Origin of the sequence: Pseudomonas sp. NPDC089758 (assembly GCF_044748705.1) — a bacterium.
Classification (GTDB): Bacteria; Pseudomonadota; Gammaproteobacteria; order Pseudomonadales; family Pseudomonadaceae; genus Aquipseudomonas; species Aquipseudomonas putida_X.
On the sequence record NZ_JBIVGN010000011.1, the window covers coordinates 57,114 to 113,314 of the forward strand.

53 protein-coding genes (2 of these 53 cut by a window edge) are annotated in these 56,201 nt (G+C 62.3%); 33 read left to right on the forward strand and 20 right to left on the reverse strand.

Annotated elements, in window-relative coordinates; translation table 11 throughout:
* Together ACIPZH_RS16135 and ACIPZH_RS16140 are read left to right on the forward strand one after the other, a co-directional pair.
* Positions 1-1,401, forward strand: partial view of a response regulator gene (locus ACIPZH_RS16135; protein ID WP_400636867.1) — the 3' portion only. 1,371 nt of this gene lie to the left of the window's left edge; 1,401 of the gene's 2,772 nt are visible here — the last part of the coding sequence; the start codon falls outside the window, past its left edge; the stop codon is at positions 1,399-1,401.
* A 109-nt stretch (positions 1,402-1,510) separates the two neighbouring features.
* Positions 1,511-2,107, forward strand: coding sequence for a MarC family protein (locus ACIPZH_RS16140; protein WP_039602487.1), 597 nt, complete (start codon positions 1,511-1,513; stop codon positions 2,105-2,107).
* A gap of 9 nt (positions 2,108-2,116) precedes the next feature.
* Here ACIPZH_RS16140 and cobJ read toward each other — a convergent pair whose 3' ends face one another.
* Genes cobJ through cobG form a run of 4 tightly spaced genes read right to left on the reverse strand, consistent with a single transcriptional unit; the run spans position 2,117 to position 6,492 of the window.
* Positions 2,117-3,808: a precorrin-3B C(17)-methyltransferase gene (gene cobJ / locus ACIPZH_RS16145; protein WP_400636869.1), complete on the reverse strand. Its 1,692-nt coding sequence runs from the start codon at positions 3,806-3,808 to the stop codon at positions 2,117-2,119.
* Positions 3,809-3,810: 2 nt separating this feature from the next.
* Entirely contained in the window at positions 3,811-4,542 is a 732-nt protein-coding gene (locus ACIPZH_RS16150) for a precorrin-2 C(20)-methyltransferase (protein WP_241806191.1), read from the reverse strand.
* Positions 4,542-5,168: a precorrin-8X methylmutase gene (locus ACIPZH_RS16155; protein ID WP_267819025.1), complete on the reverse strand. Its 627-nt coding sequence runs from the start codon at positions 5,166-5,168 to the stop codon at positions 4,542-4,544. The genes ACIPZH_RS16150 and ACIPZH_RS16155 overlap by 1 nt, the downstream gene beginning before the upstream one ends.
* Positions 5,161-6,492, reverse strand: a complete 1,332-nt coding sequence (gene cobG / locus ACIPZH_RS16160; RefSeq protein WP_400636870.1) for a precorrin-3B synthase — start codon at positions 6,490-6,492, stop codon at positions 5,161-5,163. The genes ACIPZH_RS16155 and cobG overlap by 8 nt, the downstream gene beginning before the upstream one ends.
* Before the next feature lie 176 nt (positions 6,493-6,668).
* Here cobG and cbiE point away from each other — a divergent pair, with 176 nt between their 5' ends.
* The 17 genes from cbiE to ACIPZH_RS16245 all read left to right on the forward strand — a co-directional run bounded on the left by cbiE (position 6,669) and on the right by ACIPZH_RS16245 (position 24,156).
* Positions 6,669-7,880, forward strand: coding sequence for a precorrin-6y C5,15-methyltransferase (decarboxylating) subunit CbiE (cbiE, locus tag ACIPZH_RS16165; protein WP_267819029.1), 1,212 nt, complete (start codon positions 6,669-6,671; stop codon positions 7,878-7,880).
* A complete protein-coding gene (locus tag ACIPZH_RS16170; RefSeq protein WP_267819031.1) occupies positions 7,873-8,967 on the forward strand; it encodes a cobalt-precorrin-5B (C(1))-methyltransferase in 1,095 nt (364 codons plus the stop codon). Before cbiE ends, ACIPZH_RS16170 begins: the two co-directional genes overlap by 8 nt.
* On the forward strand, positions 8,964-9,686 hold the full coding sequence (locus ACIPZH_RS16175) for a cobalt-precorrin-6A reductase (RefSeq protein WP_400636871.1): 723 nt from the start codon (positions 8,964-8,966) through the stop codon (positions 9,684-9,686). The genes ACIPZH_RS16170 and ACIPZH_RS16175 overlap by 4 nt, the downstream gene beginning before the upstream one ends.
* Before the next feature lie 109 nt (positions 9,687-9,795).
* Positions 9,796-10,233, forward strand: a complete 438-nt coding sequence (locus tag ACIPZH_RS16180) for an NfeD family protein (RefSeq protein WP_241806197.1) — start codon at positions 9,796-9,798, stop codon at positions 10,231-10,233.
* Positions 10,234-10,257: 24 nt separating this feature from the next.
* The gene (locus tag ACIPZH_RS16185; RefSeq protein WP_241806198.1) at positions 10,258-11,112 is read left to right on the forward strand and encodes an SPFH domain-containing protein; all 855 of its coding nucleotides are present in this window, start codon (positions 10,258-10,260) and stop codon (positions 11,110-11,112) included.
* A 137-nt stretch (positions 11,113-11,249) separates the two neighbouring features.
* On the forward strand, positions 11,250-11,639 hold the full coding sequence (locus ACIPZH_RS16190) for a DUF2946 domain-containing protein (RefSeq protein ID WP_400629853.1): 390 nt from the start codon (positions 11,250-11,252) through the stop codon (positions 11,637-11,639).
* A gap of 48 nt (positions 11,640-11,687) precedes the next feature.
* The gene (locus ACIPZH_RS16195) at positions 11,688-12,167 is read left to right on the forward strand and encodes a copper chaperone PCu(A)C (protein ID WP_400636873.1); all 480 of its coding nucleotides are present in this window, start codon (positions 11,688-11,690) and stop codon (positions 12,165-12,167) included.
* A 26-nt stretch (positions 12,168-12,193) separates the two neighbouring features.
* Positions 12,194-12,625 (forward strand): DUF2946 domain-containing protein, encoded by a 432-nt coding sequence (locus ACIPZH_RS16200; protein WP_400636875.1) that lies wholly within the window; start codon positions 12,194-12,196, stop codon positions 12,623-12,625.
* A gap of 64 nt (positions 12,626-12,689) precedes the next feature.
* On the forward strand, positions 12,690-14,756 hold the full coding sequence (locus ACIPZH_RS16205; protein ID WP_400636877.1) for a TonB-dependent copper receptor: 2,067 nt from the start codon (positions 12,690-12,692) through the stop codon (positions 14,754-14,756).
* A 56-nt stretch (positions 14,757-14,812) separates the two neighbouring features.
* Positions 14,813-16,177, forward strand: coding sequence for a PepSY-associated TM helix domain-containing protein (locus ACIPZH_RS16210; protein ID WP_400636879.1), 1,365 nt, complete (start codon positions 14,813-14,815; stop codon positions 16,175-16,177).
* A 129-nt stretch (positions 16,178-16,306) separates the two neighbouring features.
* Positions 16,307-17,713, forward strand: a complete 1,407-nt coding sequence (gene cycA, locus ACIPZH_RS16215) for a D-serine/D-alanine/glycine transporter (RefSeq protein ID WP_400636880.1) — start codon at positions 16,307-16,309, stop codon at positions 17,711-17,713.
* Positions 17,714-17,997: 284 nt separating this feature from the next.
* On the forward strand, positions 17,998-19,263 hold the full coding sequence (gene urtA, locus ACIPZH_RS16220; RefSeq protein ID WP_241806205.1) for an urea ABC transporter substrate-binding protein: 1,266 nt from the start codon (positions 17,998-18,000) through the stop codon (positions 19,261-19,263).
* Positions 19,264-19,390: 127 nt separating this feature from the next.
* The gene (urtB, locus tag ACIPZH_RS16225; protein ID WP_241806206.1) at positions 19,391-20,878 is read left to right on the forward strand and encodes an urea ABC transporter permease subunit UrtB; all 1,488 of its coding nucleotides are present in this window, start codon (positions 19,391-19,393) and stop codon (positions 20,876-20,878) included.
* Positions 20,878-21,957, forward strand: a complete 1,080-nt coding sequence (gene urtC, locus ACIPZH_RS16230; RefSeq protein ID WP_241806207.1) for an urea ABC transporter permease subunit UrtC — start codon at positions 20,878-20,880, stop codon at positions 21,955-21,957. The genes urtB and urtC overlap by 1 nt, the downstream gene beginning before the upstream one ends.
* Positions 21,954-22,811 (forward strand): urea ABC transporter ATP-binding protein UrtD, encoded by an 858-nt coding sequence (gene urtD / locus ACIPZH_RS16235; protein ID WP_241806208.1) that lies wholly within the window; start codon positions 21,954-21,956, stop codon positions 22,809-22,811. Before urtC ends, urtD begins: the two co-directional genes overlap by 4 nt.
* A gap of 99 nt (positions 22,812-22,910) precedes the next feature.
* Complete coding sequence (urtE, locus tag ACIPZH_RS16240; protein ID WP_400636881.1) at positions 22,911-23,609, forward strand: urea ABC transporter ATP-binding subunit UrtE; 699 nt, start codon at positions 22,911-22,913, stop codon at positions 23,607-23,609.
* A gap of 31 nt (positions 23,610-23,640) precedes the next feature.
* A complete protein-coding gene (locus ACIPZH_RS16245; RefSeq protein ID WP_400636883.1) occupies positions 23,641-24,156 on the forward strand; it encodes a GNAT family N-acetyltransferase in 516 nt (171 codons plus the stop codon).
* 164 nt (positions 24,157-24,320) lie between these two features.
* On the opposite strand, the gene ACIPZH_RS16250 is transcribed toward ACIPZH_RS16245, so the two are convergent.
* Both ACIPZH_RS16250 and cbpA read right to left on the reverse strand, forming a co-directional pair.
* The gene (locus ACIPZH_RS16250) at positions 24,321-24,626 is read right to left on the reverse strand and encodes a chaperone modulator CbpM (protein WP_012316438.1); all 306 of its coding nucleotides are present in this window, start codon (positions 24,624-24,626) and stop codon (positions 24,321-24,323) included.
* Positions 24,627-24,628: 2 nt separating this feature from the next.
* Positions 24,629-25,582 carry a curved DNA-binding protein gene (gene cbpA, locus ACIPZH_RS16255; RefSeq protein WP_400636884.1) on the reverse strand — a complete coding sequence of 318 codons (954 nt, stop codon included), beginning with the start codon at positions 25,580-25,582 and terminating at the stop codon, positions 24,629-24,631.
* 164 nt (positions 25,583-25,746) lie between these two features.
* Between cbpA and ACIPZH_RS16260 the strand changes: the two genes are divergently transcribed.
* The gene (locus tag ACIPZH_RS16260; RefSeq protein ID WP_400636885.1) at positions 25,747-27,012 is read left to right on the forward strand and encodes an Hsp70 family protein; all 1,266 of its coding nucleotides are present in this window, start codon (positions 25,747-25,749) and stop codon (positions 27,010-27,012) included.
* Positions 27,013-27,193: 181 nt separating this feature from the next.
* On the opposite strand, the gene ACIPZH_RS16265 is transcribed toward ACIPZH_RS16260, so the two are convergent.
* The 3 genes from ACIPZH_RS16265 to ACIPZH_RS16275 form a co-directional block, all read right to left on the reverse strand.
* Positions 27,194-28,201, reverse strand: coding sequence for an AI-2E family transporter (locus ACIPZH_RS16265; protein WP_241806213.1), 1,008 nt, complete (start codon positions 28,199-28,201; stop codon positions 27,194-27,196).
* A 71-nt stretch (positions 28,202-28,272) separates the two neighbouring features.
* Positions 28,273-28,557, reverse strand: a complete 285-nt coding sequence (locus ACIPZH_RS16270; RefSeq protein ID WP_267819054.1) for a PsiF family protein — start codon at positions 28,555-28,557, stop codon at positions 28,273-28,275.
* A gap of 64 nt (positions 28,558-28,621) precedes the next feature.
* Positions 28,622-29,410, reverse strand: coding sequence for an AraC family transcriptional regulator (locus tag ACIPZH_RS16275; RefSeq protein WP_400636887.1), 789 nt, complete (start codon positions 29,408-29,410; stop codon positions 28,622-28,624).
* Between the two features lie 143 nt (positions 29,411-29,553).
* On the opposite strand from ACIPZH_RS16275, the gene ACIPZH_RS16280 reads away from it, so the two are divergent.
* Positions 29,554-30,447 (forward strand): DMT family transporter, encoded by an 894-nt coding sequence (locus tag ACIPZH_RS16280; RefSeq protein WP_400636889.1) that lies wholly within the window; start codon positions 29,554-29,556, stop codon positions 30,445-30,447.
* On the opposite strand, the gene ACIPZH_RS16285 is transcribed toward ACIPZH_RS16280, so the two are convergent.
* The gene (locus ACIPZH_RS16285; RefSeq protein ID WP_400636891.1) at positions 30,428-31,318 is read right to left on the reverse strand and encodes an alpha/beta fold hydrolase; all 891 of its coding nucleotides are present in this window, start codon (positions 31,316-31,318) and stop codon (positions 30,428-30,430) included. The genes ACIPZH_RS16280 and ACIPZH_RS16285 overlap by 20 nt on opposite strands.
* 125 nt (positions 31,319-31,443) lie before the next feature.
* Here ACIPZH_RS16285 and osmE point away from each other — a divergent pair, with 125 nt between their 5' ends.
* Both osmE and ACIPZH_RS16295 read left to right on the forward strand, forming a co-directional pair.
* Positions 31,444-31,785, forward strand: a complete 342-nt coding sequence (gene osmE, locus ACIPZH_RS16290; RefSeq protein ID WP_241806218.1) for an osmotically-inducible lipoprotein OsmE — start codon at positions 31,444-31,446, stop codon at positions 31,783-31,785.
* A gap of 48 nt (positions 31,786-31,833) precedes the next feature.
* Positions 31,834-32,364 (forward strand): bacterioferritin, encoded by a 531-nt coding sequence (locus ACIPZH_RS16295; RefSeq protein ID WP_241806219.1) that lies wholly within the window; start codon positions 31,834-31,836, stop codon positions 32,362-32,364.
* A gap of 32 nt (positions 32,365-32,396) precedes the next feature.
* Here ACIPZH_RS16295 and ACIPZH_RS16300 read toward each other — a convergent pair whose 3' ends face one another.
* Positions 32,397-34,463 (reverse strand): AsmA family protein, encoded by a 2,067-nt coding sequence (locus ACIPZH_RS16300; protein WP_400636893.1) that lies wholly within the window; start codon positions 34,461-34,463, stop codon positions 32,397-32,399.
* A 341-nt stretch (positions 34,464-34,804) separates the two neighbouring features.
* Here ACIPZH_RS16300 and ACIPZH_RS16305 point away from each other — a divergent pair, with 341 nt between their 5' ends.
* The 4 genes from ACIPZH_RS16305 to ACIPZH_RS16320 all read left to right on the forward strand — a co-directional run bounded on the left by ACIPZH_RS16305 (position 34,805) and on the right by ACIPZH_RS16320 (position 38,991).
* Complete coding sequence (locus ACIPZH_RS16305; RefSeq protein WP_400636895.1) at positions 34,805-35,257, forward strand: phage infection protein; 453 nt, start codon at positions 34,805-34,807, stop codon at positions 35,255-35,257.
* A gap of 188 nt (positions 35,258-35,445) precedes the next feature.
* The gene (locus ACIPZH_RS16310) at positions 35,446-37,140 is read left to right on the forward strand and encodes a hypothetical protein (RefSeq protein ID WP_400636896.1); all 1,695 of its coding nucleotides are present in this window, start codon (positions 35,446-35,448) and stop codon (positions 37,138-37,140) included.
* 70 nt (positions 37,141-37,210) lie between these two features.
* On the forward strand, positions 37,211-37,843 hold the full coding sequence (locus ACIPZH_RS16315) for a TetR family transcriptional regulator (RefSeq protein ID WP_241806223.1): 633 nt from the start codon (positions 37,211-37,213) through the stop codon (positions 37,841-37,843).
* Between the two features lie 50 nt (positions 37,844-37,893).
* Complete coding sequence (locus ACIPZH_RS16320; RefSeq protein WP_400636897.1) at positions 37,894-38,991, forward strand: AGE family epimerase/isomerase; 1,098 nt, start codon at positions 37,894-37,896, stop codon at positions 38,989-38,991.
* A 100-nt stretch (positions 38,992-39,091) separates the two neighbouring features.
* Here ACIPZH_RS16320 and ACIPZH_RS16325 read toward each other — a convergent pair whose 3' ends face one another.
* The 6 genes from ACIPZH_RS16325 to ACIPZH_RS16350 all read right to left on the reverse strand — a co-directional run bounded on the left by ACIPZH_RS16325 (position 39,092) and on the right by ACIPZH_RS16350 (position 45,562).
* Positions 39,092-39,859, reverse strand: coding sequence for an SDR family oxidoreductase (locus ACIPZH_RS16325; protein ID WP_267819074.1), 768 nt, complete (start codon positions 39,857-39,859; stop codon positions 39,092-39,094).
* Positions 39,860-40,467: 608 nt separating this feature from the next.
* Positions 40,468-41,184 (reverse strand): ABC transporter ATP-binding protein, encoded by a 717-nt coding sequence (locus tag ACIPZH_RS16330; protein ID WP_012316454.1) that lies wholly within the window; start codon positions 41,182-41,184, stop codon positions 40,468-40,470.
* Positions 41,181-42,056, reverse strand: coding sequence for an ABC transporter ATP-binding protein (locus ACIPZH_RS16335; protein WP_241806227.1), 876 nt, complete (start codon positions 42,054-42,056; stop codon positions 41,181-41,183). Before ACIPZH_RS16335 ends, ACIPZH_RS16330 begins: the two co-directional genes overlap by 4 nt.
* On the reverse strand, positions 42,053-43,354 hold the full coding sequence (livM, locus tag ACIPZH_RS16340) for a high-affinity branched-chain amino acid ABC transporter permease LivM (protein WP_400636899.1): 1,302 nt from the start codon (positions 43,352-43,354) through the stop codon (positions 42,053-42,055). Before livM ends, ACIPZH_RS16335 begins: the two co-directional genes overlap by 4 nt.
* 2 nt (positions 43,355-43,356) lie before the next feature.
* A complete protein-coding gene (locus ACIPZH_RS16345; protein ID WP_012316457.1) occupies positions 43,357-44,271 on the reverse strand; it encodes an ABC transporter permease subunit in 915 nt (304 codons plus the stop codon).
* A 154-nt stretch (positions 44,272-44,425) separates the two neighbouring features.
* On the reverse strand, positions 44,426-45,562 hold the full coding sequence (locus ACIPZH_RS16350) for a branched-chain amino acid ABC transporter substrate-binding protein (RefSeq protein WP_400636901.1): 1,137 nt from the start codon (positions 45,560-45,562) through the stop codon (positions 44,426-44,428).
* 492 nt (positions 45,563-46,054) lie between these two features.
* Here ACIPZH_RS16350 and pncB point away from each other — a divergent pair, with 492 nt between their 5' ends.
* Both pncB and nadE read left to right on the forward strand, forming a co-directional pair.
* Positions 46,055-47,260, forward strand: a complete 1,206-nt coding sequence (gene pncB / locus ACIPZH_RS16355; protein WP_400636902.1) for a nicotinate phosphoribosyltransferase — start codon at positions 46,055-46,057, stop codon at positions 47,258-47,260.
* A 3-nt stretch (positions 47,261-47,263) separates the two neighbouring features.
* Positions 47,264-48,091, forward strand: coding sequence for an ammonia-dependent NAD(+) synthetase (gene nadE / locus ACIPZH_RS16360; RefSeq protein WP_400636903.1), 828 nt, complete (start codon positions 47,264-47,266; stop codon positions 48,089-48,091).
* 108 nt (positions 48,092-48,199) lie between these two features.
* Here the strand turns inward: nadE and azu are convergent, their stop codons facing one another.
* Complete coding sequence (gene azu / locus ACIPZH_RS16365; protein ID WP_042111778.1) at positions 48,200-48,649, reverse strand: azurin; 450 nt, start codon at positions 48,647-48,649, stop codon at positions 48,200-48,202.
* A gap of 348 nt (positions 48,650-48,997) precedes the next feature.
* Between azu and ACIPZH_RS16370 the strand changes: the two genes are divergently transcribed.
* On the forward strand, positions 48,998-49,585 hold the full coding sequence (locus ACIPZH_RS16370) for a TIGR00730 family Rossman fold protein (RefSeq protein ID WP_400636905.1): 588 nt from the start codon (positions 48,998-49,000) through the stop codon (positions 49,583-49,585).
* A 158-nt stretch (positions 49,586-49,743) separates the two neighbouring features.
* Here the strand turns inward: ACIPZH_RS16370 and ACIPZH_RS16375 are convergent, their stop codons facing one another.
* Positions 49,744-52,047, reverse strand: coding sequence for a YgiQ family radical SAM protein (locus tag ACIPZH_RS16375; protein WP_400629751.1), 2,304 nt, complete (start codon positions 52,045-52,047; stop codon positions 49,744-49,746).
* A 526-nt stretch (positions 52,048-52,573) separates the two neighbouring features.
* On the opposite strand from ACIPZH_RS16375, the gene ACIPZH_RS16380 reads away from it, so the two are divergent.
* Genes ACIPZH_RS16380 through ACIPZH_RS16390 form a run of 3 tightly spaced genes read left to right on the forward strand, consistent with a single transcriptional unit; the run spans position 52,574 to position 55,511 of the window.
* Positions 52,574-52,672: an alginate O-acetyltransferase gene (locus ACIPZH_RS16380; RefSeq protein WP_400636907.1), complete on the forward strand. Its 99-nt coding sequence runs from the start codon at positions 52,574-52,576 to the stop codon at positions 52,670-52,672.
* A 51-nt stretch (positions 52,673-52,723) separates the two neighbouring features.
* Complete coding sequence (locus ACIPZH_RS16385; protein ID WP_400636909.1) at positions 52,724-53,878, forward strand: YcaO-like family protein; 1,155 nt, start codon at positions 52,724-52,726, stop codon at positions 53,876-53,878.
* 1 nt (position 53,879) lies between these two features.
* Entirely contained in the window at positions 53,880-55,511 is a 1,632-nt protein-coding gene (locus ACIPZH_RS16390) for an ATP-binding cassette domain-containing protein (RefSeq protein ID WP_400636910.1), read from the forward strand.
* A 149-nt stretch (positions 55,512-55,660) separates the two neighbouring features.
* On the opposite strand, the gene dnaB is transcribed toward ACIPZH_RS16390, so the two are convergent.
* Positions 55,661-56,201: the final stretch of a replicative DNA helicase gene (dnaB, locus tag ACIPZH_RS16395; protein ID WP_241806235.1), read on the reverse strand. The gene runs 857 nt beyond the window's last position; the window shows 541 of its 1,398 coding nt (coding positions 858-1,398); its start codon lies beyond the right edge, outside the window; the stop codon is at positions 55,661-55,663.

Consider the following 56,201-nt stretch of genomic DNA (forward strand, 5'->3'; position numbering starts at 1 on the left):
AAGCTCGAGTCGCGGCAGATCGAACTGGACGATGTGCAATTCGACCTCAATGCCCTGATCGAAGACTGCCTGAACATCTTCCGCGCCAAGGCCGAACAACAGAACATCGAGCTGATCAGCTTCACCCAGCCGCAAGTGCCACGGGTCATCAGCGGCGACCCGACGCGCCTGCGTCAGGCCCTCTCCAGCCTGCTGGAAAACGCCCTGAAAAACACCGACCACGGCGAAATCCTCCTGGTCGTTGCACTGGACCAGCGCAGCGAAGTGCCGCGCCTGCGGATCGCCGTGCAGGACAGCGGCGAGCCGCTGCCTGCGGCCGAGCGCGAAGCCCTGCTGCAGGCAGAGCTGCACAGCCACCATTTCCTGTCCAGCAACAAGCTTGGCGGCCACCTCGGGTTGATCATCGCCAAGCAACTGATCGGCCTGATGCAAGGCGAATTCGGCATCAAGAGCAGCACCAGCATGGGCAACACCCTGTGGCTGACCCTGCCGCTCGACCCCTCGCGGCTGGAGCAACCCTTGGCCGACCTCGACAGCCCATTGCGTGACGCCCGGGTGCTGGTGGTGGACGACAACGACACCTGCCGCAAGGTGCTGGTGCAGCAGTGCAGCGCTTGGGGCATGAACGTCAGTGCCGTGCCCTCGGGCAAAGAAGCCCTGGCCCTGCTCCGGACCAAGGCGCACCTGCGCGACTATTTCGACGCGGTCTTGCTCGACCAGAACATGCCCGGCATGACCGGCATGCAGCTGGCCGCCAAGATCAAGGAAGACCCAAGCCTGAACCACGACATCCTCGTGGTGATGCTCACCGGTATCAGCAATGCACCGAGCAAAGTCATTGCCCGCAATGCCGGGGTCAAGCGCATCCTGGCCAAACCGGTGGCCGGCTACACGCTCAAGACCACCCTGGCCGAAGAGCTGGCCCAGCGCGGCCGCGAACAGACCGTGCCGATGACCCTGCCAGGCACCCCGCCCACACACGAGCTGCCGGGCGACTTCCGCGTGCTGGTCGCCGAAGACAACAGCATCTCGACCAAGGTGATCCGCGGCATGCTGGGCAAACTCAATCTCGAACCGGATACCGCCAGCAATGGCGAGGAAGCCCTGCAGGCCATGAAAGCCCAGCGCTACGACCTGGTGTTGATGGATTGTGAAATGCCGGTGCTCGACGGCTTCTCCGCCACCCAGCAACTGCGCGCCTGGGAGGTCGCCAACCAGCGCCAGCGCACCCCGGTGGTGGCACTGACCGCGCACATCCTCGCCGAGCACAAGGAGCGCGCACGGCTGGCCGGCATGGATGGGCACATGGCCAAGCCGGTGGAGCTGTCGCAATTGCGCGAGTTGATCCAGTATTGGGCGAACCAGCGGGAAACCAAGACCGATCCGCTGCATACCTCCTAACGATAAAGCGCTGCAGCAGCGGCCTGGATTACAGCAGCGCTGCATGGAACTGCGGTTGCTGCGCAGCCCTTCTGCGCCACCAGGCCGCTCCGACAAAGGACTCACCCTCATGCTTCACGAGTTGTTCAGTGTCTACCTGAAGATGCTGGTGCTCTACAGCCCGTTTTTCGTGCTGTCGTGCTTCATCAGCCTGACCCGTGGCCACTCCAGCAAGGAGCGCAAGCAGCTAGCCTGGAAGGTTGCGTTCGCCGCATTGGTGGCCAGTGTGTTGCTGTACCTGTTCGGGCGGGCGATCTTCGGCATTTTCGGCATCACGGCCGATGCCTTCCGCATCGGCGCCGGCAGCGTGCTGTTCATCTCGGCATTGGGGATGGCCCAGGGCAAACCGGCCGTGCAGGCCGACAACGTGCAGCAGGACGTGACCATCGTACCGCTGACGATCCCGCTCACCGTAGGCCCGGGCACCATCGGCGCGCTGCTGGTGATGGGCGTCAGCCAGCCGCACTGGGACGACAAGTTACTGGCCATCGTCAGTATCGCGCTGGCCAGCTTCACCGTGGGCCTGGTGCTGTATCTGTCGCACGGCATCGAGCGCATTCTCGGTGAGCAAGGCCTGCAGATCGTCAGCCGCCTGATGGGGCTGTTCGTCTGCGCCTTGGCGGCGCAGATCATCTTTACCGGCATCAGGGGCTATCTGGTCGGCTAGCCCCGCCACTTACGGCGCAACAGGGTACCAACGCGGGGTATAGACCCACTGCCCACCCTCGGCACGGGCAAAGGTGCAGGTCGTGGAAGAACCGACCAGTACCATGGTGCGCATGTCGACCATCTCTGGCACCAACTCGGCGAGGGTGACCACCTTGAGCGTCTGCCCCGGCCTGCCGATGTCACGCCCCAGCACTACGGGTGTATCGCCATCCCGGTGCTGGCGCACGATTTCCAGCGCGCGGCCAAGCTGCCAGGGGCGCGAACGCGAGATCGGGTTGTAGAAGGCCAGCACCAGGTCGGCCTGAGCTGCCAGGCCCAGCCGATGTTCGATGGTCGACCAGGGTTTGAGATTGTCCGACAGCGACATCACGCAGAAGTCATGCCCCAGCGGCGCGCCCGCTTGAGCGGCGGTGGCCAGCGAGGCCGAAACCCCCGGCAGGATCTGCAGATCGACCCGATGCCAGGCGGGGTCAGAGGACCCGTGCAGCGCTTCCAGCACGGCTGCGGCCATGGCGAAGACCCCCGGGTCACCCGACGACACCACCACCACCGAGCGCCCCTGGGCAGCAAGCTCGAAAGCATGACGCGCGCGCTGCATCTCTTCGCGATTGTCGGTGCAATGTTGCACCTGGTCGTCGCGGAACGGTCCGGCCATGCGCACGTAGGTTTCGTAACCGAGAATGTCCTCGGCGCGTGCCAGCTCGGCTTTGACCGCCGGCACCATCAGCTCGGCGGCGCCAGGGCCAAGGCCGATGACGGCCAGGCGACCACGCTTGCGCCCCAGCTGGTTGACCTTGACTGGCGCCGATGCCAGCGCGATGACCAGGCCCGCCTGCTCGATCAGGCGCGCATCCGGCAATGCTGCGGCGGCCATGCTGACAAGCGTGCTTTCTTTGGCCGCAAAACGCAGTGCGACACCCAGCGTCTCGGCCGCTGCCAGCAAGGACGGTTCGGCCATGGCCTGTTCGGCGGCCAGCAGGCACGCCAGTGACTGCTCGGCGATGCCCGCTTCACGCAGGGCATCATTGACGCGTTCGACCAGTTCAGGGCCGCCCGCATCCACCGCAACCACCACCGAACGGGGGCGGATCAGCAACTCGTCACGGCTGGCCGGGCGCGCAGTGCATCCCACATGAATGGTGCGCTGGGCGGCTTCACTGGTTGGCAATTGGGCCTGAGCCAGCCACGGCGCATCGCCCTCGATGCGTACGGCTTCGCCCGCCAGCAGATCGGAAACGAAACGCTTGCCCTGTTCGATGTCCGCCAGGGCGTAGCCTTCGGGTGGGTTCAGCAGGCAGGTGCCGAAACGCAGCTCGCCACTGGTGGTGATCGCCGGAGCCACGCCCAGCGCCTCAGCGATCTCCCGGGCCATGAGGTTGACGCCGCTCAGCCCGCCCAGCAGCGGCACTACCGCACTACCGTCCTCGGCCACCGCCAGCACCGGCGGCTCCGCGCCTTTCTCGCTGAGCAGGCTGGCCAGGCTACGGATGACGATACCCGCCGCACACAGGGCAATGATCGGCGTGTCCTGCCGGTAGAGCTCGCGCAACGTGTCGCCAAAGTTTTCGTAATACTGGTCGGCCAGGTCGACCCGACCACTCAGGCCGTGCAGCGTTGCCTGTGGATACCGCTGCTGAATGCGCCGCGCGGTGGCCACGCTGCCAGCGCCGAGCACGATGATCGCCGGTGCCTTGTGCATGCTCATCCCTGCCATTTTTCACCCGGCACGATGATCAGCGAGAAGTACGGTGATGACTGTGGATCCACCTGATCCAGCGCGACGATTTTCTGATTGGCCATGGTCGCCCGTTCCACGTACAGCGCTCGGCTGTCCAGGCCCAGTTCGCCCAGCACCTGCCGCACCTTGGGGAAGTTGCGGCCCAGCTTCATGATTACCGCCGCGTCGGCGTCGGCCAGGCGCCGCTTGAGCTCTTCGGCCGGCAGCACGCCCGACAGCACCGACAGGCTCTGGTTGCGGTAAACCAAAGGGGCCCCCAGTACCGAGGCGCCGCCCAGCATCGAGCAGACGCCAGGGATCACTTGCGCGTCATAGCGCTGCGCCAGACGGTCGTGCAGGTACATGTAGGAGCCGTAAAAGAACGGGTCACCTTCGCAGATCACCGCCACATCGCGGCCAGCATCGAGGTGTTCGGCCACCTGCACGCTGGCCTCGTCATAGAAATCGCTGATGACCTGCTCGTAGGACAACGGTGCCGGCAACGCCTCGGTGGTCACCGGATAGACCAACGGCAGCAGCGTTTGCGCTGGCTGCAGGTGCGACTCGATGATGCCGAAGGCATTGCCACGCTTGCCCTTGGCCACGAAGTAGGCGACCACCGGGGCCTCGCGTAGCAAGCGCAGGGCCTTGAGGGTGATCAGCTCAGGGTCGCCAGGGCCTACGCCCAGGCCCAGCAGACGTCCACGCGGCGCCATCATTCCACCTCCGTGGCGAGGGCATTGACCGCCGCCGCCGCCATCGCGCTACCGCCCAGGCGGCCCTGCATGATCACGAAGGGTACCCCTCGGCTATCTGCGGCAAGCATGGCCTTGGACTCCGCCGCACCGACGAAGCCAACCGGGAAGCCGAGGATCAGCGCAGGCTTGGGTGCCCCTGCATCGATCATTTCCAGCAAGTAGAACAGTGCGGTCGGTGCGTTGCCGATCACCACCACGCTGCCCTCCAGGTAGGGCCGCCACAGTTCCAGGGCCACCGCCGAGCGGGTATTGCCGGCATCTTTGGCCAAGGCTGGGACACTCGGGTCGCGTAGGGTGCAGATCACTTTGTTGTCAGCGGGCAAGCGTGCACGGGTGATACCTTCGGCGACCATGTGCGCATCGCATAGGATCGGCGCGCCGTTGGCCAGGGCCTCACGGCCGGCGCGGCCTGCACCTTCGGAGAACTGCAGGCCGTCGATGGCCTCGACCATGCCGCAGGCATGGATCACACGAACGGCGAGTTTCTCAAGGTCCGCGGGGATCCGCTCGAGCCGGGCCTCCTCACGGATGATCCGGAAAGAATTGCGATAGATCTCCTGACCATCGCGGATGTAATCAATCATCAAGGTGCTCCGTCGGCAGGTCGAGCATGGCGCCTGCTTCGTTCAAGGTGAGGTTGGCGGCGCGCAGGGCGCCGAAGCCCGGCAGGCGCGCGTCACGCAAATAGAGGTCATAGCGGCCCGGCGAGCGGGCCAGCAGCGTGGCCGGGGCGACATGGGCCACGGCGCAGGATCGGGGGCAACCAGACAGGTGCACGCTGGCAGGCGCGCCCGCAGGCAAGAGCGCTGCCAGGGCCACGGCATCGGCCTTGGTATCGCCGTGCGCCTTGGCGCAGCCGCTGGCGCCGGTGCAGGCAACCAGGCGGGCCAGGGGCTCATGGCTGTGGCACAGCCAGCCAAGGGCCGAAAGCTCACGTTGCACCGCAGCGATGCGCGTGCCAGCGATAGAGGTCAGCATCAGGCTTTGCCAGGGGCTCAGGCGCAGGCTGCCATCGCCGTGTTCACGGGCGATGCGCGCCGCACCGCGCAGCATGTCGGCGTTGAGCCTGCCAAGCGGCGGGGCAATGCCCAGGGCCATGCCTTGCTGCTGCTGAACGGCGCCGAGCCATGAGCGGTGGCTCGCTGGGCGGCGCCACGCGAGCACGGCATCATCCCGGCGGATTTCCAGCCCCAGCCCCGCGATGAATCGCGCCACTGAGCAGTTTTCCAGCAACTGGCGCATGCGCGCCTGCTCCGGGCTGGCCAGATCGAGAAAGCGCTCAAGCACTGCACGCACCAATTCCAGCCCCTGCTCTACCGGCACCGCACCCAGCACCTGGCCGTCAGCCGGGCAGCCGGCCAGGCCGAACGCCAGCCAGGTGCGTTGTTCGAGCCGCAATGCGCAAAGCCATAGATCGTGTGGGTGCTCGAGCATCGCCAGGCCTTCGCCGCCGTCCAGTTGCAGGGCGAACTTGGCCGATAACTGATGAAAGCGCGGCGTGCCTTGCAGCAGGTCGAGGATGTGTTCGGCCAGGGGGCGAACATCCAGCACCATCGAGGGGTCATGCCCGGCCAAAGGGCTGAGCATCAGGTTGCGCACATCGTCACTGGCAGCGTCGCGGGGGCCCAGGCCTGCTGCCAGCAGGCTTTCGATCAGGCCGGCGTGATCATCGCCAATGCCACGGATCTGCAGATTGCCGCGGTTGGTCGCCTCGATCACGCCACCGGCGAAGCGCTCGGCAGCCGCCGCCACGGCATCGGCCTGATCGGCCAGCAACAGCCCACCGGGCAGCTTGATCCGGCAGATCCCGCCATCCAGAGCGCTGACGATGCGCCACAACCCCGGGCAAGCCGAGGGACGGGGCGACACGGGTGGGGTATGGACCTGCTTCAAAGGGGCGTCCGGCAATCGCTGAAAATGCGCTTGAGTGTAGAAGGCGCGGTATTATGCCTGCTTTGTCCGGCGGCATGAAAAGCCGGTGGTCGAGCATCGCTGGCGATTGAACAGAAATTCATCACCGCGTCGCCCCCCTTTGCCGGCTGAGGGGGGCAACGCGCCCCCAAAAAATGGCGGATCGGAAACACATGACACCCTGGCTGACAGTAATTGGCATCGGCGAAGACGGCTTCAGTGGGCTGGGCAAGCAGGCCCGGCGCGCCCTGCTCGGCGCTTCGCGGATCATCGGCAGCCCACGTCAGCTGGCCCTGTTACCGCGCTGCGTGAGCGCCGCCCGAGAGGGTTGGCCGAGCCCGTTCTCGCTCGCCCCGGTACTGGCCCGGCGCGGTGAGCAGGTGTGCGTGCTCGCCAGCGGTGACCCGATGTTCTACGGCGTCGGCGCCAGCCTGGCGCGGCAGGTGCCGGCCCAAGAGCTGCAGGTACTGTCGATGCCCTCTTCCTGCGCCCTGGCCGCCGCCCGCCTTGGCTGGCCGCTGCAGGACGTGCAGGTGGTGTCTGTAGTCGCACGCCCCCTGGCCGCTCTCAACGCCCACCTTTACAGCGGGATGCGCCTGCTGGTGCTGAGCAACGACGGTGACAGCCCTGCAGCCATCGCCGCCCTGCTGCGCGAGCGCGGTTTCGGGCCGAGCCGCCTGCAGGTTTTCGAGCACCTCGGCGGCCCTGCCGAACGCCACCTGGCGGGTATCGCCGATGATTGGGCCCAGCCCCAGGTGGCCGCGCTGAACCTGGTCGCCATCGAGTGCCAGGCCACTGCCGACGCTCCGCGGCGCTCACCCACGGCCGGCCTGCCGGACGATGCGTTCCGGCACGACGGCCAGCTGACCAAACGTGACGTACGCGCCATCACCCTGGCCCGCCTGGCCCCGCAGCCAGGCGAGTTGCTGTGGGACGTGGGCGCAGGCTGTGGCTCGATCGGCATCGAGTGGATGCGCGCCCACCCGGCCTGCCGAACACTGGCAATCGAAGCCGACGAGGGCCGCCAGGGCTTCATCGAGTACAACCGTGACGCCCTGGGTGTCCCCGGCCTGCAACTGGTGCGCGGCAAGGCACCGCAGGCCTTGGCCGAGCTGGAGCGCCCGGATGCGATCTTCATCGGCGGCGGCGTCACCCGGGAAGGCGTGCTGCCGTTGTGCTGGGAGCGGCTGCGCCCAGGGGGGCGATTGGTGGCCAATGCCGTGACACTGCAAAGCGAACTGGCACTGGCGCACTTTCGCCAACTGCACGGCGGTGAACTGACGCGCATCCATGTCGCCCAGGCCCAGCCATTGGGCGCCTTCGACACTTGGCGCCAGGCATTGCCGATCACGTTGCTCGACGTGGTGAAGCCCCTCGATGCGTGAAGAAACCCGCGAACAACCTGCGCCACTGCGCAGCGGCCTGACCACCGGCAGCTGCGCCACTGCCACCAGCCTGGCGGCAGCGCGCCTGCTGTTGACCGGTGTGTGCGCTGACGCCGTGAGCATCACCCTGCCCAAGGGCAAGGTGGTACAGATGCGCCTGGAATTCTGCCGCCGCGAGGGCGAGCACGCCGAAGCTGGCACACTCAAGGACGCCGGCGACGACCCCGATGTCACCCATGGTGCGCTGCTCTACAGCCAAGTGCGTTTACAGCAAGCGCCGGGCATACGCTTTGTCGCTGGGGTGGGTGTCGGTACCGTCACCCGCCCCGGCCTGGTACTCGCCGTGGGCGAGCCGGCGATCAACCCGGTACCGCGGCGCATGATCAGCGAACACCTGCAGCAACTGGCCAACGACTGCGCCTACCGCGGCGGCTTCGAAGTCACGGTCAACGTAGCGGGCGGCGAGCAGTTGGCGCTCAAGACCATGAACCCGCGCCTGGGCATCCTCGGCGGGTTGTCGATTCTCGGTACCAGCGGCATCGTGCGGCCCTTCTCCTGCGCGGCCTACATCGCCTCCATCCACCAGGGCATCGATGTGGCCCACACCAATGGCTATACCCATATCGCCGCCTGCACCGGCAATGCCAGCGAAGACACCATGCGCCGCGTGTACGGCCTGCCGGAAATTGCCTTGATCGAGATGGGCGACTTTGTCGGCGCGGTGCTCAAGCACCTGCGCAAGGTGCCGGTGCCACGCCTTTCACTGTGCGGTGGGTTTGGCAAGATCAGCAAGCTGGCTGCCGGGCACATGGACCTGCACAGCCGCCACTCGAGCATCGACCTGCCGCAACTGGCCGGCTGGGCCGCAGACATCGGCGCCGATGCCGACCTGCAGGCAGCGATCAGGGCAGCCAACACCAGCCAGCAAGCCTTGGCGCTGGCGCACGCCGCCGGCATAGCCCTGGGCGATGCGGTTTGCGAGCACGCCCTGGCGTTCGCCCGCAGCGTGGTGCCTGCACAGGTGCAGGTGGAAGTGTTCGCCATCGACCGCCAGGGCGGCATCGTCGGCAAGGCAGGTGTGCAATGAACCGGCGCATCCTGCTGCTCGGCGGTGTCACCGAGGCACTGGCCATCGCCCGCCAGCTTGGGCCGCAGCATGTCTACAGCCTGGCTGGCATCGGCCGGGTGCCGGAAGGTCTGGCCTGCCAGGTGCGGGTCGGCGGCTATGGCGGGGCTGAAGGCCTGGCCGCCTACCTGCGCGAGGCGGGTATCACGTTGTTGATAGACGCCACCCACCCCTATGCCGCGCAGATCAGCCGCAATGCCGCCGTCGCCGCACGCGCCGTGGGCATCCCGTGCTGGGCCTTGCGTCGCCCGGCATGGCAGGCCCAGCCCGGTGACGACTGGCGCGAGGTGGAGGACTGGGCGGGGCTGATCCAGGCACTCAAGCCATTCCGTCGGCCGTTGTTCACCTTGGGGCGCGAGCCGCTGCAGCATCTGGATGAGATTCCGCCAGAGCAGTTCTGGACCCTGAGGGCGTTACAGGCCTGCCCGGGTAACGATCGCTGCGAAGTGATCGGTGCGCGGGGGCCGTTTCACCTTGACGATGAGCGGACGCTGTTCGCCCGGCGCGCTATCGATGTGCTGGTCAGCAAGAACAGCGGCAGCGTTGCGACCGAGCCCAAGCTTGAGGTGGCGCGGGAACTTGGCATTCCGGTGCTCATCCTGAAACGCCCAGCACTGCCGCCCGTGGACCTGGAGCTGACGTCAGTCGCGCAGCTGCTTTCAACGCTGGCACTTGCGTAAGTCGCTTCGAGTCCTACAACCGTTTCAGAGTTTTCCGCTGGCTGTCGAATGGCCATGGGCCGCTGCGCTGGCGTAAACTCGCCCCTCTCCCCCGGAAGGCGTCAACCATATGGAAATGCAATGGTGGATCTGGCTTGTCTTCGGCATCGCGCTGATCCTGCTCGAACTGATCCTGCCCACGTTCTTCATCATCTGGTTCGGCATCGGTGCCGTGCTGGTGTCACTCATCTCGCTCGCCGCCCCCACCCTGCAACTGGATATGCAGGTACTGGCGTGGGTGCTGTTCTCCTCGGTCACCACCGCACTCTGGTTCAAGCTGTTCCGGCGCAAGCAGCCGGATGTGCGCTGGACGGCCGACAGCGTGATCGGCGAAGTGGGGCTGCTGATCAGCAGCGTTTCGCAATTCCAGAAAGGCCGTGTGCGGTTTCAGAAACCGATACTGGGCAACGAGGAATGGGTCTGCGTCGCCGACAGCGATATCCCGTCAGGCGAGCGTGTACGTCTTGTCGCCATCGAAGGCAATACTGCCCGGGTCATCCGGGCCTAACCGCATTAAAAGGAAGTTCGCATCATGACCAGCCTCATCGTCGTCGGCACGCTCGCCGTTTTCGTCCTGATCACTGTCTTCAAAGGCGTACGCATCGTACCCCAGGGGGAGGAGTGGATCGTCGAGCGCCTGGGGCGCTACCACAGCACGCTCAAGCCTGGCCTGAACATCGTCATCCCGTTCATGGACGTGGTCGCCTACCGCCTGCCGACCAAGGACATCATCCTCGACGTGCAGGAGCAGGAAATCATCACCCGCGACAACGCGGTGATCGTCGCCAATGCTTTGTGCTTCGCCAAGGTGGTCGACCCGCAGAAGGCCTCCTATGGCGTGCAGAATTTCTCGTTCGCCGTCACCAGCCTGACCATGACATCGCTGCGCGCCATCGTCGGCGCCATGGACCTGGACGAAGCGCTGTCCAGCCGCGAGCAGATCAAGGCACGCCTGCGAGAGGCCATGTCCGAACAGACCGAAGACTGGGGTGTGACCGTCCGTTCGGTAGAAATCCAGGACATAAAGCCCTCGCAGAACATGCAGCTGGCCATGGAGCGCCAGGCCGCGGCCGAACGTGAACGTAAAGCCGACGTGACCCGTGCCGAAGGTGCCAAGCAGGCCGCCATTCTCGAGGCCCAGGCGCGCCTGCAGTCGGCCAAGCTCGATGCCGAAGCGCAAATCAACCTTGCCGAGGCTTCGGCGAAGGCGATTTCGCTGGTCAAAGAGGCGGTGGGCACTGAGACGGTACCCGCCATGTACTTGCTGGGTGAGCGTTATGTCGGCGCCATGGAGAACCTGGCGAGCAGCAACAATGCAAAAGTGGTGGTGCTGCCAGCTGATTTGCAAGAGACCGTGCGTGGCTTGATGGGCCGTAACAAGGCTTGAAGGCTGGAGTAGCTTCATGGCCGGCGATGGGCTACGCAGCAGCCCATCTACCCGCCTGCGTCACTTCACCGCACCCCATCATTTTTACCTATACTGCGCCGTACAATACCCACCACGATTCCTGACCGGATCTCTCCATGCCCCCACGTCGGCACATCGCCTGGATAGCCTGCCTCGCAGTGCTGTTCAACCTGCTGGCCATGCCGCTGTCCTCTGCCGCGCCCAAGGGCCCGGCCGAGCAGCTGCTGTGGGGGGCTTTCTGTTCCAGCGCGGTTGGTAAGGCCAAGGTAGACATTCAGGCTCTGGCCAAGATCGACCTCGGCACGCAAAGCGACGATCACTCGAACATGCAGCACTGCTGGTGCTGTTCGGGTGCCACGCCGTTGCTGGCCCTGCCAGGTTATCCGCCACAACTGCACAACCCACCCGCGTTGGCGGCTGCGCATGCGCCACCGCCCGCCGATTACCAAATGACGCCGCGCCAGCTCTGGCCCGCGCTCAATCCCCGCGCCTCTCCCCTGGTCTGAGTTCATCACGCTGTTTACCTGAACCTGAACAGAACGGAGACCTACACCATGCTCAAGCAAGCTCTCATCGTGGCCGCACTGCTGCTGCCCGGCGCTTTCGCCAACGCCCATGAATACACGGTAGGCGAGCTGCATATCGCTCACCCCTGGTCGCTGCAACTGCCGCCGAACGCGCCCAATGTGGCCGCCTACTTCATTGTGCACAACAACAGCAAGGTCGATGACCGCCTGCTCGGCGTAGACAGCCCGATCACCGCTGACGCACAGCTGCACGAACACGTGATGAGTGCCAACGGCGCAATGAAGATGCAGCAGGTGCGTGATGTAGTGGTGCCAGCTGGCAAGGACGTGGTCTTCGCCCCCAGCGCCTACCATGTGATGCTGATGCAGCCCAAGGACCGCAGCCTGCTCAGCGACGGCAAGCGCTTCCCGCTGACCCTGCATTTCGAGAAGGCCGGTGACATCACGGTCGAGGTGGCCGTGCAGAAGCAGCCCCCGGCAGACCAGCCACACGAACACACGCACTGACCCTTCGCTGACTGGCGCTCGCTTTCATGAGCCTGCCACGCAACGGACACAGCCCTACCACCGGCCCTGAACGCAGGCGCATCGGTGGCGGTTGGCTGAGCCTGTTCGCCATGTGGATGATCTTTATCGGCCCGCTGATCTCCCAGTCGATGCCGATGGATCATCACGCGGGCATGAGCATGCCGATGGGCATGGCGCTGTCCTCGGAGCACAGTCACGCCAGCAATTCGCATCACGGCCACGGCGACGATGGCCAAGTGCATGTGATGTGGGAGAAATGCGGCTACTGCAGCCTGTTGTTCAACTGCCCTGCCTTGCCGCAAACCTTCAGCCCACTGGTTGCCGGGCACGCCCTGCCCGTCGCCCTCCTCCCTGCCGCCCCCCTCCAAGGTCATGCCCGACAGGCCATATTTCCCGGTGCGCGCAGCCGCGCGCCACCGTCCTCGATCAGTGTCTGACCCCTGCTGCCGCACGGAGCCTGGAGGCTCCGCGCCCACCCATGACTGATCGACTGGAATCACTATGTCAGGCTGCACCCCTGTATTCGCCCCCTATCTGCGAGGGACGTTCGCCGTATTGTGCGGTTCGCTGCTCGCACCCATGGCCCTGGCCGCCGAACCTGGCCATGAAACGCACGAGCAAGCGCCGCCAGAGCTGAGCCCGACGGTGATCACCGCCATTGCGCCCAGCTCGCCTTTGACCGTTGTCACCAACCCCAAAGACCCGCGCCAGCCCGTGCCGGCCAGCGATGGCGCCGATTACCTCAAGACAATCCCTGGCTTTTCAGCCATCCGCGCCGGTGGCACCAATGGTGACCCGGTGCTGCGCGGCATGTTCGGTTCGCGCCTGAATATCCTCACCAATGGCGGTGTGATGCTCGGTGCCTGCCCCAACCGCATGGACGCACCGACCTCTTACATCGCCCCGGAAACCTATGACCGCCTTACCGTGATCAAAGGCCCGCAAAGCGTGATCTGGGGCCCCGGTGGTTCTGCCGGGACCATTCTCTTCGAACGTGAACCGGAAAAATTCGGCACCCTCGGTAGCCGGATCAACGCCAGCCTGCTGGCCGGTTCCAACGGCCGCTTCGACCAGGTGCTCGACGCCGCCGCAGGCAACAGCCAGGCCTATGCGCGCTTCGTCGGCAACCAGTCGCGCTCGGACGACTACCACGACGGTAACGGCGACACCGTGCCCTCGCGCTGGGACAAATGGAACGGCGATGTGACCCTGGGCTGGACCCCCGATCAGGACACCCTGCTCGAACTCACCGCCGGTAAGGGTGACGGCGAGGCCCGCTATGCCGGCCGTGGCATGGACGGCTCGCAGTTCAAGCGCGAAAGCCTGGGCCTGCGCTTTGAAAAGTCCAACCTCGGCGAGGTGCTCGACAAGGTCGAGGCGCAGGTCTACTACAACTACGCCGACCACGTGATGGACAACTACAGCCTGCGCACCCCATCAGGCAGCGGCATGATGGGTATGCCCATGGTCAGCAATGTCGACCGCCGCACCTTGGGCGCGCGCATCAAGGCCACCTGGCGCTGGGCCGACGTGCAACTGATCAGTGGCATCGACGCGCAGACCAACGAACATCGCGAGCGCGGTGGCATGGGCGTTGATGCGCACAAGGGCCAGCCCTGGTCCAAGGACGCCGACTTCCATAACTACGGGGCCTTTGGCGAACTGACCTGGTACGCCACAGGGGTTGACCGGCTGATCACCGGCGCCCGCCTCGATCGCGCCTCTGCCCGCGATTTCCGGGCTGGCAGCGCGACCGAAGGTGATACCCGCGCCGATACGCTACCCAGCGGTTTCGTGCGTTATGAACACGACCTCGCGGCGGTGCCGGCCACCACTTACATTGGCCTTGGCCATGCCCAGCGCTTCCCCGACTACTGGGAGTTGTTCTCGCCCCAGCTGGCGCCCCCTGGCGCAGCCAACGCCTTCGACGGCATCAAGCCAGAAAAGACCACCCAGCTCGACTTCGGCATCCAGTATCGCGACGAGCGTCTTGAAGCCTGGGCTTCGGGTTATGTCGGGCAGATCCGCGACTACATCCTGTTCGACTACCGTAACGGCATGATGGGCATGAGCACCTCCCAGGCGCAGAACATCGATGCCCGCATCATGGGGGGAGAACTGGGCGCCGCCTACAAGCTGACAGAAACCTGGAAGGCCGATGCGACCCTGGCCTACGCCTGGGGCAAGAACAGCAGTGACGGCAAGGCACTGCCACAAATGCCACCCCTGGAAAGCCGCATGGGCCTGACCTACAGCCGCGACACCTGGAGCGCCGGGGCCTTGTGGCGGCTGGTGGCTGCACAGAACCGCATCGCCGAGAACCAGGGCAATGTGGTCGGCAAGGACTACGAAAAAAGCGCCGGGTTCGGCGTGTTCTCGCTCAATGGAGCCTACAAGGTGAACAACAACCTCAAGTTCAGTGCAGGCGTCGACAACCTGTTCGACAAGGCCTATTCCGAGCACCTTAACCTGGCTGGCAACGCCGGGTTCGGCTACCCGGCGTCCGATCCACAGCCGGTCAACGAGCCCGGCCGGACGTTCTGGACCAAGGTCGATTTCAGCTTCTGACAACAACGGGCGCGGCTGCTGGCTGCGCCCCTCAGCTGGTCAAACAGGAGGTTCCCATGAGCGGAACACGCGTTTCCTTCTACAACCTGGCCTGGCGTTGGCACTTCTACGCGGGGCTGTTCGTCGCCCCGTTCATGATCCTGCTGGCTATTACCGGGATCATCTACCTGTTCAAACCGCAACTGGACCCACTGCTGTACCGTGACCTGATGGTGGTCGAGGCCGGCCATCACCGCCAGGGCGCCGACCTGATGCTGGCCGAAGTGCGCCAGGCTTACCCCAAAGGCCATGTGGCCCAGTATCTGCCACCCATCGATGCCGAGCGCAGCGCGCAATTCGTGGTACATGACGGCGGGCGCGAACTGAATGTGTTCGTCAACCCCTATAGCGGCAAGATCCTCGGCGAGCAGGATGCCAAGCAGAACCTGCAGGCAGTCGCCCGAGCCCTGCATGGCGAACTGATGGTCGGCACGCTCGGTGACCGCCTGGTGGAACTGGCAGCCGGCTGGGGCATCGTGCTGGTGGTGTCCGGCCTGTACCTGTGGTGGCCGCGCGGGCGCAGCGGCGGTGGCGTGCTGTGGCCACGGCTGTCAGCACGGGGGCGGCTGCTCTGGCGCGACCTGCACGCGGTCAGCGGCTTCTGGGGTTCGGCCCTGTTGCTGCTGATGCTGCTCAGCGGCATGACCTGGACCGGCCTGTGGGGCAAACAGTACGCCGACTTGTGGAACCGCTTCCCGGCAGCGATGTGGAATGACGTGCCCAAGTCCGATCAACAGGCCGGTGAACTGAACAGCGCCCACCGCCAGACGGTGCCCTGGGCCATGGAAAACACGCCGATGCCGCAGTCTGGCGCACACGCCGAACATGCCGGGCACCACATGATGTCGAACAGGCCAGCGGCACCTCTGGTGAGCCTGCAGCAGGTTCAGGACCTCGCCACCGCGCGCCAGGTGGAGCCCGGCTACAGCATCACCGTGCCGACCACTGCCGACGGCGTATTCACCATCGCCGTGTTCGCCGACGACCCGCGCAACGATGCCACCCTGCATGTTGACCAGTACACCGGCAAGGTACTGGCCGACGTGCGCTGGCAGGACTACAGCCCGGTGGCCCGCGCGACCGAGGTGGGCGTGATGCTGCACGAGGGCAAGATGTTCGGCCCGCTGAACCAGATCATCATTCTGCTGGTGTGCCTGATGATCCTGCTCGGTTCGGTGAGCGGGCTGGTGATGTGGTGGAAGCGCCGGCCGAGCGGCGGCCTGGGGGTGCCGGCGCTACGCCATGACCTGCCGCGCTGGAAGGCGGCGGTAGGGGTGATGGTGGTGCTAGGCGTGATCTTCCCGCTGGTTGGGGTGTCGATGGTGGTGATGTGGGTGGTGGACAGCCTGGTGGTACGGCGCAAGGTGCTGGCCAGCATCTGAGGCCATTGGGGCTGCACAGCAGCCCCTGCTACCGAAAAGTCGAGTCGATCTGTCGCGCCCCGTTTTGGGACGCGCGTGTTAGCCTACGCGGCTTTCACAAAAAGACTGACCCTCAATGGAATGCAGCCGATGACCCGGACCTCTTCCCCTCCTGCTCAAGCGCAGCACCTGCAGCGTAACCTGACCAACCGCCACATCCAGCTGATCGCCATCGGTGGTGCCATCGGCACCGGCCTGTTCATGGGCTCGGGCAAGACCATCAGCCTGGCGGGGCCGTCGATCCTCTTCGTCTACATGATCATCGGCTTCATGCTGTTCTTCGTCATGCGCGCCATGGGCGAACTGCTGCTGTCGAACCTCAACTACAAGTCGTTCATCGATTTCTCGGCCGACCTGCTCGGCCCCTGGGCCGGCTACTTCACCGGCTGGACCTACTGGTTCTGTTGGGTGGTCACCGGTATTGCCGATGTGGTCGCGATTGCCGCCTACACACAGTTCTGGTTCCCGGACCTGCCGCAGTGGATACCCGCGCTGACCTGCGTTGCAGTGCTGCTGTCGCTTAACCTGGTTACCGTGAAGATGTTCGGTGAGATGGAGTTCTGGTTCGCCCTGATCAAGATCCTGGCCATCCTCGGCCTGGTCGCAACCGGCCTGTACATGGTCATCACCGGTTTCGAATCGCCGAGTGGGCGCACCGCGCAGCTGGCCAACCTGTGGAATGACGGCGGCATGTTCCCCAATGGCCTGATGGGCTTTTTCGCCGGGTTCCAGATCGCCGTATTCGCCTTCGTCGGCATCGAACTGGTCGGCACCACCGCCGCCGAAGCGAAGAACCCTGAGCGCACCCTGCCAAGGGCGATCAACTCGATACCGATCCGCATCATCGTGTTCTACGTGCTGGCACTGATCGCGATCATGGCGGTGACCCCCTGGCGCGACGTGGTGCCGGGCAAGAGCCCGTTCGTCGAACTGTTCGTGCTGGCCGGCCTGCCGGCGGCGGCGAGCATCATCAACTTCGTAGTGCTGACCTCGGCGGCCTCGTCGGCCAACAGCGGCGTGTTTTCCACCAGCCGCATGCTCTTCGGCCTGGCCCAGGAAGGCGATGCACCGCGCGCATTCGAAAAGTTGTCGAGCCGCGCCGTACCGGCCAACGGGCTGTACTTCTCGTGCACCTGCCTGCTGCTTGGCGCGGTGCTGATCTACATGGTGCCGAATGTGATCGAGGCATTCACCCTGGTGACCACGGTCTCCGCGGTGCTGTTCATGTTTGTCTGGACGCTGATCCTGCTGTCGTACCTGAAGTACCGCAAAACCCGGGCGGCGCTGCACCAGGCGTCGACCTACAAGATGCCGGGCGGGCGCTTCATGTGCTACGTGTGCCTGGCGTTCTTCGCCTTCATCCTGGTGCTGCTGAGCCTGGAAGCGGACACCCGCTCTGCGCTGATCGTTACGCCTATCTGGTTCATGTTGCTGGCAGTCACCTACCAAGGTGTGCGTAGCAAGCGCCATCCGCGAACGGCGGTGCGCAACAGCTGATGCACCAAGGGGCTGCCTTGCAGCCCATCGCCGGCAAGCCAGCTCTCGCAGGTACAGCGTTGCTCTTCAGCACAATGCACCCCTTGTGACCGGTTTGCCGGCGATGGGCCGCAGAGCGGCCCCAATGCTGTGCAGGCAAACCATTCAGGCACCATCCTGGACCGGCTCCGCGCCCCAACACCTCGCACAGCCCTTCTATTACGCACCTTTTGCCGTTCGGCACACCCCTTGCAACGCCCCTCCCCGCTTGGCCAACACCAAAAAAAACTCAGCGGAGAGAGCACATGAAGCGTCGCAGTCTGATCAAGGCCTTTACCCTCAGCGCATCGATTGCGGCGATGGGTCTTAGCTGGAGCATCCAGGCCGCCGAGACCATCAAGGTCGGCATCCTGCATTCGCTGTCCGGGACCATGGCGATTTCCGAAACATCGCTCAAGGACATGGCCCTGATGACCATCGACGAGATCAACGCCAAGGGCGGGGTCAACGGCAAGATGCTCGAACCGGTGGTGGTCGACCCTGCATCCAACTGGCCGCTGTTCGCCGAAAAGAGCCGCCAGCTGCTGACCCAGGACAAGGTCGCGGTGGTGTTCGGCTGCTGGACCTCGGTGTCACGCAAGTCGGTGCTGCCAGTGTTCGAAGAGCTCAACGGCTTGCTGTTCTACCCGGTGCAGTACGAAGGCGAAGAGATGTCGCCGAACGTCTTCTACACCGGCGCCGCGCCCAACCAGCAAGCGATTCCCGCCGTGGAATACCTGATGAGCGAAGACGGCGGCAGCGCAAAGCGTTTCTTCCTGCTCGGCACCGACTACGTCTATCCGCGCACCACCAACAAGATCCTGCGCGCCTTCCTGCACAGCAAAGGCGTGGCCGACAAGGATATCGAAGAGGTCTACACCCCGTTCGGCCACGCCGATTACCAGACCATCGTCGCCAACATCAAGAAGTTCTCGGCGGGCGGTAAAACCGCGGTCATCTCCACCGTCAACGGCGACTCCAACGTACCGTTCTACAAGGAACTGGCCAACCAGGGCCTGAAAGCCACCGACGTACCGGTGGTGGCGTTCTCGGTGGGTGAAGAGGAACTGCGCGGTATCGACACCAAGCCGCTGGTAGGCCACCTCGCCGCCTGGAACTACTTCGAATCGGTGGATAACCCGGTCAACCAGAAGTTCGTCGCAGACTGGAAGGCCTACGCCAAAGCCAAGAACTTGCCGGGTGCCGACAAGGCCGTGACCAACGACCCGATGGAAGCCACCTACGTGGGCATCCACATGTGGGCGCAAGCGGCGGAAAAAGCCAAGTCCACCGATGTCGACAAGGTCCGCGAAGCCCTCGGTGGGCAAACCTTCAAGGCCCCGTCCGGCTTCACCCTGACCATGGACAAGACCAACCACCACCTGCACAAGCCGGTGATGATCGGCGAAATCCAGGATGACGGGCAGTTCAGCGTGGTCTGGGAAACCGAGCAACCGCTGCGCGCGCAGCCGTGGAGCCCGTTCATTCCAGGCAACGAAAAGCGCCCTGACTATGCAGTGAAAGGCAACTGAGTGCACTGGGGCTGCGCTGCAGCCCATTCGCTGGCAAGCCAGCCCCCACAGGGTCATGAGAACAGCACCAACCTGTGGGGGGCGGCTTGCCGGCGATGAATCCACCGCCGATTTCAGGATTGCCCGCATGTTCAGAATCCTCCTTACCCTGCTGCTCCTGCTGCCCCTGGCAACCCAGGCCAGCGAGGGCGAATTCTTCCTCACCGCCAAGCCCGCCGAGCAGGCTCGCCTGCTCGAAGGCTGGGCGGCGCAACCCGAAGCCGCGCGCCTGCCGCTGCTGGAAAACCTGCGCCAGGGCCGCATCGCCGCCGATGACACCCGCAAGGTGCGTCTTAACAACCGCCTGCGCGGCTTGATCGATAACGCCCTGGCCAGCCATCAGTTGCTCAGCGACAACAGCGACACGCGCCTGGCCGCCGCCCAGCAACTGCAAAAAAGTGCGCGCCCGGCGCAAATGGCGTTCCTCGACCGGCGCTTTGCCAGCGAACCCGACACTGCGGTGCACGCTGCGCTTGGCCTGGCACTGGCCAACCTGCAACTGGGCGCCAGCGAGCCAGCCGTACGCCTGGCGGCGGTACGACTGCTTGGCCAAACTGGCGACCCCTTGGCCCGCACGCGCCTGGAGGCTTTGCTGCAGCCCGATGTGGAAACCGACGCAGCCGTGCGTACTGCCGCTGAAACGAGCCTGGCCCAAGTCAAACGCAAGCTGCTGTTCGGTGAACTGCTCGGCCAGGCGTTCAGCGGCCTGTCGCTGGGTTCGATCCTGCTGCTGGCGGCGCTCGGCCTGGCGATCACCTTCGGCCTGCTGGGCGTGATCAACATGGCGCACGGCGAGATGCTCATGCTCGGTGCCTACAGCACCTACATGGTCCAGGTGCTGCTGCAGCGCTACGCCCCCGGCGCCATCGAGTTCTACCCGTTGATTGCCCTGCCTGTGGCCTTCGCCGTCAGCGCCGGGGTGGGCATGGCGCTGGAGCGCACGGTGATCCGCCACCTCTACGGCCGCCCGCTGGAAACCCTGCTGGCGACCTGGGGCATCAGCCTGATACTGATCCAGGCCATCCGCCTGCTGTTCGGCGCGCAGAACGTCGAGGTCAGCAACCCGGCCTGGCTGTCTGGAGGCATCCAGCTGCTGCCCAACCTGGTGCTGCCCTACAACCGTCTGGTGATCATTGCGTTCGCGCTGGCCGTGGTGCTGCTGACATGGCTGCTGCTCAACCGCACGCGGCTGGGCCTGAACGTGCGTGCGGTGACCCAGAACCGCAACATGGCTGCCTGCTGTGGCGTGTCCACCGGGCGCGTGGACATGCTCGCCTTCGGCCTGGGCTCGGGCATTGCCGGGCTTGGTGGTGTAGCGCTGAGCCAGGTCGGCAACGTCGGCCCGGACCTTGGCCAGAGCTACATCATCGACTCGTTCCTGGTGGTGGTGCTCGGCGGTGTCGGGCAACTGGCCGGTAGCCTCTGGGCCGCCTTCGGCCTCGGGATAGCCAACAAGCTGCTGGAGCCGCAAATTGGCGCGGTGCTTGGCAAGATCCTCATCCTTGCGTTGATCATTCTGTTCATCCAGAAGCGCCCGCAAGGTCTGTTCGCCCTCAAGGGACGGGTTATCGACTGATGAACCAGCCACTGCTTGTCACCGCTTCGCAAAAAGCCGGGCCACGCCTGTCACTCGCCATTGGCACGGTCGTCGTCCTGCTGTTGCTGGCCATGCCGCTGCTGTCGTTGCTGCCGCCCGACCACGCATTGCAGGTATCGGCCTACACCCTCACGCTGGTCGGCAAGATTCTCTGCTACGCCATCGTTGCCCTGGCCCTGGACCTGGTCTGGGGCTACGCCGGGCTGCTGTCGCTCGGGCACGGACTGTTCTTCGCCCTCGGTGGCTACGCCATGGGCATGTACTTGATGCGCCAGGCCGCGGGTGACGGCCTGCCAGGGTTCATGACGTTCCTGTCGTGGAACGAGCTGCCTTGGTACTGGGCCGGTACCCAGCACTTCGCCTGGGCCCTGTGCCTGGTGGTGCTGGCGCCGGGCCTGCTGGCGCTGGTGTTCGGCTTCTTCGCATTCCGCTCGCGGATCAAGGGCGTGTATTTCTCGATCATGACCCAGGCCCTGACCTTCGCCGGCATGCTGCTGTTCTTCCGCAACGAGACAGGGTTTGGCGGCAACAACGGTTTCACCAGCTTCCGCACGATTCTGGGCTTCGACATTGCCGCGCAGGGCACCCGCGCGGTGCTGTTCCTGCTCACCGTCGGTTTGCTGCTGGCAAGCCTGTACCTGTGCTGGCGCCTGACCCAGAGCAAGTTCGGCCGCCTGCTCACCGCGGTACGCGATGCAGAAAACCGCATGATGTTCTGTGGCTATGACCCGCGGGGTTTCAAGCTGCTGGTGTGGGTGCTGAGCGCCGTGCTCTGCGGCCTGGCAGGCGCACTTTATGTGCCACAGGTGGGCATCATCAACCCCAGCGAAATGTCGCCGACCAACTCCATCGAGGCTGCTGTCTGGGTAGCCCTGGGCGGGCGCGGCACGCTGATCGGCCCGCTGCTGGGCGCAGGCTTGGTCAACGGCATGAAGAGCTGGTTCACCGTTGCCTTCCCTGAATTCTGGCTGTTCTTCCTCGGCGCATTGTTCATCCTCGTCACCCTGTACCTGCCCAAGGGTGTGGTCGGCCTGCTGAAGAAAAGGAGCCAGCCATGAAAGGCGTGCCACCTGTGCATCCGGAATTCATGCTCGAACCGGTATTCGACAATCTTGGCAGTGGCCGTGATGCCATTGGCCTGGGCAGCCGCCGGGAGGCGGGGCTCGATACCCGTCACGGCACGGTGCTGAGCCTGGAAGGCATCAGCGTCAGCTTCGATGGTTTCAAGGCCCTCAATGACTTGAACCTGTACATCGGTGTGGGTGAATTACGCTGCATCATCGGCCCCAACGGTGCTGGCAAGACCACCATGATGGACGTGATTACCGGCAAGACGCGCCCCGACACCGGCAGTGCGTTCTTCGGCGATACCCTGGACCTGACCCGCATGAGCGAATACCAGATCGCCCAGGCCGGCATTGGCCGCAAGTTCCAGAAGCCCACGGTGTTCGAAGCGCTGACCGTGTTCGAGAACCTGGAACTGGCACTGAAAACCGAAAAATCGGTCTGGGCCTGCCTGGCAGCACGCTTGAACGGTGAGCAACAGCAACGCATCGAGGAGGTACTGACCACCCTGCGCCTGCTCCCCCTGGCCCAGCGCCAGGCAGGCCTGCTGTCGCATGGTCAGAAACAATTCCTCGAGATCGGCATGTTGCTGGTGCAGGAGCCGCAACTGTTGCTGCTCGACGAGCCGGTGGCTGGCATGACCGATGCCGAGACCGAGTTCACCGCTGAGCTGTTCAAGGGCCTTGCCGGCAAGCATTCGCTGATGGTGGTGGAGCACGACATGGGGTTTGTCGGCAGCATTGCCGACCATGTGACCGTGCTGCACCAGGGCAGCGTACTGGCAGAAGGGTCGCTGGAGCAGGTGCAGGCGGATGAGCGGGTGGTCGAGGTTTATCTAGGGCGCTAGCGCGCCTCAAGTGGCAAGCCGCAAGCCGCAAGCAGTAGCGGTGCTTTATCTTGCCCTTGCGGCCCGAGGCTTGTAGCTGACAAGAACGAGGAATTGAAAGTGCTTGAAGTCAGTGAATTGCACCAGTACTACGGCGGCAGCCACATCCTGCGCGGCCTGTCCTTCGAGGCCAAGGTCGGTGAAGTCACCTGCCTGCTCGGACGCAACGGCGTGGGCAAGACCACCCTCCTGCGCTGCCTGATGGGCCTGGTGCCGTCACGCGAAGGCCGCGTGGAGTGGGAAGGCAAGCCAATCACCGCGCTCAAGCCGCAGCAACGGGTGCATGCCGGTATTGCCTACGTGCCCCAGGGCCGCGAGATCTTCGCGCGGCTCAGCGTCGAGGAAAACCTGCTGATGGGCCTGTCGCGCTTCCCGGCACGCGAGGCGCGTGAGGTGCCTGCGTTCATCTACGAACTGTTCCCGGTGTTGGAACAGATGAAGCAGCGGCGCGGTGGTGACCTGTCTGGCGGCCAGCAGCAGCAGTTGGCTATCGGCCGCGCCCTGGCCAGCCGACCACGCCTGCTGATTCTCGACGAACCCACAGAAGGTATACAGCCATCAGTCATCAAGGAAATCGGTGCCGTCATCCGCCGCCTGGCTGAGCGTGGCGACATGGCCATACTGCTGGTGGAGCAGTTCTATGACTTTGCCGAGGAGCTTGCCGACCAGTATCTGGTCATGGCCCGTGGCGAAATCATCCAGCGCGGGCGTGGCGAAAACATGCAGGCCGAGGGTGTGCGTGGGCTGGTAACCATTTAATCTGCAGCCCTGGACCTAGTGAGATGTAGCAATGAGCCACGAAATTCGCGATGCCCTGTTCGCTGACGTGCCGGGCATCCTGGACATCTATAACGACGCGGTGCGCAACACCACGGCGATCTGGAACGAAACGCCGGTGGACCTCGGCAACCGCCAGGCCTGGTTCGAGGCCCGGGCACAGCAGGGTTATCCGATTCTGGTGGCAGTGGATCACAGCGGTGTGCTGGGCTATGCGTCGTTTGGTGATTGGCGGCCGTTCGAGGGCTTTCGCCATACCGTGGAGCATTCGGTGTATATCCGGGGCGATCAGCGCGGCAAGGGCCTGGGGCCGCAGTTGATGGCAGCACTGATCGAGCGCGCGCGGGGGTGTGGCAAGCATGTGATGGTCGCAGCCATCGAGAGCGGCAATGCGGCGTCGGTGCGCCTGCATGAGCGCCTGGGCTTCGTGGTGACCGGGCAGATGCCCCAGGTGGGGGTGAAGTTCGGGCGCTGGCTGGATTTGACTTTCATGCAGCTGGTGCTCGACCCGGGGGCAGAGCCAGCCTGATTTTTGCTGATTGCACGGGCCCCATCGCCGGCAAGCCGGCTCCCACGCCGATCGCGCCGGCTTTAGAAATTGAGCAAGACAGCTGCTCCACAGCTGGGGACCAGTTGTTCTGCACCGTCCCTGTGGGAGCCGGCTTGCCGGCGATGGGGCCGGTGCAGTCGACATCACATTTGGGTAAACCTGCCCAGACGCTGTTTGAGCATGCTGTTCTCACTGCGCAACTGCTGCACCTCTTGCAACAGTTCCAGCGCCAGAGCCACCCCTTCCCACTCCAGCTCCAGCTCTTGGTGCAGCTTCGCCGCACGCCTGGCCAGCAGCGGCGCCTGATCATCGAACAACCACTCCTCCGGCGTTCGCCCCGAAGGTTCAACGATGCCGTGCTCGACGATCTCGACCACGTAGTCGGCCGTGATATCGGCCTCCTGGCAAAGCGTGCGCATGTCCAGTTGAACGATCAGGGTGCTGCTCATGATCACTTACTCCACTGTGTCCTCGGGTTGAACGCCGCTTTCTCGGAAAGCTGGGTCCACAATTGGCGGGCAGAGGCGTCGGATGCCGGCGGCATGACCACCTTGAGCTGGGCGTAGAGGTTGCCGCGCTCGCCCTGCTTGTTCGCCAGGCCTTTGCCAGGCACACGCAGGCGCTGGCCGCTCTGGCTGTCGGGGCGGATGGTCAGGTTGATCTTGCCGTCCAGGGTCGGCACCGCCACCTTGGTGCCCAAAGCAGCCTCCCACGGTGCCAATGGCACGGTGATGATCAGGTCCTGGCCTTCGACATCGAACAGGGGGTGCGGTGCCATGCGGATGGTCAGGAACAGGTCGCCGTTGGCGCCGCCACCGCTGCCAGGTGCCCCCTGGCCTTTGAGGCGGATGCGCTCGCCGTCGCTCACGCCAGCCGGGATCTTCACGTTCAAGGTCTTGGTGGTGAACCCGGTTCGCTGGCCGACAGCGTTGGTCTGCGGCACCTGGAAGCTGATCTGCTTGGATTCCTTGCTCAGGGTTTCCTCAAGGAAGATCGCCAGTTCCAGTTCCACGTCCTGCCCTCGCCTGCCGGCACTGCGTTGTTGCCGAGCGCCGCCAAACGGGTTGCCGCCCCGCGCACCGAAGATCGAGCTGAAGAAGTCGGAGAAATCTCCGCCCTCGAAACCACCACCCGCACCGCCACGGTTCTCCCAGCCCGGCGGGGCCTGGAATGGCCGGCCGTGCTGGCCGCCGTACTTGCGGATCTCGTCGAACTCGGCGCGTTTCTGGGCGTCGCCAAGCACCTCGTAGGCCTCGTTGGCCTCTTTGAATTTCTCCTCGGCGTCGCGCTCCTTGCTGACGTCAGGGTGATACTTGCGCGCCAGCTTGCGGTACGCGGCCTTGATCGCCTTCTCGTCCGCCGTGGGCTCTACGCCGAGTATCTTGTAGTAGTCTTTGAAGTCCATCTATGGATCACCAATGTGAATTTTCATGTTGCATCTGAAGATAAGGGTCAAGCATAGCCTTTCAAGGTTCGCTTGGCTTTGCTTCAAGGCAGACGACCGGTCTTGATTCTCTGGCCAAGTGGCATAAACTGCGCGGCCGTTTTGCCTCCGGAAGCCCTTTTCCCATGTCTGACGTATCCCCGGCCCGTGCCCTGGGCATCGACTTCGGCACCTCCAACTCTACCGTCGGCTGGCACCGCCCCGGGGTCGATTCGCTGATAGCCCTGGAAGACGGCAAGATCACCCTGCCCTCGGTGGTTTTCTTCAATATCGAAGAGCGCCGCCCGGTGTATGGCCGGCTGGCACTGCACGAGTACCTCGAAGGCTACGAAGGCCGCCTGATGCGCTCGCTCAAGAGCCTGCTGGGCTCCAAGCTGATCAAGCACGACACCAGCGTGCTGGGCAGCGCCTTGCCGTTCAAGGACCTGCTGGGCATGTTCATCGGCGAGCTGAAAACCCGCGCCGAAACCGCTGCCGGCCGCAGCTTCGATCAGGTGGTACTGGGCCGTCCGGTGTTCTTCGTAGACGAAGACCAGGCCGCCGATCAGGAGGCCGAGGACACCCTGGCCGACGTGGCCCGCAAGATTGGCTTCAAGGACGTGTCGTTCCAGTACGAACCGATTGCCGCCGCGTTCGACTATGAGTCAGGTATCAGCCGTGAAGAGCTGGTATTGATCGTGGATATCGGCGGGGGTACCTCGGACTTTACCCTGATCCGCCTGTCACCTGAACGTCACCAGGTAGCCGAGCGTCAAAGCGACATCCTCGCCACCGGCGGCGTGCACATCGGGGGTACCGACTTCGACAAGCAGTTGAGCCTGCAGGGCGTGATGCCGCTGTTCGGTTACGGCAGCCGGATGAAGAGCGGTGCGCTAATGCCGACCAGCTATCACCTCAACCTGGCCACCTGGCACACCATCAACGCCCTGTACTCGCAAAAGTCGCAACTGGCACTGGGCAGCATGCGCTATGACATCGAGGACACGCTGGGCATTGACCGTCTGTTCAAGCTGATCGAGCAGCGGGCCGGGCACTGGCTGGCGATGGAGGTGGAGGCCAGCAAGATTGAGCTGACCGACCACGAAAGCCGCCGTATCGACCTCGGCCGCGTCGAGCGCGAATTGGGCGTGGACCTGACCCGTACGGTGTTCGAAGGCGCGATCGAAGGGCTGCTGGAGCGGGTGCGTGGCAGCGTCACGGAGTTGCTGACCAAAGCCGGTGTAAGCGAAGGCCAGGTGGACACGGTGTTCTTCACCGGTGGTTCCAGCGGCATCCCGGCGCTGCGCAACAGCGTGGCGGCGATGCTGCCCAATGCGCGGCATGTGGAGGGCAACATCTTCGGCAGCATCGGCAGCGGCCTGGCAATCGAAGCACGCAAACGTTACGGCTGAGCCGCAAGCCGCAAGCTACAAGCTACAAGCTACAAGCTACAAGCCGATTGGCGATAGACGGCCCACCGCGGTCGGCTTTAGCTTGAAGCTTGAAGCTTGAAGCTTGAAGCTTGAAGCTTGAAGCTTGAAGCTTGAAGCTTGAAGCTTGAAGCTTGAAGCTTGAAGCTTGCAGCTTGCCGCTTCAAACCAGCTCCGCCCGCTTCAGCTCACTCTTGAGGTACGCATAGTACACCGGCCCCGCTACCACGCCCGGCAGGCCGAACGCCGCCTCGAACACCAGCATCGCCAGCAACAGCTCCCAGGCCTTGGCACTGATCTGCCCGCCCACGATCCGCGCGTTGAGGAAGTACTCGACCTTGTGGATAACGATCAGATACCCCAGCGCGGCCGCCGCCACCCAGATCGACAGCGACATGCCAACGATGGTGATCAGCGTGTTGGACATCAGGTTGCCGATTACCGGCAACAGCCCAAGCAGGAAGGTCAGCACGATCAGCGTCTTGGTCAGCGGCAGGTGCACACCGAACAGCGGCAGCACCACAGCGAGGAAAATGCCGGTGAACACGGTATTGAGCAGCGAGATCTTGATCTGCGCGAAGACGATGTTGCGAAACGCCTGCACCAACAGGCTCAGGCGCTCGAACAAGGCGGCAGCCAGCGGCTTGCGCCGGGAAATGTCGGGGATGCGCTGCAACGCAATGATCGCGCCGAGAATCATGCCGATCAGCAGCGTCACGAACATGTGCGCCATGCCCTTGCCTACCAGCTGCAGGTCGCTGAGGTGGCTCTTGATCCAGTCACCGATGGCCACCTTGAATTCCGCGGCGCTGGCCGGCAGGTAGCTCTCGATGAACGGCGGCAACTGGCCACGGGCACGCTCGAACAGGGCCATGAACTTGTCCAGCGAGGCGCCGGGGTTTTCTGCCTCGTGCAGCAGGAAGCTGAACGCGCCGGCGATCAGCAAGGTCAGGGTGCTGACCACCAGGGTACCCAGCAGCGCCACCGCCAGCCAGCGCGCGCGTTGCCCGGCGATGATCGGCTGCAGGCGTGGCGTGAGCATGTTCACCAGCTCGAACACCAGCAACCCGGCCAGCAAGCTAGGTAACAATTTCAGAGGGAGCGCCAGCAGCAGGCCGGCAAATACGATGATCCAACTGGCCAGGGTGACCTGGCGGGGGGTGAAGGTCATACAGCCTCAACGGCAGACAACGGAAAAGAACCGCAGTCTGCCAGCCTTCGTCCTACAGGCATAGGCGCAGGTCATTTCTTCTTCAGGCAGTCACTCATGTAGGCCTTGCGCTCATCGCCCTTCAAGGCCTGGGCGCTGGCGTCAGCGTTGCAGAGCTTCATCTTTTCCTGCTGGGTGGGCGGTACGCTTTTCTTCAGGCAGTTGCTCATGAAGGCTTTGCGCTCATCGCCCTTGAGCGCCTTGGCAGAAGCGTCGGCATTGCACGAGGTCATCTTTTCCTGTTGAGCGGTGGCGGCGAATCCCTGCGCACTGAACATAACGGCCAACGCCAGCAATGGCATGTGCAGCATCTTCATGGAGTGGTCTCCTTCTCTCCCGCGCCCGATGCACGGTGTCGCAGATGAGTGTAGACAACAAATTTTACACACCCGTGCGCGCTTGCCGCCGGTACTGCTCCGGCGTGCAATGGGCCTGGCGCTGGAACATGGCGATGAATGCTGAGGCGCTGCTGTAGCCGAGGTCGAAGGCGATGGCCTGTATCGGCAAACCGGCCTCCAGCGCCTCGATGGCCCGCAAAAACCTCAGGCGCAGGCGCCACTCGCCAAAGCTGATGCCCAGCTCGCGCAGAAATTGCCGCGCCAGGGTGCGTTCGCTGACATGCACCTGCGCCGCCCAGTCCGCCAGCGGGCGGTTGTCACCAGGTTCGGCGACGAGGGCATCGAGCACCTGGCGCAGGCCCTCGCTATGAGCGAAGGGCAGGTAGCAGGTCTGGGTGGGTGCCTGCAGCAGCTGGTCGACCAGCACCTGCACCAGGCGCTGGTCGCGTTCGTCCTGAGCCACCTTGACATCACGGCGGGCGAAGTCGCCGAGGATGGCCTTGAGGATATCGCTGATCACCAGGCTGCACGGCTGCTGCGGTAGCCCGGCGCACAGGCTGCGGTCCAGATAGACCGAGCGGTACACGATGGCCTGCGGGTTGTAGCAACCATGCTCGGTATCCGGCGGCACCCACACAGCGTAATGCGGGGGTGACAGAAAACGCTGGCCGTCGACGTCCAGGTGCATCACGCCATGGGCGGTGTAGTTGAGCTGGCCCCAGGTGTGGCGGTGCGGCGCGCTGTGCGTATCGGCGCCGAATTCGTCGTGGCGCAGGTACACCGGCGCAGGAAGCAGGTCGAACTGGGGGATGTCGAGGTATTTGCGGCGCATGCTGTCTGCTTCAAGGGGCAGGTTGTCTGGATAAGAGTATAGGCTTGCTGACAGACAACCGATAATGCCGGGCCACCCTACAACCTCTGTGCAAGCGGGCACGCTGCCACAGGGGCTAGTGAGCATCCGAGAGCCGCTGCGTCATGAATTACCTGTACCCCCTTACCGCCATCCTCATCTGGGCCGGCAACACCGTGGTCACCAAGCTGTCCGCAGGTGCCATTCACCCTGCCGAGATCGGCTTCTACCGCTGGCTGCTCGCAGGGCTGCTGTTCACCCCATTCCTGCTACCGGCCGTGTGGCGCAACCGCGCCGCCATCCGTCCGCACCTGGCCAGAATCTTCGTCCTTGGCGTGCTCGGCATGGCCCTCTACCAAAGCCTGGCCTATTTCGCGGCCAGCATCACCAGCGCCACCAACATGGGCATCATTCTCTCGCTGATGCCCTTGATGTCGCTGGCCCTGTCCATCGCGTGGCTCGGCCAGCGGCTGAGCTACGGTGCGCTGACCGGCGCTGTGGTGTCGTTCATCGGCGTGCTGGAAGTGGTCTCCGCCGGCCAGCCCGGCAGCTTGCTGGAGCAAGGCCTGAACCGTGGCGACCTGCTGATGCTGGTGGCGACCCTGGCCTACGCGCTATACAGCTTCCTGCTGAAGAAATGGCAGCTGCGCCTGCCGCCCTTGCAGTTGCTGTATCTGCAGGTGCTGGTAGCAATCATGGTCTTGCTGCCGCTGTTCCTGGTTTCTGAAAAGACCGGCCTGAATGTGCATAACGTGGGCTTGGTGCTATACGCCTGTGTGTTGGCCTCTATGATCGCGCCGCTGGTGTGGATGCAGGCCGTGCAACGCCTAGGGCCAAGCCGCACCACGTTGTTCTTCAACCTGCTGCCACTGGTGACCGCGCTGATCGCAGCCGCAGTGCTCGACGAGCAACTGGCCAGCTACCACCTGATCGGCGGCCTGCTGACCCTGGCCGGGGTGATCCTCGCCGAACGCTGGAGCACCCCCGTGCGCCGCCTGGCTACAGCCCCGCAGCCTTGAGGCGAGCGGCGTGCTCGGTGAACAGGTGCACCGGCTCGGCGCCTTTGCCCACGGCGCCGAGCGACTGGTTGACGATGTCCAGGTGGTCCAGCGGGTAGTCATCACCGATCACCTGCCCCAGGTGCGAACTGAAGCGCCCGACCATGCCGTCACACTGGCCCTTTTCCTTGACGAAGCTGCGGGCGAACAGGCGGCAGAAGCGGTTGCTGCCGTCAAAGCGGTTACGCCCTTGGTCGGTGAAACCTGGTTGCAAAGTGCCTGACCACGAATAGTAACGGACGCCGTTGACCTCTGCCGCCCCCTCGCCGCCCCAGGTGTCGGGCAGGCCCTGTGGATAAGCCTGGTTGAACAGCGCTACGCCGGCACTGGTCAGCGACTGGTGCGAGGCATGCACGTCGATTGGCAATGGGGCGCGCCGCCATCCGGTTTCCAGCCACCCCAGCAGCACCGCCAAGCCGTGCAGAACCGCCCTGAGGATGCGCCCTCGAGCAGAATCGCCCGGCGCTGTACGCGCCAGGTGGTCGGCCAGTTCCGAGCCATGGTTGGGCCCGGCCACCGAGGTCACCGATGCCACACGTTCTGGCCGCTTGGCAGCGGCATATCGCGCGCTCAGGGCGCCTTGGCTATGGCCGATGAGGTTGACCTTGTCAGCGCCGGTGCGCTGGCAGATGTCTTCGATGATCGCCAGCAACTGCTCACCGCGCACTTCGCTGGAGTGCAAGGGCGATACCTGCACGGGAAACACCTGCGCCCCGCCCTTGCGCAAGGCCGGCACGATGCCGAACCAATAGGGATACAGCAACGCCCTGACAAAGCCGAGCATGCCCGGCACCAGCACCAACGGGTATCGCGTAGCCAATTCCTGCTGCATGGGCCCAGCCCCTTTGCGTGGACGACCCGCCAACACTACAGCGGCCTGAATGAGCATCGCAATCGAACTCCTGACGCGCCGCGCGGTTCCAAACCAGAACAGACCCTGGAGCAAGGAGCGGGACCATGTACAAACAGACCCTGGCAATCCTTCTGGCAAGCGCGACCCTGGCCGCCTGTGGCAGCCGCCCGGAAAACCCTGTGGACTACGTCACCTTCCGCGACGAGCCACTGGTCAAGCAAGTTGAAAACGGCATGACCATGCAGAAAGTCATCGCCATCGGTGGCAGCCCATCAAATGCCATCGACCTGCCGCATGGAGGCACCTGCAACGACTACATCCTCAACCGCGATGGCCATCAGCAGCCTTACTACGTGCGTTTCGATGCCACCGGCCATGTCGATGCCAAGGGCTTCAAGACCTGCAAACAACGAGAAGAGGACAGCGAAGCCGTACACGGCGCCTGAGCCTGCGTAATACCTTGACCACTCTTCCTGATTTGTCTGGAGATAACCATGAGCAACGTTGAACTGACCGATGTGCAAACCCTGCGCAAGCGTGCCCGTGAGCACGTCGAGCAAGGTGCGGTGACCGAGGGTTACCACGCCGACCGCCAGGAAATCCTGCGCCTGCTCAATGAGTCGCTGGCCACCGAGCTTGTCTGCGTATTGCGCTACAAGCGCCATTACTTCATGGCCAGCGGGATCAAGGCGAGCGTGGCTGCCGAGGAGTTTCTCGAGCATGCCAACCAAGAGGCCGAGCACGCCGACAAACTGGCCGAGCGCATCGTGCAGCTGGGTGGCGAGCCGGACTTCAACCCGGACAACCTGACCAAGAACTCCCATGCTCAATACGTAGCGGGCAACACCTTGAAGGAGATGGTGCTGGAGGACTTGGTGGCCGAACGCATCGCGATCGACAGCTACCGCGAGATCATTCAGTACATTGGTGACAAGGACCCGACCACGCGTCGGATCTTCGAGGACATCCTGGCTCAGGAAGAAGAACACGCCGACGACATGTCGGATATTCTCGAAGGCTTGTAATCACCAGGGGCCGCTTTGCGGCCCCTGTTCATTCACCTCTTGCTCTTCACCTCAGCCGGCGCCTTGCCGGCTTTCATCTGCTGCAACAACGGCGTGCACTGGTTGGGCTCATCGCCACTGCTCGGTGCTACCAGTGCCAACAACCCCGCCGCCGGCCCTGCCACCACACCCAACGCCACCATGCCTGCCCCGCGCAAGGCCAGCGGCACCGCCTGCACGCCTGCACCGGGCTTGGCAAACGGCCCGCGAACATACAGCGGCGAGCGCAGGGAGAACAGCCGCAAGCCTTTCGACTCCGGAGTAATCTTCAAGTCCAGCTGCTCGCTGGCGAAGTTGGCGGTGCCATTGACATAGATGATCGCGTTCTCGGTATCGAATATGAACAGGCGCGTACTCGCGAGCCCGTCCTTGATACCTACATCGGCCGCTGCGCAATTGATCTGAACATCCTCATCGCCAAATAGCTTGCCGACCACATAATTGCCCACGTTCAACCCGGCGATCTCCATCAGGCTGCGGCTGATCGCGCCATCGTTGATCAGCAAGCGTAGGTCGCCATTGGCCGTACCCAGCAGCGCCGCCACCGAGTTGCCGCGGCCAGTGATATCGGCATCGCCGTTGAGTTCCCCGAAGCTGGTCTGCATCGGCGCAAAGGTGGGGAACAGCTGCTTGAGCTTGAAGCCGCGTGCGGTCAGACGGGCGCGCCCCTGCAGCGGCACGCTGCGGCCATCCAGGCGAATACTGGATGCCAGGTTGCCACCGGCCACGCCAAAGCGCAGGGGGTCCAGGCGCAGCAGACCGTCATCGAGGATCACATGGGCGGAGAGATCATTGAATGGCAACTGTTCACTGTGAACGATGCGCTTGCCGGCAAACTCGACGTCGGCGTCCATGCTGCGCCAGCGGTCGGTGCGGAACTCCTCCACCGGCAGCACCTTGCCGGCAGGCTGCTTGCTGGCGCCCCCGCGGGCCTTCTGCTCGGCGTTGGAGTCGGCACCGATCAGTGGTGCCAGGTCTTTGAACAACAGCTGATTGGACACCAGTTTGCCGGAGAGTTTCGGCCGTGGCTGGCTTGCGGTGAACGCCAGGTCGCCGTGGATATCACTGTCACCTATCTTGCCGTTGAACCCTTGGTAGTTGAAGGTCGCGCCCGTGGCCGCATGCAGGTTGGCCGTGAGGTGGCCGTCGGTCGAGTAGGCCGGGGTATCTGGCAGGGTCACCCCCGTCAGCGGATAAAGGTTGCCCAGGCTCGCACCGGACAGGCGCAAGCGAAGGTCCAGCGCACCCAGGTTGCGCGGGTCGGTCAGGGTGCCGGCGAGAACGACGTGGGTATCGGCAACCCGCACATCGGCCTGCAGCGGGAACGGCTGGCTGGCGTCCTGCAGCGCCAGCAGGCCACCGATCTTGCCCGTGCCGGAAACCGGCTGACCTTTATAGCGGCCCTGGACCTTGAGCCCGAAGGCGTAATCCTGTGCACCGCCGGCCTTTTGCGCGCTGGCTTTGCCAACGATCTCGCTGAACGGGATCGGTTTGCCCAGCGGGTCGATTTGCACCTTCATGCTGGTTTTCAGGGTCTGGTCGTCCAGGCTTACGTTGCCTTGGTCAAAACCGATGGCGCCGATGTCCAACTGCCACTTGGAGGGCTGCGCATTCTCATCCTTGGGGCCTAAGTCGAAGGTCCAGTTGGCGCGGCCATCGGCCAGCCGAGCAAGGCTGGCGGTGGGTTTGACCAGGTCGATACGCGGGATGACGATCTGCTGGAATATCAGTGGCAGCGGCGCCAGACGAAACTCCACACGCTCCAGGCCGACCATCTCTGGCGCCTTCAGCCAATCGGGATTGCCCAGGGTCAGGTCCTCGGCAGTGAAGTGCGGCCACGGTACCCAGGCACGCCACCCGCCTTCTTCCGGCTCAGTACGCCAATGCACCGCCAGGTTGCCATTGATCGCGAACGGCCTGTGCAACGCTTCGGAGACTTTCTCATTGAGCAGCGGCTTGACGCGGTTCCAGTCGAAAGTGGCGATCACCACCACCAGTATCGCCAGCAGGGTCAGCAGGCTGGTAAGGGTCCAGACGAGGATTCTGGCGGGACGCGTCATTGCGTGATTCTCCTGACGGCTTGGCGCATAACGGCGCAACGATGGCACTCACTGTCTCGGACTGATGAAAGCCCGCAGGGTTTTATCGGTGAAGCTCATGATAGCGAAGTTTTTCTTGGCTCATTGTTCAGGTTTTGCCCATAGAGCAGGTGCGCCGTGGCGTGAAAGCAACGGTGGCAATGAGCCATACATCGACTTGAAGGCCGCGTGCCAGAGCCATCTTGGACGGCTATCAATGGCATCGATTGTTACCATTATCCGTATGAACTTCTCTCTGGCGTTACCGGGCGTAGCATTGGCTCCGTACCCACTTTCCAGCCCCTCTGAGGAGCACTCAAATCATGAAACGCCAACTGCTGACCCTGACCTTGTCCATTCTTGCTGCCAACGCTTTTGCCGTGCCTGCAGCCGACCAGCACCTGACCGCCGAATCGCGCTCCAGCGCTGTGGAAATCGCCCAGCCCTTGAAAACCGTTGCCGAAGGTGGCTCGGATCGCCTGATCGAACGCAGTGATCGTGTGGCCGAAGGTGGTTCTGACCGTCTGATCGAACGCAATGATCGTGTTGCCGAGGGTGGTTCTGACCGCCTGATCGAGCGCAATGATCGTGTTGCCGAGGGTGGTTCTGACCGTCTGATCGAACGCAATGATCGTGTTGCCGAAGGTGGTTCTGACCGTCTGATCGAACGCAATGATCGTGTTGCCGAAGGTGGTTCTGACCGTCTGATCGAACGCAGTGGCCATGTTGCCGAAGGTGGCTCGGACCGCCTGGTCGAAATCAGCCGCGTGAGCTGACGCCATGGCCGAAAAGAACAACTGGCAGTACAGCGCTTGCGCCCCTCCCGGCCCGGTCACTTGACCGGGCTTTGTTTTACGGGGGTATTGCATGCCCGCCTGTTGCACCAGTACCTATCATTTCTGCCAGTTTCAGCCCCCCCATCGCCATTGTTAAGTTGAGACAAATGAGGCGATGGAGCGTTGGCATGACAAATCCCACAACTGATCTGATAGCACTCAGGCCGGACTGGCTGGACGAAGAACTTCTGGCCCGCATCGCCAGGCCCATCACGACCGGTGAAGATGCCAAGCAAGCCTTGATCGATGTATTGGCGCACCCCAGCATGCGAGGTGATACCTTGCTGTGCGACCTGCCCAGATTGCTCCAGCTCCACGCAGTCTGTGCCATCCATGATGGCGCCCTGGCATCGATGATTTCCATTCATTACAACCTGTGCATGGGGACCATCAAATCCCTGGGCGATGAAAGTGACTATGTGCGTGAACATTACAGCCGCTTGAACGATGGCACGGCAATCGGTGTGTACCTGGCAACTGAACTGGGGTACGGAAGCAATCTTTTTTCATTGGAAACCGAAGCGCACTACCACCCTGAACGACAGCGCTTCATGCTTAACTCTCCCAGTGCCCAGTCCTACAAGTTCATGCCGAACAGTACGCACAGTTCGCTACCCAAAATAGCGGTCGTCATGGCACGGCTGATGGTCAAGGATCAGTTCGTCGGCATCCTGCCATTCCTGGTTCCACTGCAGGCAGATGGCGCCGCCTGCACCGGCATTCGAATCACGGCGCTGGGCCACAAGCCGGGGTTGCACCTGGACAATGCCATGACCTCGTTCGATAACGTCGAACTCCCGTACGAGGCACTGCTGCAGCGAGGGATTATCGAACTCGACCGCGACGGCAGCCTGCGGCTGACGAACACGCGCAGCCAGCGCTTCCTCAGCTCGGTCGAACGCGTTCAGTCCGGCAAGCTGTGTATGGCCAGTTGCTCCCTTGCAGTAGCGATGGCGGGCCTGCAGATCAATTACGCTTACGCTCAGAAACGCCAGAGCTTCAGCCCAGCGGGGCCGGTCAACCTGCTCAGCTATCCCACCTATCGCCACCCCATGGCCATCGACGTTGCGACCACCCTGGTCCACGCAGCCTGGCTGGAACACATCGTCGCGGGGCTGGGCAGTGATGCAATCAAGCCTTTGCCCCCCGAAGTGCTTAACGAGGTGGCGATTCTCAAGGCGGTTTCGACCTGGGGCAGCCAGGACACCCTGACGCGGTGCCGTGAACGGTGCGGAGCCCAAGGGATGTTCTCGGCGAACAAGATCATCGGCTACTTGCTGACCAACAACGGCGCGATCACAGCCGAAGGCGAAAACATGGTCATCATGCTCAAAGCCGCTTCCTACTCACTGAAACAGGCAGCCCCTGCTGGCACGCAGGCCAGCACCGGCAAACAACGCCAGCGCCTGCTCAAACACCTGGATGCGTGCATCGAAGCCCTGCGTTCGGGCATTGCCAGAACACCGAACCGGCACATGCAGACCGAAGATTTGCTGTTGCTGGCCAGGCTGCTGGGGGTGCGCATGCCCTGCGTGAGATACCTGGCCAATGCCCGAAACGACGCGTTGGATGAAGTGATCCTCGATGTCTACTTACTGAACCAATTAGAGCACCACGCAGTGGCCCTGCTGCGTACCCAGGCGGCCTCGGCCAGGCAAGTGCGGAGCTGGGCCAAACGCAAACAGGCCTTGTTGGTGAAGTATGCGCCCTCCATTCTCAAGCGCCTGGCAAACATGGACATGAAGATGCTGGAGGTCCCCATCAGCGGCGATAACTACATTGAGCATTACGCTGCGCGCCACCTCAGCGAGCAAGCGGCTTGAAACTGCTTTTTTTTGACTTTTGGCCATGAGCCAATAAAGTGCAGGTTTCTCATGTGATCAATGACCTGACATGCTGCCGCGCGCCGAACAGAAGCTACAGACTCGCCAGGCCCTGCTCGACGCGGCCTGCCAGCTCATGGAAAGCGGCCGTGGCTTCGGCAGCATCAGCCTGCGCGAAGTGGCCAAGGCCGCCGGCATCGTGCCCACCGGGTTCTATCGGCACTTCCCCGACATGGACGCCCTGGGCCTGGCGCTGGTGGCCGAGGTCGATGACACCTTCCGCCAGACCATCCGCCTGGTGCGGCACAATGAATTCGAACTGGGCGGCATCACCGACGCTTCGGTACGCATCTTCCTCGACGTGGTAGCCGCCAACCGGGCACAGTTCCTGTTCCTGGCCCGCGAGCAGTACGGCGGCTCGCAGGCGGTGCGCCAGGCCATCGGCCGCTTGCGCCAAGGTATCAGCAACGACCTGTCCACCGACCTTGCGCGCATGAAACGCTGGCAGCACCTGAACGAGGCAGCGCTGGCGGTGATCGCCGACCTGGTGGTGAAGACCGTGTTTGCCACCCTGCCGGAACTGATCGACAACCCGGAGCAAGGTTATCCACAGGCCCTGAGCGCACGGGACAAGATAACCCAGCAGTTACGCTTCATCTTCGTCGGTGCACGGCATTGGCAGGGTCTGGGTAATCCGGGCTGAAGCGCACTTCTGCTACCATGGCGCACTGCCCGATTGTGACGAGCGCATTCATGTCCGACCCCCGCCCAACTCCAGCCGAACTGGCCGGCTTCAAACAGCACTTCGCCGAAGGCATCGTACCGCTGTGGCTCGGCCCGGGCTGGAATGCCGAAATGGCACTGCCCTACGAGGCCCTGGATGCCGCGCACCACCCGCTGCCGGTGCAGCGGTACCGGGCAATGGCCTGCGCGCGTCAGTTGTACCTGTTCAGCAGCCGCATCGAACAACCGGGCGCGGCCGAGCGGGCTGCAGCGCTGTTCCGCTCTCTGCAGCGGCATTTCCACGACGCTGAACATGGCGGCTGGTTCTACAGCATCGATGCCCAAGGCAAGCCGCTGGACCGGCGCAAGGACCTCTACACCCATGCATTCATCGTGTTTGCCTGCGCTCATTACTGGGGCAAAGTCCGCGAAGGCCTGGTGGAGTCGGCCCTCAATGCTGCCCTTGAGATCGTCAGCGAGCAGTTTGCCCGCAATGACGGCCTCTACGAAGCGAGCCTGGGTGAAGACTGGAGCGACCTTGGCAGCGGCCCCCTGCAAAACCCACAGATGCACTTGGCCGAAGCCTTCCTGCAAGTGCTCTGCGTGCGTGAAGACCCGGGTGTTCAACAAGCACTGCTGCAACTGTGCCAAGCCCTGCAAACGCACTTCATCGAGCCGCACTCTGGCCTGATGCTGGAAAAACCCCGCGGTGCTGTGGATAACTGGTTCGAGCCGGGGCATCAGTTCGAGTGGTTCTACCTGCTGCATACCTCGGCACTGCTGCGCGGCACGCCGCTGCATGCGTCGATCGACCGCGCATTCGGTTACGCCGAGCAGTGCGGAGTGAAGGATGCCGCAGTGCTGGCGATGCTCGCGGTGGATGGCAAGGTGATCGATGCGACCCAGCGGATCTGGGCACAGGCTGAATATCTGCGCGCGCTGGCATTACGGCCAGGGAGTGAAGCGAAGCTGGCCGAGCAGTTGCAGGCAATGCAGCAACGCTTCCTGCACGATGGCGGCTGGTATGAATGCCGCGATGGTGATGGTGCGGTCAGCCGGCATGACATGCCTTCGACTACGCCCTACCACCTGGCGACTTGCCTGGAAGGCCTGCAGCGCCTTGACTGACGCCACTTCCGGCAAGCCGGTTGCCACACAGCGAGCGGCGACCGCAACGCCTATGGCAACCGGCTTGCCGGCAGTTGGGCGACAAAGCGCCCCTAGGGCGTCAGCCTTTCACCGAACGATCGATCGATAACCCAGCCCAGTCCTGGCTCACCGGCATCAGCTCCAGGCTGTTGATGTTGATGTGCGCCGGCTGGTTGAGGATCCAGAAGATGGTTTCGGCGATATCCTGCGGCTGAATCGGCTCGGCACCGGCGTAGGTGGCATCGTACTTGGCCTGGTCACCGCCGTGGCGCACCAGCGAGAACTCGCTCTCGCACAACCCCGGCTCGATATTGCTGACACGCACGCCCGTGCCGCGCAGGTCGCAGCGCAGGCTCAGCGAAAACTGGCCAACGAACGCCTTGGTGCCGCCATACACGTTGCTGCCCGGGTACGGATAGTTACCCGCCACCGATCCGACGTTGAGAATCGACGCCCCACGGCCATAGGCGATCAGACGCGGCAGCAGCAGGCGGGTGGTGAACATCAAGCCTTTGATGTTGGTGTCGACCATGGTCTCCCAGTCATCCAGGCTGCAGTTCTGCGCGGCATCGACGCCAAGCGCCAGGCCTGCGTTGTTGATCAGGCCGCGCAACTTGTCGAAGCCGGCCGGCAAATTGGCGATGGCCTGCTCCATGGCTTTGCGGTCACGTACATCGAGCACCAGGCCATGCACTTCGGTTTTGGCTGACAGCTCGGCGCACAGGGCGTCCAGGCGCTCCTTGCGCCGGCCGGTAAGGATCAGCTTCCAGCCGGCATCGGCGAAACGGCGCGCGCAGGCTTCGCCAAAACCGGAAGTCGCGCCAGTGATGAATACGGTGGACGTCATGCTCTGTTCCTCGCTGTGGATTATTTTCGGCAAGCTTTGCAGCATGCCCGCGACGGGCGTCGTCAGCAAGCCATAGAAGCCCTTGGTCATTTTTTGTACATTACCCGAAAACCCGCATGGTAGAGGGGCCTGCGCCATCTATGCGCATGTTATCCACAAGGCTTTCCCCACGGATTGGGGGCAACTTGACCCTTAGGCGGAACCCTTTCAGCCAACTATGGTCATCCTTGCGCAGCCCTATGATGGCGCGACGCTTTCAAACATGCCGCTTGCAGCAGTCTGTCCAAGGGTTTCGCACAGAGTTATCCACAGGGCGCGCGTATTGTTTTGGGTTTGAATTGGCGCCTGTGAAAAAGCGGCTGAAAGCGCTCACTGCGGCAACTGGTCAACATTTAACCAGCACCGTGCAAGCCTTGATTTCAATGGGTTGCAGCGAGATGCCACCATGTTTTCCACAGGCGGTTCCACATTATCCGTGGACAACAATGAGCCTGTGGAAACAATGGCTTGCGCAGGAATTGTGGCGTGGCTCAAGAAAGCTATGCGACAAGTTGTCCACATTCTCTATTTGACGAATATCGGGGCTGCAAAGCAGCCCCGGGTCCAGCTTAGTGCCCGCCCAGATAGGCGCTACGGACTTCTTCGTTGACTAGCAACTCCTGCCCGGTGCCGGTCATGCGAATCTCGCCGTTGACCATGACATAGGCCCGGTCCGACAACTTCAACGCATGGTTGGCATTCTGCTCCACCAGGAAGATGGTCATCCCGGTCTTGGCCAGTTCGCGCAGGGTCGAAAAGATCTGCTTGACCACGATCGGCGCCAGCCCCAGCGAAGGCTCGTCGAGCAACAGCAGTTTGGGCCGGCTCATCAGCGCACGGGCAATGGCCAGCATCTGCTGCTCACCACCGGACATGGTCATCGCACGCTGGTTACGCCGCTCCTTCAACCGTGGGAACAGCTCGAACATGCGCTGCATGTCCTCACTGGCATATTTGTCACCGATAGGGATGGTACCCATCATCAGGTTTTCCTCGACGCTCATGTCGGGGAACACCCGGCGTCCTTCTGGCGACTGGGCGATGCCATTGGATGCGATGTAGTGCGACGACTTGCGGGTGATGTCGGTGCCGCGGTAGACAATCTGCCCGGAGGCCGCCCGCGGCTGGCCGAAGATGGACATCAGCAGGGTCGACTTGCCGGCACCGTTGGCGCCGATCAGGCTCACGGTCTCACCTTCGTCGATGTGCATCGAGACCTTTTTCAATGCCTGGATAGGCCCGTAGAACACGTCCAGATCCTTCAGTTCCAGAATGGGTGCACTCATACCAGTTCCTCTTCGTCGGCACCCAGGTAGGCGGCGATCACCGTCGGGTTGTGGCGGATATCCTGCGGCGCGCCTTCGGCGATTACGTTGCCATGATCGAGCACGACGATATGGTCGGAAATGCTCATGACCATGCCCATGTCGTGTTCGATCAGCACCACGGTGATGTCGTGCTCGTCTCGCAGCACGCGGATCATGCGGCTGAGTGCTTCGGTCTCCTGCGGGTTGAGGCCGGCTGCCGGTTCGTCCAGGCAGATGATCTTCGGCCGCGTGCACATGGCCCGGGCGATTTCCAGGCGGCGCTGCTGGCCGTACGACAGCTCCCCGGCCAGGCGGTTGGCACAGTCGACCAGATCGACCACCTCCAGCCAGTAGAATGCGTGGTCCAGGGCATCGCTTTCGGCCTTGCGGTAGGCCTTGGTGTTGAGCACGCCGGCCAGCAGGTTGCGGTTGACCCACATGTGCTGGGCTACCAGCAGGTTTTCCACCACCGACATTTCCTTGAACAGACGAATGTTCTGGAAGGTCCGCGCCAGCCCCGCGCGGTTGACCAAGTGGGTGCCGCCGAACATCTTGTAGTACAGGCGCGAAACGAAACGCGCCGGCGAAACGAAGTCCGCCGCCTGGAAGCGCTCACCGAGCAACTGGATGACGTTGGTATGGCTGCCGCGTACGTTCAGCTCGATACGCCCGCCGCTGGCCTTGTAGAAACCGGTCAGGCAGTTGAACACCGTGGTCTTGCCGGCGCCGTTGGGGCCGATCAGGGCGAAGATCTGGTTACGTTTGACCTTCAGGCTGACATCGCTGAGCGCCTTGATGCCACCGAACTGCATCATCAGGTTGTCGACCGAGAGAATGATTTCGTCGCTCATGGCGCCACTCCTTTACGTGGGACCACGCCGGCGCGGCTGATACGGATCAGCCCTCGCGGTCGCCAGATCATCATCAGCACCATCAGCACACCGAACAGCAACACCCGGTATTCGGAGAAGCTTCGCAGCAGTTCCGGCGCTACGGTCAGCACGAACGCAGCGATCACCACGCCCACCGTCGAACCCATGCCGCCCAGTACGACAATGGCCAGAATCAGCGCCGATTCGAAGAACGTGAACGAGGACGGGTTGACGAAGCCTTGGTAGGTGGCGAAGAACACCCCGGCAAGGCCTGCAGTTGAGGCGCCCAGGGTGAAGGCCGAGAGCTTGACCAGCACATGGTTCAGGCCCATCGAGCGACAGGCGATTTCGTCTTCACGCAGCGCTTCCCAAGCGCGGCCAACCGGCATGCGGGTCAGCCGATGCTTGATGTAGAGCACCGCCAGTACGACCAGGAACAGCACGGCATAGATGAACACGAACTTCAGGTTAGCGTTGTAATCGAAGCCGAAGTACTCGTGGACCGGCACCCCGCCATCCTTGGCTCGGCGGCCGAACTCCAGGCCAAAGAAGGTCGGCGCCGGGGCTGGCATGCCGTTCGGGCCACCGGTGAACGACAGCCAGTTGTTCAGCACCAGGCGGATGATCTCGCCAAAGCCCAGGGTCACGATCGCCAGGTAGTCACCGTGCATGCGCAAAACAGGGAAGCCCAATATGCAACCCGCCAACGCTGCGGCGATGGCCGCCAGTGGCAGCACACTCCAGAACCCCAGCCCCAGGTACTGGTAGCCCAGCGCCAGGCCATAGGCGCCGATGGCGTAGAACGCCACGTAGCCCAGGTCGAGCAGGCCCGCCAGGCCCACCACGATGTTCAGGCCAAGGCCCAGCAGCACGTAGATCAGGCCGAGGATGACCACGGTCAGCAGGTACTTGTTGGCGAAGATGGGGAAGACGATGGCGATCACGATCAGCGCCGGAATGATGTAACGCAGACGCGACTGGTAGTTCGGTGCATTGACGTGCACCCCCGAGCCGCCGCTGTCGAAGCCTTGCAGCATGCGTTTGCCTGCAGCGGTCTGCAGGTACAGGCTGAGCAGGAAGCGCCCGAGCATCACGCCACCGACCAGCCAGGCCACGCGACGGGGTTCGGCATTGAAGCTGTAGCCGTCGAGCACCACGCCGACGACCGGACCAAAGACAATGAGCGCGAGCAGGCCGGCGACGATGGTCTCCAGCAGGCTGCGTTTGAGATCGAAACCTTGGGTTTCGGCAACGGAGGCAGTTTTGGCAGTGGACATGTTCACACCTTAGCCACGAGCGGGCGACCCAACAGGCCTTGTGGGCGGAAGATAAGGATCAGCACCAGCAGCGAGAAGCTGAACACGTCCTTGTAGTCGGAGTTGATCAGGCCAGAGAACAACGACTCGGAGATCCCCAGGATGATGCCGCCCAACATGGCACCGGGTAGCGAGCCGATGCCGCCGAGCACCGCCGCGGTGAATGCCTTGATGCCGATAATGAAGCCGGCGTAGAAGTCGAAGGTGCCGTAGTTCATGGTGATCAGCACACCGGCAAGCGCAGCCATCACCGCGCCGATGACGAACACGTAGGAGATCACCCGGTCGGTGTTGATACCGAGGATCGAGGCCATCTTGCGGTCTTGCTGGGTGGCGCGGCACATGCGGCCGAGCTTGGTGTACTTGATCACATAGGTGAGCAGCCCCATGCCGACGAATGCGGCAATCAGGATGAAGATCTTGGTGTAGGTCAACTGCACGAAGCCGGTACCCACTTCGACGCGCCAGGCGCCTTCGAGCAGGGTGGGCACGCCTTGCTGGCGGGCGCCCTGGCTGATCTGCGCATAGTTCTGCAGGATCAGCGAGATGCCGATGGCACTGATCAGCGGTGCCAGGCGGGTGGAGTTGCGCAGGGGTTTGTAGGCGATGCGTTCAATGGTGAAGCCATACACACCCGTGACGACAATGGTGAACAACAAGGTGCCCAACATCAGCAGGGGGAACGACTCGATACCGAAATAAGCCAGCAATGCCAGGCTGATTGCCGCGAGGTACGCGGAAATCATATACACCTCGCCGTGCGCGAAGTTGATCATGCCGATGATGCCGTAGACCATTGTGTAGCCGATGGCGATCAGGCCATAGACCGACCCTAGGGTCAGGCCGTTGACCAGTTGCTGCAGGAAAATACCATCCATAACGCAATCTCACCTGAGCGAGACTGCACGAGCGCCGACCACGGCAAGCCACGGATGAAGCGGCCCTCGCAGCGCAGAACCGTGCAGATCTCCGAATAAAGACAGGTACCGCAGGGGCATCGGCCCGGGCGCAGGCCCGGGCTGGTTGCCGTTGTTATTTTTGTTTATCCAGCTGGTGGTACTTGCCGTCCTTGTCCCACTGGTAGACCACGTAGTCAGAGACAGTCAGGTCGCCTTTGCTGTCCCACTTTTTCTCGCCCATGACGGTCTGCACCGGGTTGGCCTTGAGCCACTTGGCAGCGTCTTCGCCCTTGTTCGACTTGGCACCGTTGAAGGCAGCGGCCAAGGCTTGCAGCGAAGCGTAGGCGTAGAGGGTGTAGCCTTCAGGCTCGGTACCCGCTTTGCGGAACTCTTCCACCACCGCCTTGCTGTCAGGCAGCAGGCGCGGGTCGGCCCCGAAGGTCATGTACACGCCGTCGACGTACTGGGCGCCGCCGGCCGTTGCGACCAGTTCGTCGGTGACGATGCCGTCATCGGACATGAACTTGACGTCCTTCAGGCCTTGTTCACGCAGCTGACGCACCAGCGGACCGGCTTCGGGGTGCAGGCCACCGAAGTAGACCACGTCGGCACCGGTGGAACGGATCTTGGTCACCACGGCGCTGAAGTCTTTTTCGCCACGGGTCAGGCCTTCATACAGTACCGGCTTGACCCCGCGCTTCTCGAGCTGCGCCTTGGTTGCATCGGCCAGGCCCTGGCCGTAGGTGTCCTTGTCGTGCAGTACCGCCACTTTCTTGCCCTTGAGCACATCGACGATGTAGTCACCGGCAACGATGCCCTGCTGGTCATCACGGCCGCACATACGGAACATGGCGCTCAGCCCGCGCTCGGTGACCTGCGGGTTGGTGGAGCCAGGGGTGATGGCGATCACGCCTGCTTCGTCATACACCTCGGAAGCGGGAATGGTGTTGGAGGAGCAGAAGTGGCCCACCACACCGATTACCTTGTCCTGATCGACCAGGCGGTTGGCAACCGATACAGCCTGTTTCGGCTCACAGGCATCATCGCCTTCGACCAGGATGATTTTCTCGCCGTTGACGCCACCGGCAGCGTTGATCTTGTCAGCTGCCGCCTGGGCACCTTTCATGTACTGCTCGCCAAACGCTGCGTTAGCCCCGGTCATCGGCCCCGCGACACCGATCTTGACGTCGGCCTGAACATACGAAGAAACACCCAGTGCCGTAGCCACGGCCAGTGCCAGGAAACCTTTCTTGTAAAACGTCTGCGACATGAGGTGGTGCTCCTTGAGTTTTTTTTGGTTGGCACTACAACTTCTCAGCCCTGAGCTCCGAGCAAGGGCCGTGCCATTGGTTTTGTCCTGTGGGAAAACACACTGAGCGGGCTGCGTCGAGGCGACCGACGGCCTTTTCTTTATTGACTGTGCAACCGTCTACCACGCGACAAGCGCCACCGTTCGCGCGAGCAAGGAGCAACCAGCGAGTGCCATCATTGCAACCCTGACAAGTGTTTACGTGCAACCGCCCTGTAACAGCAGACGTCACCGAAGTGCACACCGCTGGTGCGCGACTGCTACAGGCAGCACCGTTTCAAGGCTGGCGGGTGCACGAAAAAACACCCGTGTTGAGGGTGCTGGCCCCTCGCGGGCAAGTCGGCTTAAGCAGAACTTTGGCAGCTGGCTCGCCCGCATTGGGGCCGCACTGCCACAACAACCATTAAAAGGCTGGCACAATGGCCGCCAGTCCTGCTTCCGGAGCCACCCTTGATGAGCGAGAGCGCATTCGCCGAGCGCATCGTGCACAACCTGCTCGATACCGACTTCTATAAGCTCACCATGATGCAGGCCGTGCTGCACAACTACCCCGACGCCGACGTGGAATGGGAGTTTCGCTGCCGCAATGCCGAGGACTTGCGTCCTTACCTGGGCGAGATCCGCAACCAGCTCGAACGGCTGAGCGAACTTACCCTCGATGATGGCCAGCTCGCCTTCTTGGAACGCATCAGCTTCCTCAAGCCCGATTTCCTGCGCTTCCTGCGCCTGTTCCGTTTCAACCTGCGCTATGTACGGATCGGCATAGAGAGCGACCAGCTTTACCTGCGCCTCAAAGGCCCCTGGCTGCATGTGATTCTCTTCGAGGTCCCGCTGCTGGCCATCATCAGCGAAGTGCGCAACCGCCACCTTCATCCGCGCATGCGCCTGGCCGAGGCCCGTGACCAGCTCTACCGCAAGTTCGACTGGCTGCAGGCGCACGCCAGCGACGACGAACTGGCCGAGCTGCAAGTGGCTGACTTCGGCACCCGCCGGCGCTTTTCCGGCCGCGTGCAGGAGGAAGTGGTGCGGGTACTTCGCGATGACTTCCCGGCCCGCTTCGTCGGTACCAGCAACGTCGACCTGGCATGGAAACTGGATATCAAGCCGTTGGGCACCATGGCCCACGAATGGATCATGGCCCACCAGCAGCTCGGCCCGCGGCTGATCGACAGCCAGATCGCCGCTCTGGACTGCTGGGTCCGAGAGTACCGCGGCCTGCTCGGCATCGCCCTGACCGACTGCATCACCATGGATGCCTTCCTCGGCGATTTCGACTTGTACTTCGCCAAACTCTTCGACGGCCTGCGCCATGACTCAGGTGAGCCGGTGGCCTGGGCGGAAAAGGCGATCGCCCATTACCAAAGGCTGGGTATCGACCCGATGACCAAAACCCTGGTGTTCTCCGACGGCCTCAACCTGACCCGCGCGCTGCAGATATTCCGTGCCCTGCGCGGGCGCATCAACGTCAGTTTCGGCATCGGCACCAACCTGACCTGCGACATCCCCGGCGTGGCGCCGATGAATATCGTGCTTAAAATGACCGACTGCAACGGCTCGCCGGTGGCGAAGATCTCTGACGAGGCCGCCAAGACCCAGTGCCGCGACGAGAACTTCGTCGCCTACATGCGTCACGTGTTCAAAATCCCCAGCAAGGAGTAACCCATGCAAGCCGTTCAGCAAGAGATTGCCCAGGCGCTAAACGTGCAGCCGCCGTTTGCAGACGCCGCTGCGCTCGAGGCCGAAGTCGCCCGGCGCGTGGCGTTCATCAAGGATTGCCTGGCCAACGCCCGTCTCAAGACCCTGGTACTGGGCATCAGCGGGGGCGTCGATTCGCTGACTGCCGCCCTGCTCGCCCAACGCGCCATCAACGAGTTGCGCGCCGAAACCAGCGACCCGGCCTACCGCTTCATTGCCGTGCGCCTGCCCTACCAGGTACAGCATGACGAGCACGACGCCCAGGCGTGCCTGGAAGTGATCAACGCCGACGAAGTGCACACCGTTGATATCGCACCTGCCGTGCGTGCACTGGCTGCAGAAGTGCAGGCACTCAAAGACGGCTCGCCATCATTGGTGGACTTCGTCGTGGGCAACGTCAAGGCGCGCACGCGCATGGTTGCGCAATACACCATCGCAGGCGCCCGTGCAGGCCTTGTGATCGGCACCGACCACGCCGCCGAGGCGGTGATGGGCTTCTTTACCAAGTTTGGTGACGGTGCATGCGACCTGGCTCCGTTGAGCGGCCTGGTGAAGAACCAGGTGCGGGCCATCGCGCGCAGCTTCGGGGCGCCGGAGTCTTTGGTTGAGAAGGTGCCCACGGCGGACTTGGAAGACCTGGAGCCAGGCAAGCCTGACGAGGCCTCGCATGGCGTGACCTACCAGCAGATCGATGCTTTCCTGCATGGCCAGCCGGTTGAGCAGGAAGCGTTCGACATCATCGTCGCCACCTACCGCAAGACCCAGCACAAGCGCGAACTGCCGTTCGCCCCTTGAGGCCAATGGGGCCTGCTGCGCAGCCGCCTCTCCAGGGATGTGCGATCTTCTGTGGAGGCGGCCTCGTGTCGCGAATGGAGGGCAAAGCCCTCCTTTGCTTTCGAGCTGTTACTTGACGACGACCTTGCCCTTCATCATCGAGATGTGGCCCGGGAAGGTGCAGAAGAAGCTGTAATCGCCACCCGCTTCCAGCTTGGAAGTGTCGAACTTCACTTCGGTTTCTTTCTCTGGTGCGCCGATCATCGCGGTGTGGGCGATGATGTTGGCGTTGTCTTCCTTCAGGTAGCCTTTGTCGATGCCTTGGCTCATGCCTTCGGTGGCAATGGCCTGCATGTCGGCAGTCTTGCTGATCACCAGATTGTGGCCCATGACGTTTTTCGGCAGGTTGCCGGAATGGGTCAGTTTCACGGTGAACTCTTTGCAGCTCTTGTCGACGGTGAATTCCTTGGTGGTGTAGGACATCTGGTCAGTCGAGTCGACAGTCACCGAACACTCGGCGGCGAAGACGGAGGCGCTGGCGAGGGTCAGCAAGGATACCGCTACAGCTTTCGCAAACATCATGAATCTCCTTGGCAGGGTTTTATCAATTGCGAGACTGCCTGAAACCGTTCAGCCCCTTGCTGACGTGCATCAAGGGGCCGTCGAGTGGGCAGCCAGTAGAATTGTTCAATGGATTGTATACAACCAATCTAAGAGCACATCATGCCCTTTTAATAGACGATGGGACAACCTCTCATTTAGGAGCTACTGCAATGTCCCTCTCAAGTTTCATGAACAGCCTGCTCGCCGCCTACGCCCACGGCGCCAGTGGTGCGATCTGCGAGTTCTCCCGCCCGGAATGAAAGCTGCCTTGGAACCGCCATGCATTGGCCGTACCCTGTGCACGCCTGTGACTGGAGAAGAGCAATGCCTGTACGTTCCGTTTGTGTGTTCTGTGGCGCCAGCATCGGTGCCAACCCCGCTTACCGTGAAGCGGCGATCGCCCTCGGCCAGGCGATCGCACGTCGGGGCCTGACGTTGGTCTATGGCGGTGGCGCTGTCGGCCTTATGGGCACGGTCGCCGACGCGGCCATGGCGGCGGGTGGCCAAGTGATCGGCATCATCCCCCAGAGCCTGATGACTGCCGAAATCGGCCACAAGGGCTTGACCCGCTTGGAGGTCGTTGACGGCATGCACGCGCGCAAGGCGCGCATGGCCGAACTGAGCGATGCATTCATCGCCCTGCCGGGGGGCCTGGGTACGCTGGAAGAGCTGTTTGAAGTCTGGACCTGGGGCCAGCTTGGGTATCACGCAAAGCCGCTAGGTTTGCTTGATGTAAATGGCTTCTATGAGAAGTTGGGCGGGTTCCTCGACCATATCGTCGAAGAAGGATTCGTGCGGCCGCAGCATCGCGCGATGTTGCTGTTGGAGCAGCAGGCGGAGCGCCTGCTGGACGGGATGAATTCGTTTGTCTCACCGGTGCAGCCCAAATGGGTCGGCAAGCAACCGGATTGATCCGAAAAGGGCTGCGCTGCAGCCCATCGCCGGCAAGCCGGCTCCCACAGGTTTGGCGCTGCATTCAAGGTCTGCACTGCAAACTCAGCCTTCAAGGGCTGCACGGTAAGTGGGAGCCGGCTTGCCGGCGATGGGCCGCAAAGCGGCCCCTTTGAGCCTTAGCGCGGGATGACAGGCTGGCGCGGCTTCTTGTTGCCTTTGCCACCACCTTTTGCCGCTTCCTTACGCTCTTTGGCCGCCTGCTGATTACGGGCGAACGCTTCAGCCTTGGCCTTCTCACGCTTGTCCCACGGCTTGCTGCCATCACTGCCACGGGGCGGCAAACCTGTGTGCTGGGTGAGGATCTTCTGATCCTTGCCCACCTTGTGGCTGCCGGCCGGGGTCGAGTTCTTGCGCCGTGCACTCTGGTAAGTATCGGTCTGCGGCTGGTGCAGCGGGATCAACTGATGCTTGCCAGGGCCGATGAGATCGGCACGGCCCATACGCTCCAGCGCCTCACGCAGCATCGGCCAACCCTTCGGGTCGTGGTAACGCAGAAACGCCTTGTGCAACCGGCGCTGCTCGTCACTCTTGACGATCTCCACCCCTTCACTCTTGTAAGTGACCTTGCGCAGCGGATTCTTGCCCGAGTGGTACATGGCCGTGGCCGAAGCCATCGGCGAGGGGTAGAACGCCTGCACCTGGTCGGCACGGAAACCGTTGCCCTTGAGCCACAGGGCCAGGTTCATCATGTCTTCGTCGGTGGTGCCAGGGTGGGCGGCGATGAAGTACGGGATCAGGTACTGCTCCTTGCCCGCCTCTTTCGAGTACTTCTCGAACATACGCTTGAAGCGGTCATAGGAACCGATGCCCGGCTTCATCATCTTGTCCAGCGGGCCACGCTCGGTGTGCTCCGGGGCAATCTTCAGGTAACCGCCCACGTGGTGGGTGACCAGCTCCTTGACGTACTCCGGCGACTCCACTGCCAGGTCATAGCGCAGACCCGAGGCGATCAGGATCTTCTTCACACCTGGCAGGGCGCGTGCCTTGCGATACAGCTCGATCAGCGAGCTGTGGTCGGTGTTGAGATTCTCGCAGATGCCGGGGAACACGCACGACGGCTTGCGGCAGTGCTTCTCGATGTCCGGGCTTTTGCAGGCGATGCGGTACATGTTGGCCGTCGGCCCGCCGAGGTCAGAGACCACGCCGGTGAAGCCCGGCACCTTGTCACGCATTTCCTCGATTTCGTGCAGGATCGACTCGTGGGAGCGGTTCTGGATGATCCGGCCTTCGTGCTCGGTGATCGAGCAGAACGTGCAGCCGCCGAAGCAGCCACGCATGATGTTCACCGAGAAACGGATCATCTCGTAGGCCGGGATGCGCTCCTTGCCATAGGCCGGATGCGGAATACGGGCATAGGGCATGCCGAACACGTAGTCCATTTCCTCGGTGGTCATGGGAATGGGCGGCGGGTTGAACCACACATCCACTTCGCCGTGTTTCTGCACCAGGGCGCGAGCGTTGCCCGGGTTGGTTTCCAGATGCAGCACACGGTTGGCGTGGGCATAGAGCACCGGGTCGTTACGTACCTTCTCGAACGATGGCAGGCGGATCACCGACTTTTCCCGGGTCATGCGCGGGCTGTCGAGGATCTGCACGACTTTGGCTTCGTTCGGGTCTTCCTGGTCGCCCTTGGCCTGCTCGATGGCACAGGCCTGAGTGTCCTGGGTATTGACGTACGGGTTGATGATCTTGTCGACGCGGCCAGGGCGGTCGATGCGGGTCGAGTCGATCTCGTACCAGCCCTCGGGCGTGTCGCGACGCACGAATGCGGTGCCGCGCACATCGGTGATGCTTTCGATGCTCTGGCCACTGGACAGGCGCTGGGCGACCTCGACGATCGCCCGCTCGGCGTTGCCGTACAGCAGGATGTCGGCGCTGGCGTCGATCAGGATCGAATGGCGGACCTTGTCCTGCCAGTAGTCATAGTGCGCGATGCGCCGCAGCGATGCCTCGATGCCCCCAAGCACGATCGGTACGTGCTTATAGGCTTCCTTGCAGCGCTGGCTGTACACCAGGCTGGCGCGGTCAGGGCGCTTGCCCGCCATGCCGCCGGGGGTATAGGCATCGTCAGAGCGGATTTTCTTGTCTGCGGTGTACCGGTTGATCATCGAATCCATGTTGCCCGCCGCGACGCCGAAGAACAGGTTCGGCTCACCAAGCTTCATGAAGTCGTCTTTGGACTGCCAGTTCGGCTGGGCAATGATGCCCACGCGAAAGCCTTGTGCTTCCAGCAGGCGGCCGATGATGGCCATGCCGAATGACGGATGATCGACGTAGGCATCACCGGTCACGATGATGATGTCGCAGGAATCCCAGCCGAGCAGATCCATCTCCTCCCTGCTCATCGGCAGGAAAGGTGCTGGCCCGAAGCATTCGGCCCAGTACTTGGGATAGTCGTAGAGTGGTTTGGCTGCTTGCATGTCAGTGACCGGTTCTATTGAGCAGGAAAATCGCGGGCGCGAAATATAGCACAAATTTTGACCAAATCCGACTGCCTTCGTGGGGATTGGCGGGTGGTCGACGGCCGGGGCGGGATCCGCCGTGTGACTGGCGTGGGGTTTGGGATTGGGTCGCTGGTATATGCCCAAACAGTTTCGACGTCGACGAGATCGGGACGGTCCCAAGGATGAGAGTGACTGTACGTAGAACACCTGCACCCGCTTAGCGCGAAGACGATCGCAACTCCGTGAGAAGCGAGCGTAATCCTTTAGATTGTTACAGAGTATTTAGCCCATCTAACCCTCAGCGAACGCTAACTCGCTAATTACAATAACATTCTCTATGCCTATTAAAAACTTGTAGGAATCGCATTTCAAACAACGGAAAAAAATCTTACGAGAATTTTCCACCACAAATCCTGTTCCATTCTTGAACTCATAAAAAAACAAGTGATACAACATCCATGCGCTGAACGCGCATCAAACCAACTTTGAAGGAGTGCTAACCATGGGACGTCGTCGTTCTGAAATCAACACCCTGCAAATCCCTCGCGTGATGAACTACACATTCACCGAATCCGAGGTTGACTTCCTCAACCTCCTGTAAGCAATAAGCCAGAAGGGGCACGCCCCTTCTGGCACCACTAAGGAGTCACAGATGATTACCGAGCGCGAGTTAAACATCGACGAAGCCTATGACCGCCTGACAAGGCTGCCTCAGCACCTGGGGCTTGATTCAAGAACAACATTAGCAAGTACCAACAACTTGGTCGCCACCTGCCATTTGTACGACAGCAGCTACAAAGAGGTCTCTTGCGGGGCAGGAAAGGGCGAGTACTGCGAGCTTGGAGCGCTTGCCGAAAGTCTGGAGCATTATTTCATCGCCAATACTATTCCTACCCCCATCGACAGCGGAAAAATATTGAAGTCGATAGCACCATTTGACGACTGGTTGCTAAACTCCATACCGCCTGATTGTCAAATACCTTATTTCAGACTTCAAGCCCTGGACAGCTACGACGAAATAAAGATACCTGCAATAATGGTAGCACCCTCGATCAAACACATCGACGAAATAGAAAAAACGCCAGCAGGTTTCCTCTCTAAATATGCCACCAACTCTGGTACAGCTCTAGGCTGTACGCAGAACGAGGCTCTGCTACACGCCATTAATGAAGCAATTGAACGCCATGCCCTGTCGGTTTATTACCTATCACTTTGTGGGCTGACCTCAGCGCCAGAACTCTACCGCCCGTCCCCTTCGTTCTTGGAAGAGACCTTCGCTCATGACACCGAGCTTTTTCGTCACGCCAAAAAACTGGAAATATTCTTGACTCACGACTTCTACGAGGTGCCATTTTGCATTGCAATCTCCCCCGCCAAAACAAAAGATTCACTCAGCATAGTAGGTTCCGGTAGCTCACTCTCCCCCTCCATTGCAATGTATCGTGCCGTAACCGAGCACCTTCAGTGCAAACAACTGCATGGCCCACAGGAAAAACAGGAAGACCTTGCTGCTGAAAAAATGCTTGCCGAGTCAGCGCGACTAGCTTCACTTCTAAATCCCTGCCCCACCTACACCGTGCCCACGTTCCACCCACTGCACACCGGCCTCAGCGTGCGCGAGCAAATCAAGCGTATACACATCAATCTGAAACAACAAAATAAGGCCGTATTTTACCGCACAGTTTATGAACACCCGAATTTCGCCACGGTTCTACAGGTTTTCATCCCCGGACTGGAGCGATTCCACCTGATCAGGTCAGGTATTCCCGTCGCGCCGCAGAGCGCATTCAAAGGCACTAGGGAATGACATGCATATCTATCGCGGAATCATCGCCGCCTTGAGCGCGACATTGGTCCTGAAGGTCGCGACCGTCGTACCTGCTCTGATCCTGGCCGACATCATTGACAACATGTCCACCTCAGCCGCGCCTACCCAGCTTCTGGTTGGAGCCTTCATATGTCTTATCGCATTACAAGCCTCGATGACCCCTTTGCAAGCCTGGTGCCTTGCGCGGCTCTGCCAGGATCGCGTGAAACAACTTTCGGTCAACTGGTGCCGAGCGTTGCTGGACAAACGCTTCGAGGCCTATGGACAACTCCATGGCGGAACACTGGTAAAGGTGTTGGATAGGGGAATTACGGCCCAAGAGCGCTGGTTAGGCTTTCTGATTGGTTCAGCTTGGCCAGTGCTCGCTGAAGCTGTAGTGCTGATTACGCTCTTCGCATACCTGGGCGCTACTTCAGTATTGATCGGGCTCGTCCCTTTGAGCATCGCGTATCTGTGGGCAAATAATCGACTGGTGCGTTGGCGTCGACCACATATCGAAGCAGTGAACTCGCGCGAGGATGAGCTGGCGGAACAATGGGTGGATACTTTCGCGAGCGCGGCAACGGTCAAGCTGGAAAAAGCAGAGCATGCGGCGATGCTCCCGGTCAACCATACGCTCTCGGAATATGCCGACGCAGCCGTACGGGTAGCCCACAGTGGGGGCTGGGTTCAGGGCTTGCGCACCTTGTTCATTGGCCTGGGCAGTGGCGGTTTGCTCATGTGGGGCATCCATGATCAGGCTCTGGCAACACCGCAGTTGAGCTTAGGCGAACTCGTTGCGCTTTTCACCTTGGTGAGTGGATTGCTGGCAGGGGTTGCGCAACTTGCTGAAGCCTGGCGACTCCTTGATCAGTTCAGGCTCGACAAACAAAAACTTGAACATTGGCTTCGGCTCCCACCGTTCGGTCCGACATGCTCTGCTGAGTCGAAATCAGAGGATATTAACGCAGGGCTGCGCATCGCCCCGTGCGTGCTAAGTGCTCGGAACACTGTACAACTGCAAATCGACCAGCCCTTGGTGCTACACAAAGAAGAACGGGTCGCGCTGGTAGGGTCCAGTGGAAGTGGCAAATCGACGCTTCTGCACGCCCTGGCTGGCACGGTATACAAGTTGCGTGCGCACGTTCAACTGTACGGCAGGTGCCTGGCTGAGTTTGATGCTTGTGAGCAGTTCAGTCACTTGCGACTCTGCCCTCAGGATGCGCACTTCATACCCGGTCCACTGCCCCGTGCAGTATTGTTCGAGCATGATCATGATCGCGCTCAAATCGAACGATGGCTTGAGCGACTGGGCCTGCATAAGGACTGGTACGAACTTGATTTGGATGCACGCGCAGAATCCATTTCGGGCGGCGAAGCACGAAGGCTGACGCTGCTACGCGTGCTTAATCAGCCGGGCGAATTCAACTTCTTTGACGAACCCACCGCCGGGCTTGATGCTGGCTCGGCTGAGCGTACCTGGGATCTGTTGTTCGAAGTATTCAAAGGAAGAGGGCTGATTTGTGTGACACATGATCAAAGCGCGCTATCACGATTTGACCGCGTGATCACGCTGAGCGAGGGGCGGATAGTCAGCGAAGTGAAAGCAAAGGTTGCTCGGAACTTGAACTAGCCAGCGCTACGCACACGTTGCGCGAGCGGCCAACCGCGAACAGCGGCGCAGCCGGTACCACCCTGCGCACCGAGTGCTTCACGGCTGAGGCCGCTTACAAAGGGCCCCAGCAAACTCAGTGAGTTAAACGCAACTGCATGAAAGCAGATTCATTCGTCGTCGTCGAAGTTGTACATGCCCGGTGCGAGGTTCTCGAAGCGGGTGTACTTGCCGATGAACGCCAGGCGAACGAAGCCGATGGGGCCGTTACGCTGCTTGCCGATAATGATTTCGGCGACGCCCTTGTGCTCGGTCTCCGGGTGGTACACCTCATCCCGGTACACGAACATGATCACGTCGGCGTCCTGCTCGATTGCACCGGATTCACGCAAGTCGGAGTTGACCGGGCGCTTGTTCGGGCGCTGTTCCAAAGAGCGGTTGAGCTGCGAAAGGGCGATGACCGGGCAGTTGAATTCCTTCGCCAGGGCCTTTAGCGAGCGGGAGATCTCGGAGATTTCGTTGGTACGGTTGTCACCGGCCGAACCCGGGATCTGCATCAGCTGCAAGTAGTCGACCATGATCATGGCGATCTCACCGTGCTCACGCGCCAGGCGGCGGGTACGGGCCCGCATCTCCGAAGGGCTGATACCGGCGGTATCGTCGATGAACAGCTTGCGGTCGTTGAGCAGGTTGACCGCCGACGTCAGGCGC

Excerpts from the sequence above, each read along its gene's own strand:
- ACIPZH_RS16370 (WP_400636905.1), top strand. The coding sequence starts at position 48,998 with ATGCCTGTACGTTCCGTTTGTGTGTTCTGTGGCGCCAGCATCGGTGCC.
- ACIPZH_RS16380 (WP_400636907.1), top strand. The coding sequence starts at position 52,574 with ATGGGACGTCGTCGTTCTGAAATCAACACCCTGCAAATCCCTCGCGTG.
- ACIPZH_RS16280 (WP_400636889.1), top strand. The coding sequence starts at position 29,554 with ATGAATTACCTGTACCCCCTTACCGCCATCCTCATCTGGGCCGGCAAC.
- ACIPZH_RS16335 (WP_241806227.1), bottom strand. The coding sequence starts at position 42,056 with ATGAGCGACGAAATCATTCTCTCGGTCGACAACCTGATGATGCAGTTC.
- ACIPZH_RS16345 (WP_012316457.1), bottom strand. The coding sequence starts at position 44,271 with ATGGATGGTATTTTCCTGCAGCAACTGGTCAACGGCCTGACCCTAGGG.
- ACIPZH_RS16310 (WP_400636896.1), top strand. The coding sequence starts at position 35,446 with ATGACAAATCCCACAACTGATCTGATAGCACTCAGGCCGGACTGGCTG.
- urtC (WP_241806207.1), top strand. The coding sequence starts at position 20,878 with ATGAACCAGCCACTGCTTGTCACCGCTTCGCAAAAAGCCGGGCCACGC.
- ACIPZH_RS16315 (WP_241806223.1), top strand. The coding sequence starts at position 37,211 with ATGCTGCCGCGCGCCGAACAGAAGCTACAGACTCGCCAGGCCCTGCTC.
- ACIPZH_RS16295 (WP_241806219.1), top strand. The coding sequence starts at position 31,834 with ATGAGCAACGTTGAACTGACCGATGTGCAAACCCTGCGCAAGCGTGCC.
- ACIPZH_RS16265 (WP_241806213.1), bottom strand. The coding sequence starts at position 28,201 with ATGACCTTCACCCCCCGCCAGGTCACCCTGGCCAGTTGGATCATCGTA.
- ACIPZH_RS16175 (WP_400636871.1), top strand. The coding sequence starts at position 8,964 with ATGAACCGGCGCATCCTGCTGCTCGGCGGTGTCACCGAGGCACTGGCC.
- ACIPZH_RS16350 (WP_400636901.1), bottom strand. The coding sequence starts at position 45,562 with ATGTCGCAGACGTTTTACAAGAAAGGTTTCCTGGCACTGGCCGTGGCT.
- livM (WP_400636899.1), bottom strand. The coding sequence starts at position 43,354 with ATGTCCACTGCCAAAACTGCCTCCGTTGCCGAAACCCAAGGTTTCGAT.
- ACIPZH_RS16325 (WP_267819074.1), bottom strand. The coding sequence starts at position 39,859 with ATGACGTCCACCGTATTCATCACTGGCGCGACTTCCGGTTTTGGCGAA.
- ACIPZH_RS16155 (WP_267819025.1), bottom strand. The coding sequence starts at position 5,168 with ATGATTGATTACATCCGCGATGGTCAGGAGATCTATCGCAATTCTTTC.
- ACIPZH_RS16260 (WP_400636885.1), top strand. The coding sequence starts at position 25,747 with ATGTCTGACGTATCCCCGGCCCGTGCCCTGGGCATCGACTTCGGCACC.
- nadE (WP_400636903.1), top strand. The coding sequence starts at position 47,264 with ATGCAAGCCGTTCAGCAAGAGATTGCCCAGGCGCTAAACGTGCAGCCG.
- ACIPZH_RS16390 (WP_400636910.1), top strand. The coding sequence starts at position 53,880 with ATGCATATCTATCGCGGAATCATCGCCGCCTTGAGCGCGACATTGGTC.
- ACIPZH_RS16375 (WP_400629751.1), bottom strand. The coding sequence starts at position 52,047 with ATGCAAGCAGCCAAACCACTCTACGACTATCCCAAGTACTGGGCCGAA.
- cbiE (WP_267819029.1), top strand. The coding sequence starts at position 6,669 with ATGACACCCTGGCTGACAGTAATTGGCATCGGCGAAGACGGCTTCAGT.
- ACIPZH_RS16285 (WP_400636891.1), bottom strand. The coding sequence starts at position 31,318 with ATGCAGCAGGAATTGGCTACGCGATACCCGTTGGTGCTGGTGCCGGGC.
- osmE (WP_241806218.1), top strand. The coding sequence starts at position 31,444 with ATGTACAAACAGACCCTGGCAATCCTTCTGGCAAGCGCGACCCTGGCC.
- ACIPZH_RS16195 (WP_400636873.1), top strand. The coding sequence starts at position 11,688 with ATGCTCAAGCAAGCTCTCATCGTGGCCGCACTGCTGCTGCCCGGCGCT.
- ACIPZH_RS16200 (WP_400636875.1), top strand. The coding sequence starts at position 12,194 with ATGAGCCTGCCACGCAACGGACACAGCCCTACCACCGGCCCTGAACGC.
- ACIPZH_RS16210 (WP_400636879.1), top strand. The coding sequence starts at position 14,813 with ATGAGCGGAACACGCGTTTCCTTCTACAACCTGGCCTGGCGTTGGCAC.
- ACIPZH_RS16320 (WP_400636897.1), top strand. The coding sequence starts at position 37,894 with ATGTCCGACCCCCGCCCAACTCCAGCCGAACTGGCCGGCTTCAAACAG.
- ACIPZH_RS16270 (WP_267819054.1), bottom strand. The coding sequence starts at position 28,557 with ATGAAGATGCTGCACATGCCATTGCTGGCGTTGGCCGTTATGTTCAGT.
- ACIPZH_RS16330 (WP_012316454.1), bottom strand. The coding sequence starts at position 41,184 with ATGAGTGCACCCATTCTGGAACTGAAGGATCTGGACGTGTTCTACGGG.
- ACIPZH_RS16275 (WP_400636887.1), bottom strand. The coding sequence starts at position 29,410 with ATGCGCCGCAAATACCTCGACATCCCCCAGTTCGACCTGCTTCCTGCG.
- urtA (WP_241806205.1), top strand. The coding sequence starts at position 17,998 with ATGAAGCGTCGCAGTCTGATCAAGGCCTTTACCCTCAGCGCATCGATT.
- ACIPZH_RS16185 (WP_241806198.1), top strand. The coding sequence starts at position 10,258 with ATGACCAGCCTCATCGTCGTCGGCACGCTCGCCGTTTTCGTCCTGATC.
- ACIPZH_RS16180 (WP_241806197.1), top strand. The coding sequence starts at position 9,796 with ATGGAAATGCAATGGTGGATCTGGCTTGTCTTCGGCATCGCGCTGATC.
- azu (WP_042111778.1), bottom strand. The coding sequence starts at position 48,649 with ATGTTTGCGAAAGCTGTAGCGGTATCCTTGCTGACCCTCGCCAGCGCC.
- ACIPZH_RS16170 (WP_267819031.1), top strand. The coding sequence starts at position 7,873 with ATGCGTGAAGAAACCCGCGAACAACCTGCGCCACTGCGCAGCGGCCTG.
- ACIPZH_RS16150 (WP_241806191.1), bottom strand. The coding sequence starts at position 4,542 with ATGGCGCCGCGTGGACGTCTGCTGGGCCTGGGCGTAGGCCCTGGCGAC.
- cycA (WP_400636880.1), top strand. The coding sequence starts at position 16,307 with ATGACCCGGACCTCTTCCCCTCCTGCTCAAGCGCAGCACCTGCAGCGT.
- ACIPZH_RS16250 (WP_012316438.1), bottom strand. The coding sequence starts at position 24,626 with ATGAGCAGCACCCTGATCGTTCAACTGGACATGCGCACGCTTTGCCAG.
- ACIPZH_RS16190 (WP_400629853.1), top strand. The coding sequence starts at position 11,250 with ATGCCCCCACGTCGGCACATCGCCTGGATAGCCTGCCTCGCAGTGCTG.
- pncB (WP_400636902.1), top strand. The coding sequence starts at position 46,055 with ATGAGCGAGAGCGCATTCGCCGAGCGCATCGTGCACAACCTGCTCGAT.
- urtD (WP_241806208.1), top strand. The coding sequence starts at position 21,954 with ATGAAAGGCGTGCCACCTGTGCATCCGGAATTCATGCTCGAACCGGTA.
- cobJ (WP_400636869.1), bottom strand. The coding sequence starts at position 3,808 with ATGCACAAGGCACCGGCGATCATCGTGCTCGGCGCTGGCAGCGTGGCC.
- ACIPZH_RS16205 (WP_400636877.1), top strand. The coding sequence starts at position 12,690 with ATGTCAGGCTGCACCCCTGTATTCGCCCCCTATCTGCGAGGGACGTTC.
- ACIPZH_RS16385 (WP_400636909.1), top strand. The coding sequence starts at position 52,724 with ATGATTACCGAGCGCGAGTTAAACATCGACGAAGCCTATGACCGCCTG.
- cbpA (WP_400636884.1), bottom strand. The coding sequence starts at position 25,582 with ATGGACTTCAAAGACTACTACAAGATACTCGGCGTAGAGCCCACGGCG.
- ACIPZH_RS16300 (WP_400636893.1), bottom strand. The coding sequence starts at position 34,463 with ATGACGCGTCCCGCCAGAATCCTCGTCTGGACCCTTACCAGCCTGCTG.
- ACIPZH_RS16245 (WP_400636883.1), top strand. The coding sequence starts at position 23,641 with ATGAGCCACGAAATTCGCGATGCCCTGTTCGCTGACGTGCCGGGCATC.
- urtB (WP_241806206.1), top strand. The coding sequence starts at position 19,391 with ATGTTCAGAATCCTCCTTACCCTGCTGCTCCTGCTGCCCCTGGCAACC.
- ACIPZH_RS16140 (WP_039602487.1), top strand. The coding sequence starts at position 1,511 with ATGCTTCACGAGTTGTTCAGTGTCTACCTGAAGATGCTGGTGCTCTAC.
- ACIPZH_RS16305 (WP_400636895.1), top strand. The coding sequence starts at position 34,805 with ATGAAACGCCAACTGCTGACCCTGACCTTGTCCATTCTTGCTGCCAAC.